This is a genomic window from Halorubrum sp. JWXQ-INN 858 (genome assembly GCF_009806985.1).
GTDB lineage: Archaea > Halobacteriota > Halobacteria > Halobacteriales > Haloferacaceae > Halorubrum.
Map to the genome: position 1 here is coordinate 53,992 of NZ_WUAX01000005.1, position 56,411 is coordinate 110,402.

Genomic DNA, 56,411 nt, shown 5'->3' on the forward strand with positions numbered 1-56,411 from the left:
TCCGTGCCGGAGCGCACGATGAGCGCGTTGGCGTCGCTGACGGCGTCGAAGAGCGCGTCGCCCTCGACGTCGTAGGCGGTCTCCACCTCGTACCCCTCCTCCCGGAGCCGATCGAGACCCGCGTCCGCGATCGGGTCCGTCACGAGTACCTTCATGCGCGTAGGGTCCGGGGGCGTGGGGTTAACGCTTTCCTCATCGCGCCGTCTTGCCGACGGTTCGGTCCCTCGGTACGTCCCCACAAACCCCTTCGTTTCCGGTGGAACTCGCCGTTCGTCCGCTCGTCGATACACCCTTCCATATCCGCCGACATGACGGCGCATGGACCTCACGATCACGCTGTTCGGTGCGGCCGCCATCGTCGTTCTGACCGGGATCAGCGCGTTCTACTCGAGCTCCGAGCTCGCCGTCTTCTCGGTCGCGGCCCACCGCGTCGACTCGCTCGTCGCCGCCGACGTCCCCGGCAGCGAGGCGCTCGCCCGGCTGCGGGCGGATCCGCACCGCTTCCTCGTCACCGCGCTGGTGAGCAACAACGTCGCGAACATCGCGGCCGCCTCCATCGCGACCGCGGTGTTCGTCCAGTTCCTCCCGCCGAGCCAGGCGGCCACCGGCTCGACCGTCTTCACCTCCTTTTTCGTCATCGTGTTCGGGGAGATCGCGCCGAAGTCGTACGCCGTCGCGAACGCCGAGAAGCACGCCCTCCGCGTCTCCCGACCCGTGGTCGCTTCTCAGCGGCTCCTCCGTCCGGTCCTGTTCGTCTTCGAGGCGGCCTCCGGGCTGGTCAACCGCGTGACCGGCGGCGAGACGGCGATCGAGTCCTACCTCACGCGCGAGGAGATCGAGACGATCGTCCTCTCGAGCGAGGAGGCGGGGGCGATCGACCCCGGCGAGGGGGCGATGATCCGGGGCGTCCTCGACCTGGAGGCGACCCGCGTCACGGCGGTGATGGTTCCGCGGACGGACATGATCGCCGTCCCCGACACGGCCACGCCGTCGACGGTGCTGTCGACGGCCGCCGCCGAGGGCGTCACGCGACTGCCCGTCTACGGCGAGAACCGCGACGACGTCGTCGGGATCGTCGACGTCCGCGACGCGATCCGGGCCGACGCCTCGGGCGCCCCCCTCGTCAGCGTCCTCCACGAGCCGACGTTCGTTCCCGAGTCGAAACCGGTCGACGAGCTGTTCGCGGAGATGCGCGACGGCGGGATCCCGATGGTGCTCGTCGTCGATGAGTTCGGCGCGGTCGTCGGGCTCGCGACGATGGAGGACGTCATCGAGGAGGTCGTCGGCGAGATCGTCGGCCGCGGCGAGACCGAGCACGTCCGCCTCGTCGACCCCGGAACCGCGAGCGCCCGCGGGTGGACCACGGTCGCGTACCTCAACGAGACGCTCGGGATCGACTTGCCGACCGCGGGCGAGTTCGAGACGATCGCCGGCCTGATCACCCACCGCGTCGGCCGGCTCGCCGAGGAGGGCGACCGGTTGGAGATCGACGGCGTCACGCTCACCGTCACCGAGGCGACCGCGACGCGGATCACGCGCGTGTGCGTCGAGTACCGGTCGGACGACACGGACCCCCTAGACGACACGGACCGATCGGACGACACGGACCGATCGGACGACACGGACCGATCGGACGACACGGACCGATCGGACGACGCGGACGCGGAGCGCTGACGGCCCTCAATCGCCCGGATTCGGGAGCGGGAACCGCTCGACGGTCCGGTACGTCGGCCCCTCGTGGGTCCGCGCCGACTCCCTCAGTCGGACCTCGTCGACCTCGAACCGTCCGATCTCCGGGTGTCGCTTGCGAACGAGGTCCTGAACCCGTCGCTTCCCGCGCGCGTCGGTCATCCGCCCGAGCGTGACGTGCGGGGTGAACGCGTGGTTCTCGGGATCGATCCCGATCGCGGTCGTCTCCGCCTCCAGCGCCTCGTGGAGCCGGGTCAGCTCCGGCGCGCCGGCCTCAATACCGGCCCAGACCACGCGGACGTACTCGATCGACGGGAAGACGCCGAACCCGGCGATCGAACAGGTGAACGGCCGCACGTCGGCGCGATCGACCGCGCGCTCGCCGGCCGCGCGGACGTCGTCGATCGCGTCGTCGTCGACGTCCCCGAGGAACTTCAGAGTGAGGTGGGCGCTCCGGGGGTCGACGGGACGAAAGCCCGCGACGTCGTCAGCGAACGGCTCGGCCGCGTCGGCGACCGCGCCCGCGAGCCCGTCGGGGAGGTCGACCGAGAAGAACGCGCGCATGGTCATCGTTCGGTCGCGTGTCGCCGAAAAGCTGTCTCCGGATCGGCGCGGTACGGGCCACGGCGTGACCGCCCCGGTCACGCCGCGGTCGGCTCCTCCTGGGTCTCGACCCAGAACCGCGCGAGGGTGGCGACGAGGACACAGAGGGCGACGCCGCCGAGCCCGACGAGGAAGGAGGCACCGAGCATGCCGACGATCACGACGACGCCGCCGGCGTACCGGCGGTTGCGGACGGCGGTCGGCCCGACGTTACCGTCCTGTCGCTTCGCCGTCCCGTCGAGGTGTAACGAGAGGACCGGCGCGGAGAGACAGACGACGCCGTAGGCGACGAGCCCCGCGAAGAGGAACCCGAACAGTATCGTCTCCATGGGGACGGTAGCGCCCGACCGGGTGATAAGTCGTCCGGGGTGGCCGCTCGACGACTGGGAGGGTCGCCGCACGGCCTGCCGACGTAACCCTTACCCATCGTGACCGCCAACTCCGCCCATATGACCGACGAGCGGGACGCCGACCGTCACGAGTTCTCCGCGGGCCAGGGCGTCGACGCCGACTACGAGGAGTTCACCCTGGACCCGCCGGAGCTGAACGTCGACCCGACGAAGGTCGACCCCGTCGACTCGCGGGTCCTCACCGACGAGCTGGACCGGCGCAACGTCGCCAGCGACGAGGTCGACGTCGACCAGCTGCTCGACGTCGGGCTCTCGTACATGTCGATCAACCGGTTCGAGGAGGCGACCGAGACGTTCGAGCGCGCCGCGATGTTCGCCGAGGACGACACGCTCGACCAGCAGGAGGCGTGGGTGAACAAGGGGGTCGCCCACGCGGAACTGGAGGAGTACGACCAGGCCATCGGCGCGTACGAGGAGGCGCTCCGGATCGACGACGACTCCGAACACGCCGCGACCGCCGAGACCAACCTCGCGTACGCGCTCTGGGAGTTCGGCAGCCACGAGCAGGCGCTCGAACACGCCGAACGGGCCGTCGAGATCGACCCGCGGTTCGCGCAGGCGTGGTACAACCGCGGCTTCTTCCTCGTCGAGCGCGGGCTCGCCGAGGACGCCGTCAACTGCTTCGACAACGCGATCCGGCTCGGCTTCCGGAACGCGGAGGTGTTAGAGGAGAAGGCGCGCGCGCTGGAGGAGGCCGGCGAGCACGACCAGGCCGAGGTGGTCGCCGAGAAGGCCGAGGAGATCCGCCGGGAGGCCGAGGGCCGAATGGTCGAGGAGCACGCGGGCGGTGCGGGTGGCGGTGGCGGTGCTGGCGGCGTGGGCGGTGCGGGTGGTGCGGGCGGCGTGGGCGGCGGCCGAACCGATCGGAAGTCCGGGCGCGAACTGCAGGGAGAGGGCCCAGAGGGGTTTTAAATGCTGCTCCGCGAGCGCGAGACGAAGGAGGGGCTGCTCGTCTCCGTCTGTGACGCGGACTGTCTGGGCGAGACGTACGGGAACGGCACGGCGACGATCACCGTCTCCGAGTCCTTTTACGGGGGCGACGACGCCGTCGAGGCGACGCCCGAGGAGGTCGTCGACGGCCTTCAGCGGGCGCAGGTCGCCAACATCGTCGGCACGGAGGCGGTCGGCGTCGCCGTCGACGCCGGGCTCGTCGACGAGGAGACGGTGCTCGAGTTCGACGGGACGCGCCACGCACAGCTGCTCTGGCTGTAGGTCGGTCGGTGTGAACTGGTCGGTCCGCGTGGGTCAGTTAGCTGGGCCGCGTGGGCCGGTGACACTGTCTGGCCGCCGGCCCGTCGACAGCCATCACGCAAGCCTTTTGTACCACGGCTTGACTACGTTTCCCTAATGACCGCGGGAACTCGTCGCCCGTCCGCCCTTTTCCGAGAGCGACGAGTCCCGCGACCGCGACGAGTCGTCCGACCGCGACCGGTTTCCGGCGCGGCGCGACGACCGGCCCCCCGAGGCCACTAACACCACTTCACTCGTCGCGTTCGCGCCGCTTTGCCCCGTAGAGTCACGACTCCGTCGTCCGTCAGCGTCCGCTCCCTCTATTTCTTACAAAAACTAAACCGTTGAATTTAAGGGTGTTACCCCAGTGTACTCCAGTAATGGCAAAGGCAGCACTCGCGTTCAGTGGCGGACTCGACACCACGGTCTGTGTACCACTCCTGAAGGAGGAGTACGGCTACGACGAGGTCATCGGCGTCACCGTCGACGTCGGCCAGCCCGGCGAGGAGTTCGACGAGGCGTACGAGACGGCCGAGGCGCTCGGCTTGGAACACTACGTCGTCGACGCGAAAGAGGAGTTCGCGGACCTCTGTTTCGACGCGGTGAAGGCGAACGCGACGTATCAGGGCTACCCGCTCGGCACCGCGCTCGCGCGCCCGGTCATCGCCGAGGCGATCCTCGGCGTCGCCGAGGAGCAGGGCTGTGAGGCGATCGCCCACGGCTGTACGGGCAAGGGGAACGACCAGCTCCGGTTCGAGGCGGTCTGGCGCGGCTCGGACCTCGAAGTGATCGCGCCCGTCCGCGAGCTCGGGCTCACCCGCGAGTGGGAGATCGAGTACGCGGCCGAAAAGGAGCTCCCGGTCGAGGCGGGCAACTCCGGCGTCTGGTCGATCGACACGAACATCTGGTCGCGCGCGGTCGAGGGCGGCAAGCTCGAGAACCCCGACTACGAGCCGCCGGAGGACATCTACGAGTGGACCGCCCACCCCGAGGGCGAGACGACGATCGAGGTCGCCTTCGAGGGCGGCGTCCCCGTCGCCGTCGACGGCGAGGAGATGGACCCCGTCCCGCTCATCCAGCACCTCAACGAGTACGCCGGGAAGTTCGGCGTCGGCCGCACCGACGTGATGGAGGACCGCATGCTCGGGCTGAAGGTTCGCGAGAACTACGAGCACCCGGCCGCGACGGTGCTGCTCACCGCTCACGGCGCGCTGGAGGACCTCGTGCTCACGAAGAACGAGCGCTCGTTCAAGAAGGGGATCGAACAGGAGTGGTCCGAGAAGGCGTACCAGGGGCTCACGTTCGCGCCCGTCGTCGACGCGCTGAACGCGTTCGTCGACGAGACGCAGGATGTCGTCACCGGCACCGCGACGGTGAAGGTGTCCGGCGGCAACTGCCGCGTCGTCGCCCGCGACTCCGAGTACGCGGTGTACTCCGAGGAGATGGCGTCGTTCAACACCGAGGACGTCGCCGGCATCGCCCAGGAGGACGCCACGGGCGTCGCGAAGTACCACGGCCTCCAGGAGCGTCTCGCCAACAACGTGAAAAAAGGCGTCTCCAAGCCCGAGCTCGCCACGGACGGCAGCGGCGACGTCGACGAGAACTGACGCCATGACCGACGACCCCAGCACGGCGACCGACGACGCGACCCACGCGACCGGCGCGGACGCGGATGGCTCTCCGGACGCGGAGGGATCCGCGGATTCGGGAGGCTCCGCGGATCCGGGAAGCTCCGCGGAGGCGGGCACGGCGGTCCGTCGCGGCCGCTTCAGCGGCGGCCCCGCCCGCGAGTTCCTGTCGAGCCTCGACGCCGACGCGGCGATCTTCGAGGCCGACCTCGCGGTCGACCGCGCACACGTGGTGATGCTCGCCGAGCAGGGGATCGTCGACGACGCGACGGCGGGAGAGATCCTCGCCGCGCTCGACGACGTGGCGGCCGCCGGCCACGGCGCGCTCTCGGGCGGTGAGGACGTCCACGAGGCGATCGAGACGGCCGTCATCGAGCGCGTCGGTCCGGACGGCGGGCGCATGCACACCGCCCGCTCGCGGAACGACGAGGTGGCGACCTGCATCCGCTATCGGCTGCGCGAGGACGTGCTGGAAGCGATCGCGGCCACGCTCACGCTGCGCGAGGCGCTGCTCGAGGTGGCGAGCGAACACGTCGAGACGACCATGCCGGGGTACACCCACCTCCAGCCGGCCCAGCCGACGACGGTCGCGCACTACCTGCTGTCGTACGAGGGGACCGTCGCCCGCGACACGGCGCGGCTGCTCGACGCCTACGGGCGGGTCAACCGCTCGCCGCTCGGAGCGGCCGCGTTCGCGGGGACGCCGTTCGACGTGGACCGCGACCGGACCGCGGAGCTGCTCGGCTTCGACGGGACGGTCCGCAACTCGATGGACGCCTCCTCGTCGCGCGACTTCCTCACGGAGGCCGCGACCGCGCTCGCGACGCTGTCGACGACGCTGTCGGGGCTCGCGGAGGACCTGATCCTGTTCTCCAATAAGGGCTTTATCGACCTGTCGGACGACTACTCGTCCACCTCGTCGATCATGCCCCAGAAGAAGAACCCCGACACGCTGGAGCTGACCCGCGGCGTCGCCGGCGACGCCATTGGTGAAGCGACGGGGACGCTGAGTCTTTTAAAGGGGTTGCCGCGGGCGTACAACCGCGACCTCCAGCGCGCTCACGCGGGCGTGTTCGAGGTCGCGGGCGACGTGGCCGAGGCGACGCGGGTCGCCGCGGGCGCCGTCGCGACCGCCGACTGGAACGAGGGGACGCTCGCGGACGCCGCGGGCGAGGGGTTCTCGACGGCGACGGGCGTCGCCGACCTGCTCGCGGCCGCGGGGCTCCCGTTCCGGACGGCTCACGAGGTCGTCGCCGAGGCGGCTCCCGCGATCGACGACGGCGACTCGCCGGCGACGGCCGCCGAGACCGTCGACGAGGCGGCACGGAGCGTGTTGGGCGAGTCCCTGTTCGCGTACGTGGGCCGCGACGAGGTCGAGCGTGCGCTCGATCCGGCCGAGAGCGTCGCGAGCCGCGACTCGGCCGGCGGTCCCGCCCCCGACGCGGTTCGCGACGCGCTCGCGGCGGCCGCGGACGCCCTCGAAGAGGACTCGGCGACGCGCGACGCGCGCCGGTCGTCGCTCGCGGCGGCCGCGGAGTCGCTCGAGGCGGAGGTGGCCAGCTATGCGTGACCTCCGCCCGTCGCCGCGGCCTTCGGTGGTTATCGAATATGTCTGAACAATTTCATTGAAAACACGAAGCGGCGTAGAAATCCACTATTGGTGCCGTTAGCTTGCTCTCCGAACGTATATTTTAACAGATAAGTCCGGTAGGTTTATACGGGATAACGTCGTATCCGGAGATACGACAATGAGCCAAGCCGAATGCGTGGAGTGTGGGGCCGACGTCTCCCTCCACGACGACTTAGAGGCCGGAGAGATCATCGACTGTGCGACCTGTGGTGCGGAGCTTGAGGTCATCGACGTCTCCCCGCCGGTCCTCGATCGAGCCCCGGAGCTCGAAGAGGACTGGGGGGAGTGAGATGAAGGTCGGTATCCTCTACTCCCGGATCCGCAAGGACGAGAAGCTCCTCCTCTCGGAGCTTCGCGACCGCGGCCACGAGGTCGAGAAGATCGACGTCCGGAAGGTGCAGTTCGGGCTCGATTCGACCACCGCGAACGTCGAGGACCTCGACGTCGTCGTCGACCGCTGTCTCGCGACGAGCCGGTCGCTGTACGCGACCGAGTTCCTCGACAGCTACGGCGTCCCGGTGGTCAACTCGCCGGAGACCGCGGACGTCTGCGCGGACAAGGCGAAGAACTCCCTCGCGCTCGCGGAGGCGGGCGTCCCGACGCCGAACACGAAGGTCGCGTTCACGACCGAGACCGCGATGGAGATCATCGAGGAGTTCGGCTACCCGTGCGTGCTCAAGCCGGTCGTCGGCTCGTGGGGCCGCCTGATGGCGAAGATCGACTCCCGGAACGCCGCCGAGGCGATCCTGGAGCACAAAGCGACCCTGGGCCACTACGAGCACAAGGTGTTCTACGTCCAGGAGTTCGTCGAGAAGCCCGGCCGCGACATCCGCGTCGTCGCCGTCGACGGCGAGCCCGTCGCCGCGATGACGCGCACGTCGGATCACTGGCTCACGAACGCCGCGAAGGGCGGCGAGACGGCGAGTTTCGACCTCGACGACGAGGCGCTGGACCTCGTCGAGCGGGCGTCGGCGGCGGTCGGCGGCGGCCTGCTCGGCATCGACCTGATGGAGGTCGGCGGCGACGGGCCGAACTACACGGTCCACGAGGTGAACCACACCGTCGAGTTCAAGGCGCTGAACGAGGCGAGCGACGTCGACGTCCCCGCCGCGGTCGTCGACTGGCTGGAGACGAAGGCGGAGGCCGAGTCGGGAAACGGCGACTCGGCGGCGACTGACGGGGAGGAGCTGCTCGTATGAGCGTGGGCACGAACGCGGACACGCCCGACGCGAGCGGCGGTGAGACGTACACCGCCAGCGTCGTCGGCGGCACCGGCTTCACGGGCGGGGAGCTGCTCCGCCTGCTCGCGGGCCACCCGAACGTCGAGGTCACACAGGCGACCTCGCGCTCGGCGACGAACAAGACGGTGGGGCACGCGCACCCGAACCTGCGCGGGCTCGACCTGCGCTTCTCGGACCCCGACGACCTCGAGTCCGTCGACGTGCTCTTCTCGGCGACGCCCCACGGCGTCTCGATGGGACAGGTCGACGACTACTTCGAGGTCGCCGACACGGTCGTCGACCTCTCGGCCGACTTCCGGCTGCCGGAGGCGGCCGCCTACGACGAGTGGTACGACGGGCACGTCTCGCCGGAGTACCTCGAAAAAGCGGAGTACGCGCTCCCCGAACTCAACCGCGAGAACCTGCCGGGGGCGGAGCTGATCGCCGGCGGCGGCTGTAACGCCACCGCGACGATCCTCGGCCTGAAGCCGCTCGTCGACGAGGGGGTCCTCGGGCCCGAGACGGGCGAGGTCGTCGTCGACGTGAAGGTCGGCTCCTCGGAGGGCGGCGCGAGCGGCGGCGCGGCCTCCTCGCACCCGGAGCGTTCCGGCGTCGTCCGCCCGTACGCGCCGACGGGCCACCGCCACGAGGCGGAGATCGAGGCGTACCTCGGGCTCTCCGTCTCCTTTACCGTTCACGCGGTCGACATGGTCCGCGGCGCGTCCGCGACCTGTCACGTGTTCCCGGACGGCCCCGTCTCGAAGGGCGACCTCTGGGGCGCGTACCGCGGCGCGTACGAGGACGAACCGTTCATGCGGCTCGTCTCCGGCGGTGGCGGCGTCTACCGCTACCCCGAGCCGAAGGCGGTCGCCGGCACCAACCACGGCGAGGTCGGCTTCGAGCTCGACCCCGGGAACAAACGGGTCGTCGTCTTCTCGGCGATCGACAACATGATGAAGGGCTCGGCCGGGCAGGCGGTCCACGCGACGAACGTCGCGCTCGGGCTGCCCGAGACCGCCGGGCTCGGGTTCGGTGGGCTCCACCCCGTGGGGTCGCCATGACGGACGGATCCGAGGCGGCCGGAGACGGTTCCGTCGCCGTTGCCGACGGCGGCGACGAGCCGCCGGTCGTCGTGAAGATCGGCGGCGCGAAGGCGGTCGACCCGGCCGGCGCGGTCGGCGACGTGGCACACCTCGTCGCCAACGGGCGCGCGGTCGTCGTCGTCCACGGCGGCTCGACGGTCGTCGACGAGACGATCGAGCGGCTCGGCATGGAGCCGACGTACGTCGAGAGCGCGTCGGGCGTCACCGGTCGGTTCACCGACGCCGACGCGATGGAGGCGTTCACGATGGCGATGGCCGGAACGCTCAACACGGAGCTGACGGCGCTGTTCCGATCGAACGGCGTCGACGCCGTCGGGCTCAGCGGCGTCGACGGCGGGCTCCTCTCGGGGCCCCGCAAGTCGGCGGTCCGCGTGATCGAGGGCGGCAAGAAGAAGATCAAACGCGGCGAGCACTCCGGGCGGATCGAGTCGGTCAACGCGGACCTGCTCGGTTCGCTGCTCGCGGACGGCTACACGCCCGTCGCCTCCCCGCCGATGGCGGGGATCGAGTCGGACGGTGACGTGACCCCGGTCAACACGGACGCCGACCGTGCGGCCGCGGCGGTCGCGGGCGCGCTCGACGCCGACCTCGTCCTGCTGACGGACGTCGCCGGCGTGTACGCGGACCCGGAGGACCCGGGGACGCTGATCGAGTCGGCGTCGACCCCCGCGGGGCTCGAGGCGGTCGAGGACGCCGCCGAGGGCTTCATGGGCAAGAAGGTGATGGCGGCGCGGGAGGCGCTCTCCGGCGGCTCCGCGCGCGTCGTGATCGCCGACGCCAACGTCCGCGACCCGATCGTCGCGGCGCTCGGCGGGTCGGGAACGACGATCACGGCGTCGGCGCTCGCGGACGGCGACGGCGATGAGGGGACCGACGACACTGACACCGGAACCGACACGGACGACACCGACAACGCCGGGACCAACGACACCGACACCGGAACCGACGACGCTACCGGTGCGGCGGGAGGTGACACATGAGCGGCTTCGTCTTCTCGGAGAAGCCGATCACGATCGAGTCGGGCGAGGGCCCGTACCTCTACGGTGCGGACGGCACCGAGTACCTCGACTTCGGCGCGAGCTACGCCTGCACCCCGCTCGGCCACTCGCACCCGGCCGTCACCGAGGCGGTCCGGGCGCAGGCGGCGGAGCTGACGTACGTGCAGGCGTCGTACCCGGTCGACGTCCGGACGGAGACGTACGAGAAGCTGGCGACGGTCGCGCCCGAGGGGCTCGACAACGTCTGGCTCTGTAACTCCGGGACGGAGGCCAACGAGGCCGCGATGAAGTTCGCGCGCTCGGCGACGGGCTCCGAGAAGATCGTCGCCACCAAACGCGCCTTCCACGGTCGGACGATGGGCGCGCTCGCGATGACGTGGAAAAAGCAGTACAAGGCCCCGTTCGAGCCGCTTGCCGGCGGCGTCGAGTTCGTCGACTACGGCGACGTCGCGGCGCTCGACGAGGCGGTCGACGAGGACACCGCGGCCGTCTTCCTCGAACCCGTCCAGGGCGAGGGCGGGATCCACCCCGCGACGGTCGACTACCTGGAAGCGGCCCGCGAGGTCACCGCGGAGGCCGGCGCGGCGCTCGCCTTCGACGAGATCCAGACCGGAATGGGTCGGACGGGGACGCTGTGGGCCTGCGAGCGCGCGGGCGTCGTCCCCGACGTCCTCACGACGGCGAAGGGGATCGCCAACGGACTGCCGATGGGTGCGACCCTGTGTGCGGACTGGATCGCGGACGATCCCGGAAACCACGGGTCGACGTTCTCCGGCGGCCCCGTCGTCTGTGCGGCCGCGAACGCCACGCTCGACACGCTGGTCGACGAGGACGTCCCGGCACACGCCCGCGCGGTCGGCGACTCGCTCGTCGCCGCGCTTTCGGACGCGGCCGACGAGCACGACCTCCCCGTCCGCGAGGTGCGCGGCGAGGGATTGATGATCGGCATCGAGGTCAAACGCGGCGCGAACCGCGTGCTGCGCGACCTCGCGATCCAGGAGAACGTGTTGGCGCTGCCGGCCGGCCGTACGGTCGTTCGGCTGCTGCCGCCGCTGACGATCGACGAGTCGCACGCCGACGCGTTCGTCGACGCGTTCGTCGAGGTGCTCGGCTGATGGCGGACGGCGACGGGGGGAGCGAGACGGACGGGACGGCGGCCGGCTCCAACGTCGTCGCGGGCGGCGGCTACCCCGACGCCTGCGACACGCCGGGCCGCAAGCTGCTGTACGATCTCGTCTCCATCCCGTCGCCCTCCGGCGAGGAGGCGGCGGCCGCGGAGCGCCTGCTCGACTTCTTCGAGGCGAACGGTCGCGAGGCGTGGATCGACGAGGTCGGCAACGTCCGCGCGCCGGCCGACGACGCGGTCCTGCTCACCTCACACATCGACACGGTCCCGGGGGACATCCCGGTCGAGGTGACGCCGGCAGCCGCCGACGACCCCGTGGCGGAGCCCGGCGAGCCCGTGCTGTGGGGGCGCGGCGTCGTCGACGCCACCGGCCCGTTGGTCGCGATGGCGGTCGCGGCCGTCGCGACCGGCGTCTCCTTCGCGGGCGTCGTCCGCGAGGAGACGGACTCCGCCGGGGCACGTCACCTCGTCGCCGAACGCGACGCGCCCGACGCGATCGTCAACGGCGAACCGTCCGGCTGGGACGGCGTCACGCTCGGTTACCGCGGGTTCCTCGCGGGGACGTACGTGAACACCAGCGAGTCCGGCCACTCCTCCCGCCCCGAGCCCAACGCGATCCAACACGCGATCGGCTGGTGGCACGGCGTCGAGGAGGCGTTCACGCCGGCTGACCCCGAGACGGCCGTCTTCGAGCAGGTGACGACCAAGCCGGTCTCGATGGACGGCGGGCTCACCGACGACGGGCTCGCCGTCGAGGCGACGATGGACGTCCAGCTCCGGGTGCCGCCGTCGCGGACGATCGACGAGGTCCACGAGCTGGCTGAGGCCGAGCTGACCACGGGGTCGGTCCACTGGAAGGAGCCGATCCCGCCCGTGATGGAGAGTCCCCGGACCGACCTCGCACGCGCGTTCCGCGTCGCGATCCGCGGCGCGGGCGGCGACGTTCGGCTCATCCGGAAGACCGGCACGAGCGACATGAACCTCTTTGCGGCCGAGTGGGATTGCCCGATGGTCACGTACGGCCCCGGCGACTCCGACCTGGACCACGCGCCCGACGAGCGGCTCGCGCTGTCGGACCTCGACCGCGCGACGGCGGTGTTGAGTGACGTCTGTCGGGACCGACGGTAGGCGTCACGGCGCGCGCCGTGACGCCCTCGCCTCCCTTTTGACCGGCCACGAACCTGGCAAACGACTCACGATCCGACCGCGATTCACGAGACTCACGATCCGATCACGACTCCCGATCTGGCGGCACCCCGATCAACCGACCGACGACGGACCAACGGACCGACGACTGACCAACGGACCGACGACTGACCAACGGACCGACGACTGACCAACCGGCCGACGACGGACACACGACCCACACACCCGACACCACATGACCCTCGACACCGACGACTTCCTCGACATCGACGACGTGACGCCCGCAGAGCTCGATCAGCTGCTCGACCGCGCCGCCGCGATAAAGGCCGGTACGGACGAGTCACGGCTCGACGACGCCACGCTCGGCATGATCTTCGAGAAACCCTCGACGCGGACGCGCGTCTCCTTCGAGACGGGGATGACCCGCCTCGGCGGCCACGCGATGTTCCTCGGTCCCGACGACATCCAGCTCGGCCACGGCGAGCCGCTGAAGGACACCGCCCGCGTGCTCGGCCGCTACGTCGACGTCGTGATGGCGCGGCTGTTCGACCACGCGGACGTCGAGACCCTCGCCGAGTACGCCGACTGCCCCGTGATCAACGGGCTCACCGACGAGGCGCACCCGTGTCAGACCCTCGCGGACCTCCTCACGATCCGCGAGGCGGTCGGCGAGGACGCCCGCGTCGCGTGGGTCGGTGACGGCAACAACGTCGGCCAGTCGTTCGTCGTCGGGGCGGCGATGGCCGGGATCGACGTCTCGGTCGCGACGCCCGCCGACTACGGGATGGACCCGGCGGTGTTCGAGCGCGCGGCCGCCTTCGGCGCGGACGTCGAGCCGACGACGGATCCGAAGGCGGTCATCGGCGACGCCGACGTCGTCTACACCGACGTCTGGATCTCGATGGGCCAGGAGGACCTCCGCGAGGAGAAGCTGGCCGCCTTCGACGGGTTCCAGGTGAACGAGTCGCTGCTCGCCGACACCGACGCCGACGTGATGCACTGCCTGCCGGCTCACCGGAACGAGGAGATCACGGACGGCGTGATGGAGTCGGACCGCGCGCTCGTCTGGGAGCAGGCGGAGAACCGGATGCACGCACAGAACGCGCTGCTCGTCGAGCTGCTGGACGACGCGTAGTCGGCGATGCCGGCTCCGTTCGACTCGCTCCGGCTCCGTTCGACTCGTTCCGGCTCCGTTCGATTCTCGTCAAGAACGACGTGCGAGATCCCGCGGAGAAATCAAGCATCGACGGCACTTCCAACGGCAATGAAAAACCCAGTGATAGCAGTAACGACGGCGACTGTGCCGATCGCAAACATACCGACTCGGAAGAGTTCACCTCCAAGCCGGTCGGCGGTGAGTATCAGAAAAACTGCAGTTACGACGCTGATAAGCACTAACGTGCGACCGAACCGGAAGAAGTCGATACCCGGTTCAGCTGACACGGTTGAGAACCTCCATTAACACGCCGTTATATTCGTCGTCGGTCGCAGCGTTACCGAGCGAATGGATCGACTGGCTGATCCACAACCCTGCCGTGAAATTTATGAATGCGACCATAGAGATGACTCCGATGTCTCCCTCGACGAACAGTCCAGAGACGACTGCCCCGACGAAGCCGATTCCCATGAGAGCATGTGTGACGAGCGAGCGTGAACCGAAATCAGCGAGACGTACGGAGAGGCGCGATCCAACGGGCATACATCAGTTATGAGCAGCTACGGCAATAGATTTTCCGCCGCTTGATGTCGGGCATTCCCCTCGAAGCTTGTAATACGCCCCCACCAGCGGCGAAAAACCGGTGGCTAGCGCTGATCTCGGCGTCAACCGACCCTTGGGAAACTGGAGGCGAGACACGCCAACACGAGATACGCACGGCGCATTCTGTACGCTCGTGCCAACGTCTCTGCTCACGAGCGAATGCTCCGCCTGTCGGTCTGCACCCTTCAGCGACCGTCCGTTTCACACTCTGTTGCGTCTGAAGGTGTGGCTTTCAACGAGGCCCTCGCCCCGTCTCACCCCTCCGGTTCGGGGAGGCGGAGCGTGAGGAGGATGACGACGAGCATGATCCCTGCCAACACGAAATAACCCTCGTCGAAGTACCCGCGGTCCGCGACCAGCCCGAACAGCACGGGCCCGGACGCGCCCAGCGTCGCCACCGCGGTGCGGACCACGCCCAACCCGGTCCCGCGGAGGTCGTCGGAGAACGCCTCCGAGAGGAACGACTGGGTGATAGCACCGGACCCGAGCATCGTGCTCACGAGGGCGGTCACCACGACGAGCGCCGGCAGACCGTTGACGAACGGGAGCAGGACGAGCCCGACCAACGGTCCCGACAGCACCCCCACGAGGGAGGCGCGTGCGCCGATCCGGTCGTACGCCGCGCCGGCGGTCGGCTTGACGACGACGCCGACGGCGAAAAAGAGGCTGAAAAGCAGCGCGGCCGTCGACGACGCGAGCCCCTTCTCCTCGACCAGATACGTCGGGAAGAACCCCGTAAACGCCTGCCAGATGAAGATGTAGAGGAAGAGGATGAACGCGAAGAAGGCCATGTTCGTCGCGCGGAGCTCGACGAGGAGGTCCCTGGCGACGTCCATCGAGAGCTCCTCCATCCCGGTCCCCGAGCCGTTCGGCTCGGGGAGCACGACCCAGAGCGCGACCGCCGCGACGGCGAGCAACGGGACCATGAACCCGAGCCCCGCCTGCCACGCGGCCGCCACGGCGACCGCGCCCGCGATCGGCGGGAGCACGGTCTGTCCGAGATCGCCCGTCGCCATCGTCACGCCGAGCGCGCTGCCCACCCGGTCGGGATACATGTCGGTGAGGACCGTGATCCGGGCGATCGGGTACAGCGACTGCCCTAACCCGACGAGGGCGGTCGCGGCGAACAACGCCACCGCCGTCGGCGCGAGCACGACCGCCAGCACGCCCCCCGCGACGACGACCGTCCCGATCGTCATCACCGAGCGTTCGCTGTAGCGGTCCGCCAGGATCCCGCCCGGGAGCTGTCCGATCGCCGAGCCCAGCCAGAGGACGGTCACGAGCACGCCCGCGACGGCGAGGCTGAGGCCGTACTCCGCGCGGAAGTACGGCAACAGGACCGGGTAGATCATCCGCGTCCCCAAGAGCAGGCCCCACACGCCGGCGATGACGACGAGGGACCGACCCTTCCCGTCGGCCCATAGCGCCCGCGCCTCCCGGCCGATCGGAACGAGGGGGTTCATCGGGGCTCGTCCCCGCGACGGGTCGGTCCCGACGGTGCCGCGGTCCGGCGGCTACTCATCCGCGCAGGCGCTCGGCGTGCTCGACGACGACGCGGCCGAGCCGCTCCGTCCGCCGGCGGAGGTCGTCGTCGTGGAACCGCCCGTCGTCGTCGAAGGCGGCCGAAGCCCCCCGGATCCCGACCTCGTGGGGGACGACCCACGCGTGAACGTTTCGGAACGTCGACCGGAGGTGTTCGAGGGTGCCGCCGTAGGAGCCGCCGCCGGCCGTCGCCAGGAGCCCCACCGCGGTGTATTCGTACTCGTCGGAGCCGCAGAAGTCGTGGAAGTTCTTGAACGTCGAGGAGTAGGAGCCGCGGTAGACGGGCGAGCCGGCGATCACGCCGTCGGCCTCGCGGACGGTCCGGGTCAGCCGCTCGCTGTCGCCCTGGGCGTCCTCGTCGGGGTGATACAGCGGGAGATCGACCGCGCCGAGGTCGATCAGTTCCGTCTCCGCGCCGGCCTCGGCGGCGGCGGTGAGCGCGGCGCGGAGGGCAGTCTTCGTCGTGCTTCCGTCCCGGCGGCTGCCGGAGATCGCGACGATACGGGTCATACACCGGCTCGGGCCGCCGCGAGCAAAAACACGACGTGTTCCGGCGGGACGTGCCTCATCGGGGATCAGGCCGGGTCTTCGGAGGTTCCCGGGGTGTCCCTCGGCGGCTCCGTGGTCCCCGACGGCGACCCCACGAGCCCGTGTGCGTCGCGGACGCCGGCGAGGACACCGCCCATTATGGTCCCGGACCTCGACACGTCCCGCATGGACCAGATCTCCTTCGGCACGGACGGCTGGCGGGCGACGCTCGACACGTTCACCGACGACCGCGTCCGGATCGTCGGCCAGGCGGTCGCCGACCACCTCCGGGCCGCCGGCCACGACGAGCCCGTCGCGGTCGGGTACGACGCTCGCGAGACGTCCGAGGGCTTCGCGGAGAGCCTCGCCGACGTGCTCTCGGGTAACGGCTTCGACGTGCTCCTGCCCGAGCGCGACGTCCCCACCCCGCTCGTCGCGTACGCCATCGTCGACAACGGGTTGGCGGGCGCGTGCATGGTGACCGCCTCGCACAACCCGCCGGAGTACAACGGCGTGAAGTTCATCCCGAGCGACGGGGCCCCCGCCCTCCCCGACGTGACCGAGGACGTCGTCGCCCGACTCGCGGAGCCGGACCTCCTCCCCGAGGCGGAACACGGCGAGGTCCGTCGGCACGACTTCGTGACGCCGCACGCGGAGGCGGCTCGCGAGCTCGTCGGGGCCGACCTCGACGGGCTCACGGTCGCGTACGACGCGATGCACGGGTGCGGCCGCGGGGTCACCGACGCCCTGCTGGAGGCGGCGGGCGCGGAGGTCCGTCGGCTGCGCTGTGACCGCGATCCCACGTTCGGCGGGAAGCCGCCGGAGCCGAACGCGGAGCACCTCGACGAGCTCGCCGCGGCCGTGACCGACGGCGACGCCGACTTGGGGATCGCCAACGACGGCGACGCCGACCGGATCGCGGTCTGCACGCCGGAACGGGGGGTACTCGACGCCAACCTCTTTTATGCGGCCTGCTACGACCGTCTGCTGGAGACGGACGCCGGGCCGGCGGTTCGGACCGTCTCGACGACGTTCCTCGTCGACCGCATCGCGGAGGCGCACGGGCAGGAGGCGTTCGAGACGCCGGTCGGGTTCAAGTGGGTCGCCGAGGCGATGAAGGAGCACGACGCGCTGTTCGGCGGCGAGGAGTCGGGCGGGTTCTCCGTCCGCGGTCACGTCCGCGAGAAGGACGGCGTGTTGATGGCGCTGTTGGCGGCGGCGGCGGCCGCCGACGAGCCGTTCGACGCGCGGGTCGACCGCCTCATCGACGAGCACGGCGCGATCGCGGCGGGGAAGGTGTCGATCGACTGCCCCGACCACCGCAAACGGGGCGTGCTCGACGACCTGGAGGACCACATCCCCGACGCCGTCTGCGGTCACACGGTCGCGAAGGTCGTCACCCTCGACGGCTTCAAGCTCCTCTTGGAGAACGGCTCCTGGCTGCTCGTCCGTCCCTCCGGCACCGAGCCGAAGCTCCGGGTGTACGCGGAGGCCGACGCCGACGAGCGCGTCACGGCCCTGCTGGCCGAGGGCCGCGAGCTCGTCGAGCCGCTCGTGTAGGCCGGGCGACGACTCCCTCGACATCGCGCGCGCGAACACGCGTAGCGATCGGGTGCCTTTTTAGGGGATACCGCCCTAGCCCGACGTATATGTTCAAGGCCATCGTGGGCGCGTCGACGCTGCAGGACGCGCTCGACTCGGTGAGCGTGCTGGTCGACGAGTGTAAGATCCGCCTCAACGAGGAGGAGCTCTCGATCCGGGCCGTCGATCCCGCCAACGTCGGGATGGTCGACCTCACGCTCGAGGCCGCCGCCTTCGAGTCCTACGAGGCCGACGGGGGCGTCATCGGCGTCAACCTCGCGCGCCTCGAGGACATCGCCGGGATGGCCAACGCCGACGACCTGGTCCACCTCGAGCTCGACGAGGAGACCCGCAAGCTCCACATCGAGGTCGACGGGCTCTCGTACACGCTCGCGCTCATCGACCCCGACTCGATCCGACAGGAACCGGACATCCCGGACCTCGATCTCGCCGCCGAGATCGTCGTCGAAGGGGCCCAGCTCGACCGCGGCGTGAAGGCCGCGGACATGGTCTCCGACCACATCCGTCTGCGCGTCGACGAGGCCGAGGAAGCGTTCTACATCGAGGCGGAGGGCGACACCGACGACGTCGACTTGAAGCTCACCCGCGAGGACCTCATCGCGCTCACCCCCGGCCCCGCCGACTCGCTGTTCAGCCTCGACTACCTCAAGGACATGAACAAGGCGATCCCGAGCGACGCCGAGGTCACCGTCGAGCTCGGCGAGGAGTTCCCGGTCAAGCTCCACTACGGCTTCGGCGAGGGGCTGGGTCACGTCACGTTCATGCTCGCTCCCCGCATCCAGAGCGACTGAAACCGACGCTCGAGCGCTTCGAGCGCTCCCGATTTCCCCCGAACTCTCTCGGTTCCTTCCGACGCTCCCGTTTTCCGCGAGTCGTTCGGCTCACTCCTCGTGTACGATCGGGAGCCGTACCGTGACGCACGTTCCCCGCGGTTCGCGAGCGGCGTAGTCGACGTCCGCTCCGACCGCGGCCGCGGCCCACTCGACGATCCACAGCCCGAGCCCCGAGCCGTGTTCGAGCGCGGTCTCGCGACCCGATTCGACGGCCGCCACCTCGTGTTCGGGGATCCCCGGCCCGTCGTCCTCGACCGTGAGGACGAGCCGATCGCCGGCAGCCCCGTCCCCTTCGTCGGCGTCCGTGTCCCCTTCGTCGGCATCTGTGCCCCCTTCGTCGGCATCTGTGCCCCTTTCGCCGGCGTCTCCAACCGTCTCGTGGCGGATCGACACGCGGACCCACGGGCCGCCGTCGACGCCTTCGACGCCGTCTCCGTCGTGGTGATCGAGGGCGTTGCTGACGGTGTTGTCGACGATCGCCCGGAGCGCGTCCTCCCTGAGCCGGGTCCTCGTTCCGTCGCCCGACGACTCGAAGACCACGGTCGCTTCGGGCCGCCGGCCTCGGACGTCCTCGACGACGTCGTCCACGACGGCGACGACGTCGACGACGCCGACGACCGTCGGTTCCACGTCGGACACCAGCGTTTCGACGACCCCGGCCTTCTCCCCGAGCGCGGCGAGCGCGCCGGCGCGACGTTCGATCGCGTCCGCCATGCGGTGGAGGTCCGGGTCGTCGAGCCGCTCGGCGAGTAGCTCGCCGTAGCCGTGGACGACGCCGGCGTCGTTCCGGAGGTTGTGCCGCAACACCCGGTTGAGCACCTCCAGCTGCTGGCGGCGGCGCTCGCGGTCCGTGACGTCCGAGAGGACGACCGTGTAGCCGACGTGGCCCCCGCTCGGGTCGGTCAGCGGCGAGACGGACACGTCGTACGTGCGGCGATCGGGGCCGACGCCGATCGCGATCTCGCCGTCGCGGTCGTCGCCGCTGTCGTCGCCGTCGTCGCTGCCGTCGCCCTCGCCGCCGTCACCACCATCGGCCTCACCGCCGTCGCCACCGCCGGCCTCACCGCCGTCACCGCCGTCGCCGATGACGATCGGCACGTCGAGGAACGCGTCGATCGGTCGGTCGCGTGCGCTCGCGGCGTCGACGCCGAGCATCGCCTCCGCGGCGGGGTTGAGCCGGACCACCCGCCGGTCCGGCGAGAGCGCGACGATGGGGTCGGCGAGGTCGTCGATCGCGGTCCGTTCGGCCGCGCGGCTCGTCGTCGGATGACGTTCGAACATCTCGGCGCGGTCGAAGGCGTACGCGTCGAGGACGACGTGGGGGACGAACATGACCGGCGCGAGCTGGAGCTGCGGCACGGGGCCGATCTCGAGGACCCAGGCGACGAGCGCGAGCCCCGGCGGGAGCGAGCTCAACGCGACCGCCGCGCTCTCGCTCCGGTAGAGGGGGCCGTAGCTCAGGAGGGTGTCGAGGAGCAGGAAGACCGCGCTGGCGACGAGCACGCTCGCGACGGCGACGACGAGATACGCCCACGGGCCGAAGGCGTACGAGACCGTCGCGGCCCCGAAGACGGGGTCGATCCGCAGCCCGGTCCAGAACGCGCCGTGGACCGGGTTCGTGACGAGCAGGGCGGTCGAGAGGAGGCCGAACGCGACGACGCCCGCGAAGAGGCGGCCGCGGATGACGTCCGCCCGGCCGGTGTACTCCACCGCGAAGCCGAGGAAGAACACGCCGGTCCAGACGATCCCGAGCCACGTCGCCGCCTCCAGGACGGTTCGGACGGCGAGGTCGGTGACGAGCAGCCCGGCCCCGTAGGAGAGACACCACAGCGCCTGCGCGGCGAACACGCCGAGGAACCAGTCGACTCCGGGCTTGCCACGATAGCGGCGGATCGTCCACGCGAGGCCGATCGCGCCCACCCCGCCGGCGACCGACCCGACGACGGGCCACGGCGGGACGGGGAACGGAAGCATACGTCGGTTGCACGGCGGTAGCTCCCCTAAAGGTGTCGCGCTCGGGCCGTCGGATCGGTACGGTCGACGGATCGGTTCGATCACCGGATCGGTACGGTCACCGGATCGGTTCGGCCACCGGATCGGTGCGGTCACCGGATCCACGCGCCGCCGGCTCATTCGGCGTCGGGTCCCGACTACGCCCGGCGCGGGCGGAACGCGAACGCGATCGGGACGAGCAGGGCGGCTCCGATGAGGAACGGCGACGCGTACGCGAGCGTGTACAGGACGGCCATGAGGGGCGGCCCGACGGTCCGGCCGAGGCTCGACGCGCCCTGCGTCACGCCGAAGGCGGCCCCCTGTCCGTCCGCGTCGGTCGAGGCGGAGACGAGCGTCGCCAACGAGACGTTCACGAGGGCGTTCCCCAGCGAGAGCGCGGCGAGCACGACGAGCAGGGCGACGAGCGGGCCGGAGAGCCACGCCGGCCCGCCGATCACGAGATCGCTTCCGAGCCGGTCCGTGGCCGGGAGCGCGGCGAGCGCACATGCGAGCACGCCCGCCCCGGCGGCCGCCAGGGTCCGCGAGGGAACGACGCGGGAGAGCCGCCCGACGAGGACGCCCTGGTTCACCGCACCGAGGACGCCGACGTACGTCAGCAGGAACGCGGCCGCGGTCGCGTCGTAGCCGAACCGGTCGGCGACGTACGGGATGAACATCACCTGCACCCCGGCGAACGCGACCGCGACGACGAAGTACGCGACCGTCAACGGGCGCAGCGTCGCGGAGGCGAGCGCGTCGCGAAACGTCCCCACGAACGTCGTCCGCGGGGCCGGCCGCCGGCTCCGCCGGGGCTCCTCCAGGAAGAGGAAGCCGGCGACGACCGCGAGCAGGCTCATCCCCGCGGCGGCGAAGCTCGGGAGCGAGTACGGCGTCGCCGGGACGAACGCCGGGAACAGCGCGTCGGCGCGGGCGACGACCGGCTCGGCGGCGAGGAGCCCGCCGATCGCCGGGCCGAACACGAACCCGAGCGCGAACGACGCCCCGATCAGCCCGAGCGCACCCGCCCGCCGTTCGGGCGGGGTGATGTCGGCGACGTACGCCTGCGCGGCGGCGATGTTCCCGCCCATCGCGCCTGCGAGCGCCCGCGAGGCGAACAACGTCGCGATCGCGGCGGCGGTGCCGAAGGCGGCGTCGGCCTCGCTCGCGAACCCGAAGACGACCCACGCGACGGCGGCCGTCGCCAGCGACGAGAGGAGGACCGGTCGTCGGCCGTAGCGGTCCGACAGCCGCCCGAGGTACGGGGCCGAGACGAACTGCGCCAGCGAGTACGACGCGGCCAACAGCCCGATGAACGCGTCGCTGACGCCGAACGAGCGGACGTAAAAGGGGAGGATCGGGATCACGATCCCGAAGCCGACCAGGTCGATGAACACGACGGCGACGACGACGGCGAGCGCTCGGCGCGGGTTCGACACGCCGGCCGACGAACCCGGAGCGGACGGATCGTCGGGAGCGGCGGCGACGTCGCCGGCGGCGGCCGCTCCCGTCGCGGCCTCGGGATGTGTCACGTCGGCTTCTGGTCCCCGCGACGCTTAAAGGCGTCTCGGAGGGTCAACCGTGGCGCTCGATGACGCGCTTTGCCGCCTGTCCCTTCTCCTTCCACCCGTACCCCTCGTCGTACACGTGTCGCTTCTTCTCGACCAGCTCCTCGGGGGAGGACTCCTCGAACCCGCCGCGGTCCCACGCGCCGGAGTCCCGGAGCCACTCGACGACGTTCTCCTTCGTCTCGGGCCAGGAGAGCCCGACCATCTCGTACCAAGCGACCATCGCGAAGACGGCGTTGTCGTGACAGCCCGGAACCGACCCGCGCAGGTAGACGGTCCGCATCGGCTCGCGGGTCGGTTCGGAGACGAGCTCCTTGAACTCCGCGGCCGTCAGCAGCCGGAGCGCGTCGCCGTCGCGGACGACGCGCTGCTCGCGTTCGAGCGCTCCGAGCGCGGCCTTGTGGAGGCCGCCCCACTCGCCGTGGACCGCGTCCCGGAGCGCCGGCTCGTCCAGCCCGTCGGGCTCCGTCGTCAGCACGGCTATCAGGTCCGTGTACGCCTTCTCGATGGTCGGCCACGGCACCCCCTCGAAGTCGCAGTCGACGTCGTGGAGGCTGTTGGTCGTCCGGCAGCCGGGACACGGGTAGCGGAACGTCGGCACTACCCCCGACTGGGTGGCCACCGGAGTTAGGGTTTTCGCGACGCGCCGCGTCGCGGATGGCCCGGGATCGACGAGCGTCGCTGCCGACGGACGGGGGACGTCATCGCCCGTTCCGAAACGTTTACTCGGTGTCCGACCCCGCTTCCATGTGTCATGACGAAAGTTAGCGTGGTCGGAGCCGCGGGCACCGTCGGTGCCGCGGCCGGCTACAACCTCGCACTGCGTGACGTGGTCGACGAGCTCGTCTTCGTCGACATCCCCGACCAGCGGGAGACGACTATCGGCCAGGCGGCCGACACCAACCACGGCGTCGCCTACGACTCGAACACGACGGTCCGACAGGGCGAGTACGAGGACACCGCCGGCTCCGACGTGGTCGTGATCACGGCGGGGATCCCGCGCCAGCCCGGACAGACCCGGATCGACCTGGCCGGCGACAACGCGCCCATCATGGAGGACATCGGCTCGCAGCTCGCCGAGCACAACGACGACTTCGTCACCGTCACCACCTCGAACCCGGTCGACCTGCTCAACCGACACCTGTACGAGGCGGGCGACCGCGACCGGAACGAGGTGATCGGGTTCGGCGGGCGGCTCGACTCCGCGCGGTTCCGCTACGTCCTCTCCGAGCGCTTCGACGCGCCCGTGAAGAACGTGGAGGCGACGATCCTCGGGGAGCACGGCGACGCGCAGGCTCCCGTCTTCTCGAAGGTCCGCGTGAACGGAAGCGACCCGGCGTTCGACGCCGACGAGCGCGAGGAGATCCTCGGCGACCTCCAGGAGTCCGCGATGGACGTCATCGAACGCAAGGGCGCGACCCAGTGGGGGCCCGCGACGGGGGTCGCTCACACCGTCGAGGCGATCCTCGACGACACCGGCGAGGTGCTCCCCTGCTCGCTCGTGCTCGACGGCGAGTTCGGCCACGAGGACACCGCCTTCGGCGTCCCCGCCAAGCTGGGCGCGAACGGCGTCGAGGAGATCGTCGAGTGGGACCTCGACGAGTACGAGGCGGAGCTCCTCGGCGAGGCCGCCGAGAAGCTCTCCGAGCAGTACGAGGAGATCGCGTAGTCGACCGCCGCTGCGTCGACTTCATTCACCGTCGTCCACGACCGATCCCTTATCCCCGAAGGCGCGGCCAGACCCCCCGTGACCTGAGCGAGGCCCCGGAACGGGGAGTGGTCGTGCGGCGGTCGTTCCGGGGACGCCCCCTTCGCCGCCTGCCAGCCCTTATAAGCGGTCCCGGATCCGTTCGGCGGTCGTCGCGCCGATCCCGTCGACGTCCGTGAGGTCGTCCACGGAGGCGTCGCGGACGTTCTCGACCGACCCGAAGCGCCCGAGCAGCCGCTTTCGCGTCTCCGGACCGACGCCGGGGACGTCGTCGAGCACCGTCTTCACCTCGTCGCGGACGGTCTGGTGGTACTGCACCGCAAAGCGATGCGCCTCGTCGCGGACGCGTTGCAGCAGGTGGAGCGCCGGGGCGTCGTCCGGCCAGCGCAGCGGCCCGTTCGGGGTTATCACCAGTTCCTCGGCCTTCGCGAGGGCGACGACGGGGACGTCCCACCCGGTCTCTGCGAGCGCGTCGCGCGCGGCCGCGAGCTGCCCCTCGCCGCCGTCGACGAGCAACAGGTCCGGGTCGGGCCTGTCGTCGCGCCCCTCGACCGCTCGCTCCGCGCGCCAGCGGAGCAGCTCGCGCATGTTCGCGTAGTCGTCGTTCCGATCGGAGAGCCGCTTCCGCCGGTAGTCGGCCGTCTCCGCGTTCCCGTCCACGAAACAGACATCGGAGCCGACGACCGCCTTCCCGCCGGCGTGGCTCACGTCGAACCCCTCGATCCGCCCGGGTCGGTCGATGCCGAGCCGCTCGCCGAGCGCGGCGACGGGGTCGTCACGGCCGTCGCGCTTTCGAGCGTTCTTGAGGGCGAGCTCGACCAGCTTCGCCTCCCGTCCGGCCCCGGGGACGCGGACCGCCACCCCCTCGCGTTCGAGCCAGTCGACGACGTCGGGATCGGTCGGCCGCTCCGCGAGCAACACCGCGTCCGGGAACTCCCGCTCGGCGTAGTACTGCGTGAGGAACGCCGACAGTACCGCAGCCGGCGTGTTCGGCTCGTCGCCGACGTCGCCGGGGGCTCCGCCGGCCGCCCCTCGAGCCGCCGCTCCACGGCCGGCCGCCTCGTCATCGATCCCGTCCGTTCCGGTCGCCGTCGTACCGATCGCTGCCTCGCGGTCACCCGGCGCGTCGAGCCGGTGCCGGCTCCGGTCGACGAGCTGTCCGCGCTCGCTGTGGAGCCGCGCGACCCGTGCGACGTCGCCCTCGACGGCCGCCGCGAGCACGTCGACGGTCCGGTCGTCGGACCGATCAGAGACGGCCTCGCCGCCGTCCCCGTGGAACGCCTCGACGGCCGCCAGCCGGTCGCGGAGGGTCGCCGCCAGCTCGAACTCGGCGCTCTCCGCCGCGGTCTCCATCCGTCGACGGAGCGGGTCGGCGAGGACGCCCGTCTCGCCCTCGAAGAAGCGGCGGGCCGCGGCCACGTCCTCCGCGTACGCCGCGGCGTCGATCTCGCCGGTGCATGGGGCCGAACAGATCCCCATCTCGTAGTCGAGACACGGGCGATCGCGTCCGGCGTACTTGTGGTCCGAACAGCCGCGCAGCCGGTACTCGTCCCGGATCGCCTTCACCACGGCCTCGACGCGCCCCTTGTTCGTGAACGGGCCGTACGCGACCGCCCCCTCGTCCGGGTCGCGGGTCACCTCGATCCGCGGCACCTCGTGGTCCGTGAACGCCACGAGCGGATACGACTTGTCGTCCTTCAGCCTCACGTTGTAGCGCGGCTGCAGCCGCTTTATCAGGTTCGCCTCCAGCAGCAGTGCCTGCGTCTCCGTATCGGTGACGGCGAACTCGATCGCGTCGGCGCGGTCGACCATTCCCCGGATCCGTCCGGATCGCGGGTCAGCGTACGACCGGACCCGCGCGCGGAGGTCGACGGCCTTCCCGACGTACAGCGTCGCCCCCGCGGACCGGAACTGGTAGACGCCGGGCTCGGCGGGGAGGTCGCCGGCGCGGGCCCTGACGGCGGGGGGATCCATCACCGCCCCTAGCCGCCCGACGCGTTTGAACGCTGCGGGACCCGGTGTCCGCCGCCGAACGCTTAACACTGCTCGGTCCCCAGAGTCGGCATGTCCGCGACGCCACCCGGACCGATCGGCGACCCCGTGTTCGGCAACGCCCGGCGGTACGCCGACGACCCGTTCACGTTTATGCGCGCCTGTGCCGACAGCTACGGCGACGTCATTCGGTTCGACCTCGGACCACGTGAGACGTACATGCTCACGAACCCGTCCGACGTCGAGCGCGTGCTCGTCGCCGACGCGAACCGGTACCGCAAGCCGAGCCTCGGCGACGACGCCATCCGGACCCTGCTCGGGGACGGGCTGCTGTTAAGCGAGGGCGAGACGTGGCGACGGCAGCGAACGCTGGCGAATCCGGCGTTTCACACGGGGCGGATCGGCGCGCTCGCGGGACCGATGGTGGACCACACCGACGAACACCTCTCCGGATGGGCGGACGGCGACGTCGTCGACGTGCAGCTGGAGACCGCGAGGCTCACCGTTCGGATCATCGCCCACGCGATGTTCGGGACGACGATCGACGACGCGACGGTCCGGACGGTACAGGAGCACCTCGAACCGCTCGGCGCGCGATTCGAGCCGGACCCGCGGCGGTTCCTGATCCCGAACTGGGTACCAACCCGGGAGAACCGGGCGTTCGACGACGCCATCGACACGCTGGAGGCGGTCGTCGACGGGATCGTCGCGGACAGGCGCGGAACCGAACGCGACCCGTCGATCGACCCGGCGGGAGCCGACGGCGTCGCCGTTGCCGGGCCGCCGGGCGATCCCGACGCTGCGGTGCCGATGGACCTCCTCTCGGTCCTCCTGCGCGCGTACGACCGCGGCGAACAGACCGACGCGAACCTCCGTGACGAGCTGGTGACGATGCTGCTCGCCGGCCACGACACCACCGCGCTCGCGCTCACGTACACGTTCTACCTCCTCTCACGGCACCCGGCGGCCCGCGAGCGCGTCGAGCGGGAGGCCGACGCGGCGGTCGCGGACGGCCGGCCGGACGCCGCCGACGTCCGGGGGATGGCGTACACCGACCGCGTCCTCAACGAGGCGATGCGGCTGTATCCCCCCGTTTACACGATGTTCCGGGAGCCGAAGCTCGACGTGAAACTCGGCGGGTACCGGATCCCGGAGGGGGCCGCGCTCATGCTCCCGCAGTGGGTGATCCACCGCTCCCCGCGGTGGTACGACGACCCCGAGGCGTTCGACCCCGACCGGTGGCTCCCGGCGCGCCGGAGCGCGCGTCCGCGGTTCGCGTTCTTCCCGTTCGGCGGCGGCCCGCGCCACTGTATCGGCAAGGCGTTCTCGCTCATGGAGGCGAAGCTCATCCTCGCGCGCGTCTGCTCGACGTACCGGCTGGCGTACGAGGGCCCCGAACTCTCCCTGCGCGGGTCGCTGACGATGCACCCGAACCACCCGGTCCCGATGCGGGTCCGGGAGCGGTAGCCGGTCCCGGCGGCTGCAGCTGCGCCCGGTCGCCCACGGCGGCTAATGGCGGCTACAGGCGTACCCGCCCGGCGACCTCCCGGAAGTCGGCGTCGTACAGCTCCAACTCGTGAACGCGCCACTCGATCGGGTCGATCGGCGTCCTCACGAGCGCGTCGAGCGCGTCGGCCGCCGCGGGCGTCCCGCCCCGTGCGAGCGTGACGTGGGGGACGTAGTCGTCGCCCTCGATCCCCTCGATCGGGCCGAACGCCGCACACAGCCGCCGGTGGAGCCGATCGAGCGGCTCGCTCTCCACGGCGAGGTAGACGACCGGACCGGGTCCTTGCGTGGGTCGGTCGAACGCGCCGATCCGCCGGATCGCGACGTCGAACGGATCGACCCCGTCGAGCAGGGGACGAAGTGCTCGCCGGAGCGTCGCGAGCGCGGCGGTCCGGTCGGGAGCCGGATCGGAGGCCCGATCGGGAGCTTGGCCGGATGCCTGGTCGGGGCTCCGATCGGGTGCCGGTCGACGCTCGCCGGAGACGTCGTCGACGCCGAAGCGTTTCCCGACGAGGGTGTGGCGTTCGCGGACGCGATCGAACCCCGCCAGCGCCGGGCGGAGGTCCCTCGCGAGCCGCGGGACGGCGGGCGGGAGCGGGACGTTGAGGCTGAACACGGTCGGCCCGCTCAGATCCGGTCGGTCAGCCAGAGGACGATCAGGACGACGACGACGACCCCGATGATCGTCGGCAGCGCGTTCAGCAGGGTGAACGTGACGCTCAACAGCGCGCCGACGATCTCCACGAGCAGCCAGACGATCACTAACGCGAGCACCACTTTCAGGAGGTCCTCCACGTCGAGTTTTCCGCGGTTCATGCCGTCCCCTCCGAGCGTCGGGATAAAAAAGGCCGCGTCCCGCGATCCGTTCGTGGGCCCTTCGACGCCCTGCGGATCGGGCAGATAAAAGGCCCCCGACCGCCAACGGGCGCGTATGCGACTCATCGCGTTCGACTTCGACGGGACGCTCTCGGACTCGGAGATGACGGTCCTGCTCGCCGAGCGGGCGGGCGTCGCCGACGAGGTCGCGGCGATCACCGAACGGGCGATGAACGACGAGCTCAGCTACGCCGAGAGCCTCTACCGACGCGCCGAGCTCCTCGGCGGGCTCGACGAGGAGGCGGTGAACGAGGCGTACGACGACGTCACCCTCCGACCGGGAGCGGGGCGGCTCATCGAGCGGCTTCAGGCGGCGGGCCACCACGTCGCCGTCCTCACGGGCGGCTTCGAGCGCGGGGTGGAGCGCGCGCTCGCGAAGGAGGGCGTCGAGGCCGACACGATCGTCGCCAATCGGCTGCCGATGTCCGGCGGGGCGCTGACCGGCGACGCGGAGGGACCGCTCATCGAAGGGACGAAGGACGACGCGCTGGAGGGGCTCGCGGCCGACCTCGACGTTCCGATGGAGCTGACGGTGGCCGTCGGCGACGGCGCGAACGACCTCCCGATGCTGGAGGTGGCCGGGCTCTCGATCGGTTTCATGCCCAAACCCGCGGTGCGGTCGTCGTGTGACGCCGTCGTCGCCTCGATGTTCCGGCTCGGGAAGGTGTTGGAGGGGTATCGCGTCCTCCAGAAAGCGTAGCTGGTAGCGGCCCGTGGTCGGTGCGGGCTGTTCGGGCTGTTCGGGCTGTTCGGGCTGTTCGGGTTGTTCGGGTTGTTCGGGTCCGGCCCACGGATGAGGGGGTCTCACATCGACTGTCCGAACCCGTGTCCTCCCGCTCGCGGCGCTGACCCCTTCGTTTCCGGTGGAACCCGGCATCACGCCGCTCGTCGTCGTCACCTTCGCCGTCACCTGCACCGGCACCTGCGCCGGCACCTTCGTGGCCGGCGGTGACCGGGACACTCCCTTTTAACCCGTACGCCGAGGAAGGGCGGCCATGGCCAGTCGAAGACACGTCCTGGGCGGGCTCACCGTCGCCGCGGGCCTGCTCGCGGTCGTGATCCTCAGTGAGGTCGTGGCGACGGTGTTCTTCGCGATGACGGTCGCGTACGTGCTCGGGCCGGTCCGCCGTCGGCTGCGTCAACGCGGTCTGTCCCGGCGTCTCTCGGCGATCATCACCTCGCTCGCCGCGTTCCTCGCGGTCGTCGCCGTGATCGCGCCGCTGTTCGTCGTGCTCGTGGTCCGTCTCGACGAGGCGGTTCTGTTCGTCGAGTCGATCCCGGACGCGATCTCCCTGTCGGCCCGCGGCTTCGAGTACACGGTCGTCACCGCCGACGTCACCGCGGTCGTCGCTCGGTGGCTGATCGCGGCCGGGACGGCAATCGTCGCGGCCGCACCGGTGTTGATCGTCAAGCTCGCGCTGTTCGCGTTCGTCGTGTACGGGTTGCTGGTTCACGAGCGGCGGACGCACCGGGCGACGCTCGCGCTGGTCCCGCTCGGACACCGCGACCTCGCGGAGGCGCTTCACGAGCGCGCCAGCAGAACCCTCTACGGGCTCTACGTCGTTCAGGCCGCGACCGGGTTCGCGACGTTCCTCATCGCCATCCCGGTGTTCGTCGCGTTCGGCTACCCGTCGCCGATCGCGTTGGCGACGCTCGCCGGCGTTCTCCAGTTCGTTCCGGTGCTCGGGCCGAGCGTCCTCGTCGTCGCGCTCGCCGGCTCCGAACTCATGCTCGGCGACGCCGTGAGCGCGGTCGGGATCCTCGTCGTGGGCGGGCTGTTCATCGCGGCCGCGCCCGACCTGCTCGTTCGACCGCGGCTCGCCGCCGAGACCGCGGAGCTCCCGTCGACGCTGTACTTCATCGGCTTCGTCGGCGGCGTCCTGACGGTCGGCCCGGTGGGCGTCATCGCCGGCCCCCTCGTCGTCGCGATCGTCACCGAGCTGGCGACGCGTCTCTCCGGCGAGTTGAACGCGATCCCCGTCGGCGAGGAGTCCAAACACGGGGCAGCCGACGCCACGGACGCCGCGAATGCCGCGAATGCCGCGGACGCCGCGAACACCGTGAACGCCGCGAACGCCGTCCCTGACGCCGACGGGGAGTGACCGTCGTCGCCGTCGCGGTCCCGTCGGCGATCGGCCCGATCCTCCACGGATAGTTTATAAAGTGTGCCGGTGGCGGCTTATAAGCGCCGTCCACGCGGTCGAGAGCTCGGCGGGATCGAGGTGACACGAGGGAGCGCGGTCTGCGGTCGGCGCGCCCCGCGTTCGCGCCTTATAAGGCGCGAACGCGAGCGCGAGGGAGTCGGCGGTCCCGCGCGAGAACTCGTGCGGGACCGCCGACGAGGTTGGGGAGGCGCGAGGCTGCGGTACGGGGGCGTGCTGCGGCGATACGGGGGCGCGAGGCTGGCGGTCCGGGAATCAGGAAGCCGTTATGTGGGGAACGCGAGCGCGGGACATGGCCGACGGTCGCCGCGTGCGGCACCGCCACGAACCACGGCGGGAACTCGCCCACCGTTTATATACTCTATCCGTGTCTTCGCCTGTCTTTATGTACCATGGCCGGCGTCCGCGACTCCCGGATCGGTGGCCGCGCCTTCCTTCGAATCCACTGGTAACCCCTCTCCGACCGAGCACACCGCCGCCGTCACTGAGCACACCGCCGTCAGCGCCGACCCGATCGAGCATACCGCCGTCACCGCCGACCCGACCGAGCGCGCCGCTCAAGTGGCTGCGCCGCCAAGCGGGAACAACGTGAGTGATGCCGAATCCCCGCTATCCGAGGACCGCCCGACCGTCGACCGACCGTTCCGGGTCGACGCCCCGTTCGACCCCGCGGGCGACCAGCCGGCGGCGATCGAGGGGCTCGTTGACGGGTTCGAGGCGGGCGCGGAGCGGCAGACCCTCCTCGGCGTGACGGGGTCGGGGAAGACGAACACCGTCTCGTGGGTCGTCGAGGAGCTCGACCGACCGACCCTCGTGTTGGCCCACAACAAGACGCTCGCCGCCCAGCTGTACGAGGAGTTCCGCCAGCTGTTCCCGGACAACGCCGTCGAGTACTTCGTCTCCTACTACGACTACTACCAGCCCGAGGCGTACGTCGAGCAGACGGACACGTTCATCGACAAGGAGATGTCGATCAACGAGGAGATCGACCGGCTGCGCCACTCCGCGACGCGCTCGCTGTTAACGCGCGACGACGTCATCGTCGTCGCCTCCGTCTCCGCGATCTACGGGCTCGGCGACCCCGCGAACTACCGCGAGATGGCCCTCCGGCTCGAGCTCGGCGAGGCGGTGGGTCGCGAGGAGCTGCTCGCCCGCCTGGTCGACCTGAACTACGAGCGCAACGACGTCGACTTCACGCAGGGGACGTTCCGCGTCCGCGGCGACACCGTCGAGATCTACCCGATGTACGGCCGCTACGCGGTCCGCGTCGAGCTCTGGGGCGACGAGATCGACCGGATGCTCAAGGTCGACCCGATGAAAGGCGAGGTCGTCTCCGAGGAGCCGGCGGTGATGCTCCACCCGGCCGAGCACTACTCGATCCCGGACGACAAACTGGAGACGGCGATCGCGGAGATCGAGGACCTGATGGCGAAACGCGTCCGCTACTTCGAGCGCGAGGGCGACCTCGTCGCCGCCCAGCGCATCGAGGAGCGGACGACGTTCGACGTCGAGATGCTCCGCGAGGCCGGCTACTGCTCCGGGATCGAGAACTACTCCGTCCACATGGACGACCGCGAGTCGGGCGACGCCCCCTACACCCTGCTCGACTACTTCCCCGACGACTTCCTCACGGTGATCGACGAGTCACACCAGACGATCCCGCAGATCAAAGGCCAGTTCGCCGGCGACAAGTCCCGGAAGGACTCGCTCGTGGGGAACGGCTTCCGGCTGCCGACCGCCTACGACAACCGCCCGCTCACCTTCGAGGAGTTCGAGGAGAAGACGGACCGGGTCCTCTACGTCTCCGCGACGCCGAGCGACTACGAGCGCGAGCGCTCGGACGGCATCGTCGAACAGATCGTCCGCCCGACCCACCTCGTCGACCCCGAAGTCGAGGTGACGTCGGCGACCGGGCAGGTCGAGGACCTCCTCGACCGCGTCGACGAGCGGATCGATCGCGGCGAGCGGACGCTCGTCACGACCCTGACCAAGCGGATGGCCGAGGACCTCACGGAGTACTTCGAGGGCGCGGGCGTCGACGTCGCGTACATGCACGACGAGACGGACACCTTGGAGCGCCACGAGATCATCCGCGACCTCCGGCTCGGGAACATCGACGTGCTCGTCGGGATCAACCTGCTGCGAGAGGGGCTCGACATCCCCGAGGTGAGCCTCGTCGCGATCCTCGACGCCGACCAGGAGGGATTCTTACGCTCGACGACGACGCTCGTCCAGACGATGGGGCGGGCCGCGCGCAACGTCAACGGCGAGGTCGTCCTCTACGCCGACACGGTGACGGACTCGATGGCGGCCGCCATCGACGAGACGCAGCGCCGCCGAGAGATCCAGCTGGCGTACAACGAGGAGCACGGCTTCGAGGCGACGACGATCGACAAGCCGGTCGGCGAGACGAACCTCCCCGGGTCGAAGACGGACACGTCCGGCGTGAGCGTCGGCGACGTGGAGACGGAGGCCGAGGCCGAAGCGCGGATCGAGGCGCTCGAGGACCGGATGAACGAGGCCGCGAGCAATCTCGAGTTCGAGCTCGCCGCCGACATCCGCGACCGGATCGCGGAGCTGCGGCGGGCGTTCGAGCTGGCCCGCGACGACGGAGTCCCCGCCCCGGTCGGCGACGAGTGAGCCCTCGACGGGAGCCGCACGCATTGTCACACGTGGTGTCCCATCCGAAGCCATACGCAGAGTCCCATCCGAAGCCATACGTGGAGTTCCCCGAAGCCATACGTGGAGTTCCCCGAAGCCACACACAGGGCCGAGGGCCCGACAACCGCGCCGATTCTCAGGGCGTGAAACGCGCCCCGGGGAGTTTTTCAGGGTGGAACGCCGACCGCGGGTCATGCGCCGTCGCGCGGTCGTGGCCGGGACGCTTACCGCCCTCACCGCCGGGTGTACCGACCGGATCCACGACGTCGCCGCCTCGACGCCCGGGGACGTCGACGTGCGCAGCCGGTTCGTCGACGGCGACCCGCTCGTGGCGTCGGCCGGCGTCACCGGGCGTTCGGCGGACGAGGAGACGTCCGTCCTCTCGTTTACGTCGGCTGACCGCGCCGTCGCGGACCTCGGTTCCGGCGCGGAGGCGGCCCGCTCGTTCGTCGCCGACACCGACTTCGCCGACGAGGGCGGCCGGTCGGTGCTGCTCGTGACCCAGCGGCTGACGTCGCCCGCGGTCGACCTCCGGCTCCGCGCGGTCAACCGGACCGGCGGGCGGTCGCTCCGGGTCGGCGTCGACGAGGTGGGGACCCGAAACGACGCCGACCCGGCGGTGAAGACGCTGTTCGTTCGGGTGGCCGACGAGCGCGGGCCGCCGGAACGGGTGACGGTCTCCGTCGAGAACGACCGTGTCGCCGTGACGGTCTGATTGAACCGTTCCGTGTCGGTGAGCCGCATGTCCCGCCGAGGTCCGTCGGTTTTTAAGCTCCGGCGACGCCTCCCTCGGACATGGCTACCCTCTCCCGTCGTGCTCTCGGTGCCCTGCTTCTCGTTCTCGCCGCCCTCCTGTTCGCCCAACCGTTCGCGCTTCGGGCGGCGACGACCTCGGTCGCGTATCCGACCGTCGCGGACCCGTCGACTCTGGTCGGCCTGCTACCGCCGGCACTGCTCGCCGCCGGCGCGGTCGTATTCGCGTCCGGCGCCGCCGCGTCGGCCGGACGGTCGCTGACGCCGCGCTTGAGCCTCGCCGCACCCGCGCTCTGTGCCGTCGCCGGGCTGTCGTTCGGCGTCGGGGCCGCCCCCGTCGTCGTCTCGGACCCAGCGGTCGTCGTCTCGGGGGCGGCCCCCTTCACCGTCGCCGGGTCGGTCGTCGGGGGCGCGCTTGCACCCGTCACGCTCGGGGCGCTGAAGGGGGACACCGTCGCGCTGCTGGCCGGCGTCCTCGTCTTACTCGTCGGCGTCTTCGCCGCGCCCGCCCCGGCGTTCGCGCTCGTCGCGGGGCTGCTCGGCGGCGGCGGTGCGGTCGGCCTCCTGTGGGCCGTCGACGCCGAGACGTGGCGTCCCTGACGGCTCCGGAAGCGTGAGCCTCTGGCGGTCCGGAAGCGTTGGTTTTCGACTGGTCCGGTAGCGCCGTCGCCGCCGAACGGCCCTGCGACCGAGGGCAACCCGAGACGCCCGAAAAACAATCTAACTTGTTCTACTACAAATTCGTTGGCAATGATTAAGAGGGTAGAGCGGATCACACGTGATACGGTTCGTCCGGGTCGGCGGTCGCGTCGACGGGTCGCGATCGCCGCGGTCGTCAGCGCCGCGCTCGCGCCGACCGTTCCTCGTTCGGGAGTGGCGACGCCGTTCGTCGCCGTGACCGCCGGCCAGGACGTGCCGAGTTACATATGAGTACGACGACACACGACGACGCCGTTTGCGGCCTGATCGACCGCGCACGGGCGGGATACGAGGACGTACTGGACGACGCCGACCGCGACCGGATCGTCGCGGAGATAACCCGGGCGCTGTACGACGGCGCGGACCCGAGTGAAACCGCCGAGGCGACGGTCGACGCGCTGACGGCACGGATCGAACGCGACCCCGCCTACGACACGATGGCGGCTCGCGTCGCCCGCGCGGACTACGTCCGTCGGGTGACCGGCGAGCGCCCGCCCGCGGACGCGGACGCCCTCGCGGACGCCTATCAGGACGCGTTCCGCGACGCGATCGCCCGCGGGCTCGAGGCGGATCTCCTCGACGAACGGATGGGCGAGTACGACCTCGACCGGCTGGCGGACGCGATCGAGCCGTCCCGGGACGAGCTGTTCGAATACACCGCGCTCGACACGCTCGAACAGCGCTACTACCTCCGAGAGGCCGACGGCGAGCCGTTCGAGCTCCCACAGGGGTTCTGGATGCGGGTGGCGATGGGCGTCGCGCTCCGCGAGGACGCCGCCGAGCGCCACGACCGCGCCGAGGAGTTCTACGAGGTCCTCTCGACGCTGCGGTTCGTCCACTCCACGCCGACGCTGTTCCACGCCGGGACGACCCATCCGCAGCTCTCCTCGTGTTACCTCACGACGGTCCCCGACGACCTCGAGGGCATCTTCGACGCGTACAAGGAGCACGCGAAGCTCTCGAAGTGGTCCGGCGGCCTCGGGAACGACTGGACCCCGCTGCGGGCCGACGGCGCGCTCGTCTCCTCGACGGGCGTGGAGTCGACCGGGACGGTCCCCTTCCTCAAGATCGCCAACGACGTGACCGGCGCGATCAACCGCTCCGGGAAGCGGCGTGGCGCGGCGGCAGCCTATCTCGAGGCGTGGCACCTCGACTTCCCGGCGTTCATCGACCTCCGACGGAACACCGGGGACGAGCGCCGCCGGACCCACGACATGAACACCGCGGCGTGGGTGCCGGACCTGTTCATGAAACGCGTCGCGGCGGACGCCGAGTGGACCCTCTTCTCGCCGGACGAGGTGCCGGACCTCCACGGCACGTACGGCGCGGCGTTCGAGGAGCGCTATGAGGCGTACGAGGCGGCCGCCGAGCGCGGCGAGCTCCGCCAGTACGAGACCGTCGACGCCGCCGACCTCTGGCGCCGCACGCTCACGCGACTGTTCGAGACCGGACACCCGTGGATCACGTTCAAGGACCCGTGTAACGTCCGGTCACCGCAGGACCACGTCGGCGTGGTCAACTCCTCGAACCTCTGTACGGAGATCACGCTCAACACCAGCGAGACGGAGACGGCCGTCTGTAACCTCGGTTCGATCAACCTCGCGCGCCACATGACGTTCCGCGGCGACGCCGAGGCGTCTCCCGCGCCCGACGACGTCGCGGCCGCCGCGCGCGGATCGGTGAACGCCTCCGACCGTTCCGTCGCGCGGGGGGCCGACGGCGACGCCGCCGAACTCGACGCCGAGCTGTTCGCCGACACCGCCGAGACCGCCATGCGCATGCTGGACAACGTCGTCGACCTCAACTTCTACCCGACCGAGAAGGCGGAGCGGTCGAACACGCGCCACCGCCCCATCGGGCTCGGACTGATGGGCTTTCACGAGGCGCTGCAGCTCGCCCGGGTCCCGATGAACTCCGAGCGGGCGATCGGGTTCGCGGGGAGGGCGGGCGAGCTGCTCGGCTACCACGCGATCCACAACTCCGCGAGGCTCGCGGGCGAGCGGGGCGCCTACGAGTCGTTCGAGGGGTCGAAGTGGGACCGCGACCTGCTCCCGCAGGACACCCTCGACCTGCTCGCGGACGAACGAGATCGGGATATCCCAGTCGATCGCGAGGAGACGCTCGCGTGGGACGCCGTCCGCGAGGCGATCGCCGAACACGGCATGCGCAACTCCAACACGACCGCGATCGCGCCCACGGCGACCATCTCCACCATCGCGGGGACGACGCCGTCCATCGAGCCGGCGTACTCGAACCTCTACGTCAAATCGAACATGTCCGGCGACTTCACCGTCGTCAACGAACGGCTCGTCGCCGACCTCAAGGCGGAAGGCCAGTGGGGGTCGGCCGCGCTCGACCGGCTGAAGTACCACGACGGGGCGGTGGGTGACCTCGAGCTTCCCGGCGGGCTTTCGGACCTGTATCGCGGCGCGTTCGAGATCGACCCGCGCCACCAGCTCCGTCTCACGGCCCGGCGCGGCGCTTGGATCGACCAGAGCCAGTCGCACAACGTCTTCTTCCCGTCGACGGACGGGTCGCTGCTCGCCGACGTGTACGGCACCGCGTGGGAACTCGGCCTGAAGACGACCTACTACCTCCGCACGCTCGGGGCGTCCGGCGTCGAGAAGTCGACGCTCGACATGGCCGAGTACGGCGACACGCAGTCGCGCGGGACGGACGGCTCGGACGACGACGCCGACCCTGAAACGGCGGCCGATCCCGACACGTCCGACGACGGCTCGGACCTGCCGACCGTCGAGGACCCGACGTGTGAGGCCTGCCAGTAGCGGTCGCGAACGACGTTTCCACCGCAGCGACAGACCACAGCTTCACAGCCACCCACGCGCCGCACACTCACAGCCACCCACGCGCCGCACACTCACAGCCACCAACACGACACACCATGCCGATACTCAACCACGACAGCCACCACGACCCGAACAAGATCCTGCCGATCGATTACGACTGGGCCCGCGACTACTACACCGACGGCGTCAACAACAACTGGGTCCCCGAGGAGGTCCCGATGGCGGACGACGTCCGCCAGTGGGAACACGACGAGCTCACCGACGCCGAGCAGCGGCTCGTCGAGTGGAATCTCGGCTTCTTCTCGACGGCGGAGTCGCTCACCGCGAACAACCTCGTGTTGGCCGTCTACGACTACGTCACCGCACCGGAGTGTCGCCAGTACCTGCTCCGGCAGGCGTACGAGGAGGCGATCCACACGGACACGTTCATCTACTGCTGTGACTCGTTGGGGTTCGACCCCGACTACCTGTACGGGATGTACGACCGGATCCCCGCGATCGAGGCGAAAGACGAGTTCGTCGTCGACCTCACGCGAGCCATCGACCGCCCCGACTTCACGATCGACACCGACGCGGACGTCCGCGCGTTCCTCCGGGACCTCGTCGGTTTCTACGTGATCATGGAGGGGATCTTCTTTTACGCCGGCTTCGCGATGATGCTCGCGCTCAAACGGCGCGGGAAGATGGTCGGCGTCGGCGAGCAGTTCGAGTACATCATGCGCGACGAGTCGCTCCACCTCAACTTCGGGATCGACCTGATAAACACGATCCGCGAGGAACACCCCGGCGTCTGGACGGACGCCTTCGAGTCCGAAGTCGAGGACCTCGTTCGCGAGGCCGTGGCGCTCGAGTCCACGTACGCGCGGGAGGCGTGCCCGCCGGACCTCCTCGGAATGAGCGCCGACGGGTTCGTCGAGTACGTCGAGTACGTCTCCGACCGCCGGCTCACACAGCTCGGCATGGACGACGTGTACGGCACCGAGAATCCGTTCCCGTGGATGTCCGAGGCGGTCGACCTCAACCGCGAGGCGAACTTCTTCGAGCGGCAGGTGACTGAGTACCAGTCGGGCGGGTCGCTCGACTGGTGAGTACGGGAACCTGAGCCGTCCGTCGCCGTTCCGTCGATGACGGCCGCGACGGCGGCGACGACGTCGGTCGGGATCAGCGTGACCGTCTGTCGTCCGGGTCCGCCGTGACGCCTACCGACCCGGCTGTTCCGTCTCCGCCTCCAGCTCGACGTCCTCCCGGCTGGACATGTCCGCGTCCTCGTACGACTCCATCTCTTCCAGCGAGGACTCGATGTCCTCCAATCCGAGCAGCTTCTCGGTCTCCTCGTCGAACGCCTTGGCCTCCAACCCCTCCATGTCCTGGACGTCGGAGCCGGAGAGCGCCTTCCCGTAGCGCCCGACGAGGCTGGTGAGCTCCTGGGGGAGCACGAACGTCGTCGACTCGCCCTGTCCGATCGCTTCGAGCGTCTCCATCCCGCGTTCGATGATCGCCCGCTCGCCCATCGACTCCGCCGACCGCGCCCGCAGCACCGTCGAGATCGCGTCACCCTGCGCCTCGAGGATCTGACTCTGTTTCTCCCCCTGCGCGCGGATGATGTTCGACTGCTTGTCACCCTCTGCCTTCTCGACGGCGGAGCGGCGCTCGCCCTGCGCCTCGAGGATCATCGCGCGACGGCGACGCTCGGCCGACGCCTGGTCCGCCATGGCGCGTTGGACCTCGCGGGAGGGGCTGACCTCCCGGACCTCGACCGCCTCGACCCGGATCCCCCACTCGTCGGTCGGCTCGTCGAGCTCGTCGTGGATCCGGTCGTTGATCTCCTCGCGTCGCGAGAGGGTGTCGTCGAGCTCCATGTCGCCGAGGACCGCCCGCAGCGTGGTCTGTGCGAGGTTCGAGACCGCCTTCTTGTAGTTGTCCACCTCGAGGAACGCCTTCTTCGCGTCCATCACCTTGATGTAGACGACCGCGTCCGCCGTCACCGGCGAGTTGTCCCGCGTGATCGCCTCCTGCCGGGGCACGTCCAGCGTCTGCGTCCGCATGTCGAACGCGTACGTCCGCGAGACGAACGGGGGGACGAGGTGGATCCCCGGCTCCAGCAGGGTTCGGTACTCGCCGAACACCGTGAGCGCCTCCCGGTCGTACGCGTCGACGATCTCGACCGCGCTGACGACGGTGACGAGCGCGAGGAGGAGCGCGAGCGTCGCCACTCCCAACACGAGGCTCTGGCTCAACAGCGCGACCCCGACCAACAGCGCCGCCCCGAGCGCGAGGTACTGCCAGACCGCGTCCGGTAGCGCCCCGGTCGGGTCGTCGAGGTCGAAGGGATCGGGTCGGGGACCGTTGCTTCCCATACCCGACGTTACGGTTCGACGACGTTAACAGTTCGCACGTGTGGCCCGGGCTCCACGGTCGGTCCTCACGCCCGCGGTTCCGATTCTATATCGCGACTGTCGATTTATGGGGGCTGATCGACACCGACCCACCCCGTCCGAGCTCCGGGTCCTCTACGCCGACCACGACGCGGTGGCGCTCCCTTTCGGGCGACGCCGTCGCCGTCGGGGCGATACACCGAGATACACCGATCGCGAGACGAGTGGCCCGCGAGCTCGCGAGCGGTTCGTCCGTGGGTCCCGCGTGAAAAGGGTCGATCCGCCGATCGGCCGTCTACCGCAGCGCGTCCAGCCGGAACTCGAACGCCGCGACAGGCACCTCGAGGTCGTGCTCGGCGAGGACCGCCGGGTGGACCTCCCCGATCACGCCGACGGGCTCCCCGTCGATCACGACCGCCGCCGTCCGTCCCCCGATGAACGACGGGTGCTCCGTCCGCGGGGTCGACAGCTCCGCCCCGAAGTCGTCACAGAGCGCCTGCAGCCGGCCCTTCGCGGCCTCGTAGGAGGCGTCGCGGCGGGCGACCGCGGCGGCGACGCTGCGGTGTTCGGCGACGTTCGTGTTCTCCGACTCGTCGCGCTCGGCGACGAAGCCGACCTCGGCGACGTCCTGCGGGTACGCGTTGTGCGTGTTCCGCTCCAGCAGGGCGACGATGGAGGGAAGCGCCCACGTCCGCAGCTGGGTGTAGTCCTCGCTGTACGGCTCCGTGATCGAGACGGGGTCACCGCCGCCGACGACGTCGCTGCCGGGTTCGACCCGCATCCGGTCGTAGTTCTCCGGCGCGCTCGTCATGTGGAAGTTGAGCAGGTCCTCGAAGCCGAGCCCGACGAGGCTCGTCCGGACCGCGTCCTCCAGGCGCGACCGCTCGTGGCGGCCGCCGACGGTGCCGACGTCGGGGTAGCGCGGCTCCAGCCGGTCGAAGCCGTACGCCCGTCCGACGTCGTCGATGAGGTCCAGCGGGTGGAGCACGTCGACGCGGTACGGCGGGATCTCGACCTCGTAGGTCACGTCCTCGCCGAGCGTGTAGCTCGCGTCGAGCCCGGAGCGCTCGAAGCAGTCGACGACGGCTTCGGGCTCGAAGTCGACGCCGAGCAGCGTCTCGATCCGGTCGTGGGTCACGGACTTCGTGTCCGTTTCGAGGTTCGGCCGAACGAGCGCCGAACCGTACTCCTCGGGGAACGCCGCGCCGTCGGCGTACTCGATCTCGACCGACTCGATCGTCGCGCCGCGCGCGGAGAGCGCGTAACAGACGATCGTACACATCTTGTCGATCGTCCACTGGTCGGTGCCCGTGAGCTCGACCAACAGGTCGCGGGAGCCCGTCGTCACCTCCGTGCGTTTCCCGTTGATGACGGGCGGGAACGAGAACAGCCCCAGCTCGTCGTAGATCGCCGGATAGCGGTCGTACGACGCGACGAGGTCGGCGTACGTCCGTCCCGTGTCGTGCTCCTCGAGCACCGCGGCCGGAGTCAGCTCGTCGTTCGAGTCCAGCGGGACGAACGTGTCGCCTTCGGGGTCGACGCCGCGGTAGGTGACCGACGGCTCGGCACCCTCCTGGAGCGGGGCCCCCTTCACCATCGCGAGGTCGTGGATCCCGATCGCGCCCTTCGCGCGGCCGCGCCCCATCGTCGCGTGGAGCTTCTCCTGCAGCTGGATGAGCGAGTCAAGGGCGGCGTCGTCGAGGTCGACCCCGCGGACCACCGCGCCGGTGACGTAGGGCCGCTCCTCGGGAACCGACTCGTCCACCTCGATCGTCCACTCGGCGTCGTTCGTCTCGGGGACGTAGACGCCGCGAGCGTCGCCGTAGTGGTACCGCAGCGACCGCGCGACGCCCTCGACGCTCAGCCGGTCGAGCCGGTCGGGCGCGAACTCGAACTGGAGGTCGCCGTCGTCCGTCTCGCCCTCGAACTCCAGGCCGAGCCCGAACAGGTCGGCCTTCAACTCGGCGTCGTCCTTGTCGGCGTGGCCGGTCAGCTCGCGCAGCTCGTCGGCGTCGATGTCGACGACGGGCATCAGTAGCTCACCTCCGCGTTCCGCAGGAAGTCGATGTCCGCCAACGTCCCGTGGAGGTCGCGGATGTCCTCCGCGCCCGTCGTGAGCATGGCGAGCCGCTCCAAGGCGAGCCCCCACGCCATCACGTCGCAGTCGACGCCGAGGGGCTTCGTCACCTCCTCGCGGAACACGCCGGAGTTGCCGATCTCGATCTCCTCGCCCGTCTCGGGGTGCTCGCCGAACAGCTCGAAGGAGGGCTCCGTGTACGGGTTGTAGTGCGGCTTGAAGCGGATGTCGGTGATGCCGAACTGGCGGTAGAACTCCTCGAAGGTGCCCATCAGGTCACGCACCGAGAGGTCCTCGGCCATCACCCACCCCTCGATCTGGTAGAACTCCAACAGGTGCGTCGGGTCGAGCGTGTCGTTTCGGTACACCTTCTCGACGGAGAAGTAGCGCTGTGGCGGCTCCAGCTCCGCGCCCGCGTACCCGGAGAGGTAGCGCATCGACAGCGACGTGGTGTGGCCGCGCAAGGCGATCTCGCGGGCGAACTCCTCCGACCACGGCGAGTGGTAGCCGTCGCCGTCCGGGCCGACGCCCTCGCGGTGGGCGGCCTCGACGCGCTCGAGCAGCGCCTCGGGGATGTCCGCCATCGGCGGGACGTCGAGCGCGAACCGGTCCCAGTGGGTCCGGGCCGGGTGGTCCTGCGGCATGAACAGGCAGTCGTTGATCCAGAAGTCGCTGTCGGCGTGTGGGCCCGCCATCTCCTGGAAGCCCATTCCGACGAGGACGTCTTTCACGCGGTCGGCGGTCCCCCGGAGCACGTGCTTCCGGCCGCCGTTGACCTCGGGGGCGTCCGCCTCGACGTTGTACTCGGTGAACTCGGCGTCGCGCCACTCGCCGCTGGCGAGCAGCTCCGGGGTCACCTGGCCGACCGTTTCCGCGGCCTCGACGCCCTCCATCAGCGCGTCGACGCCGGCGTCCGTGAGCGTGACTGCGCGCGTCGTCCGCTCGACGAGATCGACGAGCCCGCGGGAGGCGAGCCGATCGAGGACGTCGGTATCGATCGGGTCGTCGGCGTCGTCATCGGCCGCGAGCGCCGCGAGCGCCGTCGCCTCGGGGTCGGCCTCGGGGTCGGCGTCCGCGTCGACCGACAGCTCGCCCGAGTCGATCGCGCCGAACCCCTTCCGCGGGAAGTTCGCCAGCGCAACGTCGACCTCGTGGCCCGCTAGGTCGGCGGCCCCGATGACCTGTCCCATCGGGACGGGCCCGTCGCCCGCGCCCGCGTCGAGCGCCGCGCGGTAGAGCCGGGTCTCCGGGAGGCCGTCGGCGACGTAGCGTCGCCCCTCGTCGGTGAGTTCGGCGTGCTCGGTCGTCGTCTCCGAGACGGCGAGCAGTCCCTCGTCGCGGAGGTCGAAGGCCGCGCCCGTGACCGTCTCGGGTTTGTGACCCGTCGCCGCCGCGAGGTCGTCTATCGTCCGTTCGTCCGTCGCGCTCGCGGCCTCGAGGACCGCGAGCTGTCGTTCCGGGAGTCGCATTCGAGTTGTGTGGATACGCGTGTGGCTGGTTCCTAACGGTTCCGACACGTCGCGGCCGTCGCGGTGGGTGGATGAGACGACCTCATCCCCCCCGACCGCACGACGGATCGCCCGGTTTCACCGCCCCGTCGCGGGGCGGATCCGCCGCGCGCGACTCACGCGAAAAAGGGTCCGAACACGTCGCCGTCGTTCCGGGAAGCGGTGCCGTCCGTGGCGTGTTCGGGTGCCATGTGCTCCCGTGGATCGTGATGGCGTTTATAAGTTTCGCCGTCCTCTGCCCGCAGCTCGTTTCGGTTGCGTCCGTGGAGGTCCGGTCTGCGTGTCACACCCGCGTTCACAGCGATCCGGACGTCTGCCGCTCCCGTTCGAGTCGCTCACAGCCGATCACCAGCGCGTCGGGGATGTCGGCGACGGTCTCGTAGAGCGCGTCGAAGACGACGGCGACCTCCGCGAAGCGCGGGCCGCGGGACGCGCTCAGCGGCTCCCGTTCCCACTCGATGAATCCGTGATCGGCGAGCAGCGGGAGGTGACGATGATACAGCTCCTGTTGGAGCGTCCGGTGATCGACGGGAACGTTGGGAGTGATGGCGCTCTCGGGCAACGGGACGGACCGGCCCGGCGGCGCATCCATCAGCGAGGCGACGATCTGTCGGCGGGGCTCCGCCGCGAGGGCCGTGAAAACCCGGTCCCAACGCGCGACGACACGCCGTCCCTTCTCGACACGCGTGTTTAGCTCCGTCATATGCGTTATACACTCTGCAGAATATATAACGTTTTAAAGGGTAGGTCACGCGGCCCGTTCCCCGCCCGTCTCCGCGTCGTCGGCCCGTCGGCGGAGCGCGGCGATCCGGTCCCCGAGCGGGGGTTGGACCTCGAACCACGTCGACCAGTCTCCCGTCTCCGGTTCCACGCCCCGGAGGTCGGCGACGTGCTCGAACGCGTCGGCGACCCGGGCCGCCCCCACCGCGTCGGCGGCGCGGTCGTCGGCTGCGTACTGCACGCGCCGCCCGACCCAGAACGCGGCGACGCCGACGAGGATCACGGAGAGGAACCCGGAATCGAACGGGACGATCGTCGTCACGATCGCGGCGAGGATAGTCAACACGGCCGCGACCGCGATTGCACGAAACTCGCCGTAGTACGTCCCGACGCGTCCGCTCTCGGCGGCGATCAGGCCGAGGGCGACGTCCTCGTCCATCCCGTCGAGCACGTAGTCGGTGACGAACAGCACTCGGCGACGTGGCGGGCCGCGGACCGCCACGTCGACCGATTCGGCACCCTCCGTCGCCACGACGGCCACCCGGTCGACGCCGAGGCCCGCCTCGCGGCGGAGCTCGTCGAGGTACGCACGCTCCGCGTCGGTCGGATCCCTGAGGTTCCGGTAGCGGTCGTTGACGTACAGCGGACCGACCTCGACGGCGAGGAACGCGACGATCGCCACGACGACGAGGAACGCGACCGTGATCATCTACGGGTCACTGCGCCCCGTAACGGTTTAAAACGGCGCGATCCGTCAGAGCAGTCGACGGTCGTCGACCGACGGTCGGCTCCGGAGGGCGGTCGGCGTGCCGCCCGTCTGGATGATGTTGAACGCGGTCATCAGGTCCGAACGCGAGATGAGCCCGACGATCTCGCCGTCCGCGTCGACGACCGGCAGCCGGCCGACGCCGTGTTCCTGCATCGTCTGGAGCGCGGCCATCGCGTCGGTGTCGCGCGTGACGGCCGTCAGGTCCGTCGCCATCACGTCGCCGACGCGGTAGGCGTCGCGCTCGACGTCCCTGACCTCTCGGGCGTCCTCCAGCGTCACCATCCCGACGAGGTCCTCGCCGCGGAGGACGGGGTACCCCGTGTGGCGCTCGCGGAACATCCGGTCCATCAGTTCGGCGACCGTCGTCTCCTCGGTGACGGTGTGGAGCCGCTCGCGCGGGGTCATCACGTCGTCGACGGTGACGTCCTCGAAGGCGGCCTTCAGCGTCGTCTGCTGGGCCTCGCCGGAGGCGGCGATGTAGATGAAAAACGCCAGCAGGATCAGGATGACGTTGAACGCGAACAGCCCGACGATCGCCATCATGAACGCGAACACCTTCCCGACCGCCGCGGCGCGCTGGGTCGCCTTCGCGTGCGGTTGGTTCCGCGCCATCAGCGCCCGCAGCACCCGCCCGCCGTCCATCGGGAAGGCGGGGAGCATGTTGAACACCGCGAGAACGATGTTCAACAGCGCGAGGTAGCCGAACACGAAGAGCACGGCGTCGCTGCCGACGGGAGCGAACGAGAAGACGGCGTAGCAGGCGAGCCCGACGGCGACGCTCACGATCGGGCCGGCGACGGCGATCCAGAACTCGTGTTTCCAGTCCTCGGGGAACTCCGCGAAGCTGGCGATGCCGCCGAGCAGCCAGAGGGTGATCGAGTCGATCTCGTAGCCGTACCGCATGGCGACGAGCGAGTGGCCGAACTCGTGGAGGAGCACGCCGCCGAACAGCCCGAGCGCAGCCGCCAGCCCGAGCGCCCACGGGGTGAGCCCGCCATCGATCGCCGCCAGGTCGATCCCCGCCCCCATCGTGTCGTTCATCAACGCGCCGATCGACGCCACCTCGGAGCCGATCAGGTAGGCGAAAAGCGGCAACACTATCAGGAACGTCCAGTTGAGCCTGACCGGGATCCCGACGACGGTCCCGATCCGTATCCCACGCATGCCTCCCGCTTGGAGCGGCCGCCGCTTAAACGTCGGGTGGACGGTCCGGGAAGGGTTCGGCGGAGCTCGCGGAACGCTCGGCGGTCGGCTCGACGGGCTGGTCGGCCGGATCGCGGCTCGACTCACGCGGCCGTCGCGGTGCGCACACCTTTTATACATCCCCGAGCCGATGACGGCGTATGAGCGACCCCACCGACGCCGGCCCGACGCCGGTCGTCAAACGCGGACGCGAGGTCGAGTACGAGCCGGTCGACGCGGCGTCCGGGCTCCGGAAGGGCGTGCTCCTCGACGCCTCCGACGGCGCGCCGACGTTCGCGATCCGGCGCTTCGAGCTCGATCCCGGGACGGAAGTCCCGCGACACACCAACGCCGTCGAACACGAACAGTACGTGCTCGCGGGCGAGTACGTCGTCGGGATCGGCGACGAGACGCACACGGTCAGCGCCGGCGACGCGCTGTTGATCCCCGCGGGCGTCGAACACTGGTACCGCAACGACGGCGACGCTCCCGGGGCGTTCCTCTGTGCGGTGCCGAACGGCGACGACACGATCGAACTCGTCGACTGAGGGCGTGCACCGGGCGTGTCGACCGGCGGGCGCCGCTCCGACGGTCCCGGCCTCGACTCATCCCGCCGTGGGCTCCCTTTCCGTCGCCGCGAGTTCATTCGCGACGTCCCTCACCGTTCCCGGATCGCTCGTCCAGACCCCGAGGTAGCCGTCGGGCTGCTCCCGTGCGACGAGCCCACAGGCCTGCGTCGCGTCGCTTCCGCCGTCGAACGCGAGGACCCAGTATCGCCCGATGCTCTCGTTCGAGTGTCCGTGAAAGGTGATCCCCGGAACCTCCGGCGGCGTCCAGTCCGCGAGGCCGTAAATATGGACGTCGAGGCCCGTCTCGGCCGCGAGGTCCCGGTAGGCGTCGGCCTGCGATTCGAACGTGGAGAGGGTCTGAAAGCTCACGCGGAGCGTGCCGGTTCCGACCCGATAAGCGCGGTCCTCGATCTCTCTGCTCACCGCGAGGAGGTTGCGGCGCTCCAGCGCCGTGAACACCGTTCCGTCGAGCACCTCGAAGAGGACGCGATACCCCTCCGAGACGTCCGTACGCTTCCAGGGTCGGACGATCGGTGGCTCGAGCAGCGATCGGAGCTCTCGAGCGCCGAACACCCCCGCGAACTCGCCGTCTTCCTCGATCAGGACGAACGGCTCCGGTCCTCCCGGCGGGAGCGTTCGGTAGTCGACGTCGACGTCGCGGGAGGCGAACCGCTCCTCGATGTCCGCCCCGTCGTCGCGTTCGTCGTGTCCGTCACTCGCGTAGATCGTGAACCGTCGCTTCCCCTCTCCAATGCCGGCGAGGAGCTGGTCAAGGACGGTCACGACCGCGGCGACGCTCCCGAGCCGACGCTCCGACGGATGAGGTCGTGGACGAGCGGATCGATCGGTTCGATCCGGACGGTGCCGCTCCCGCGGTCGTAGGCCAGTAACCCGAGATCCGCGAGCAGCGGCAGGTGAACGTGCGCGAGTCCGACGATGACTCGTTTCCGATCCTCGTCCGTTCGCATCGTTCCGTGGTCCGTCGCGTCCCAGCCGACGAGGACGGTGGCGAGTTCGTCGACCGTGCTCTCGTCGCCCTCCTGTAGTATCCACAGCAGCCGGCGTCTGGACGTCGACGCGAGCGCACGATAGAGCCGGTCGTCGGACAGATCCGGCGTCACGTCGGGTCGCAGTTCCCGCTCGCTGCGTTCCGGTCCTTTGGTCCCCCCCATCATGGATCACTGACTATCGTCTCCCCCGTGTCATGACTCTTGTTACCGTTTGGTGTCAGTTAGAGGGGGCGAGCCGCTCACTCGATCGCGCCGACCTTCTCGGCCACGTAGCCGAACTGGTCTCGATAGCCGTACGCCGACAGCAACACCGGGTAGAACGGCTCCTCGGCGATCAACTCCTCGTCGTCGGCGGCCGCGAACCGCTCGCCGGCTTCGACCCGGCGGAAGTTGTGTGCGAACACCTCGTACTCCTCGGCGCTCGGCTTCGGGATCCGCTCGCGCAGCCGGAACACGTCGACGTCGTCGCGACCGCCCGCGTCCACGACGTCGTCGGCCCCCGGCGCGGGCAGCGCACCGGTGGCCGCGAGGAACGCCCGGATCAGCCAATACGCGTTGTCGGCGGCGGCGTCGGAGCCGAGCAGCCCCGCCTCGACCTCCAGCGTGTGGGGGTGTTCGATGAGCCGGCCCTCGGTGAACTCGTCGGTCTGAATGATCACGTCGACGGGGAGGTGCGGGGCGACCCCGCGGGTGACCTCGTCCATCGAGTCGACCACGGCGAAGGGGTCCGCGTACGACTGCGTCGAGTGGATCGCGAGCGTGGTGCAACCGGTCAGTTCGGCCTGCACGTGGTGTGCGAGCCGCCCTTCGTGTGTGTCGGCGTCGGGATCGCCGGGGAACGCCCGGTTGAGGTCCTCGTCGAGGTAGCGCTCGTCCGCCGCGAGCGCCTCCTCGTTGGCGACGATCAGCTTCACGGGTCGCTCGACCGTCGGATCCTCGCTCAGCAGCCGTTCGATGGCGCGCGGGCCGCAGGGCTCGTCGCCGTGGATCGCGCCGACGACCGCGATCTCCGGCCGTCCCTCCCCCAGCTCGATGACGTCCATGCAACCTCCAAACGGGCCAGCGGCTAAGTGGTGTTCGGATCCGGGCCGTCCCTCGTTTCCCTCGCTCTCCTCGTCTTCCCTTCTTCGCCCGTTTCGTTCTCTTCGTCTCCTTCGCCCCCGATTTCACGCCGCGATCCACGGACTCAGGGGCCCTGTTCGAGGGCCTCGGCGTACGCGTAATCCGCGGGATACGCGCCGGGACGGGCCCCGTCGAGCCGGATCCGCCAGCCGTCGATCGCGGCGGGATCGCGAAGCGCCGCGCGGAGCCGTTCGCGGATGTCGTCGAGATCGACGCCGTAGAAGTCGTCGGGCACGCCGTGGAGGTACTGGAGGGCCGTCTCGAACAGCGACCGCATGCCGTCGTCGTTCTCGAAGTCGACGTGTTTGTACGCTCCCGCCGCGACCTGCACCATCCCGTGCAGGAACGCGGACTCCGCGGTCCCTGAGCCGTAGTTGTACCACTCGTCCTCGAAGCAGTCGTGTGACTCGTGGTACGCGCCCGCGTTGAACAGGCGGACGCCGTGTTCGGTCGCGCGGCGCAGCGTCGCGTGCTCCCAGTAGCCGCCGCCGGTCCCGTCCGCGCCCTCCGCGGTGTTCCACCCCGTCGGGTCGCCCAGCGGCGGCGCGACGCTCGGGTCCCGGGTGTGGTCGTCCATGCCGTCGTTTGGGTCGGCTCCCTCCTAACGGTTGTCCACGGGCCGACTCCGCCACGAAACCGGTGAGTTAAACACCGACGAGGTCGCTAGGTCGAACCGCGTGCGAGGGTAGCCAAGCCCGGAAACGGCGGCGGACTCAAGATCCGCTCCTGTAGAGGTCCGTGGGTTCAAATCCCTCCCCTCGCATGAGCGCGTCACAGCGCGCGAATGCAGGAGGGGTTCGAATCAGGGAGCGTCTCCGACGCGACCGTGGTTCAAACCCTCTCCTCGCATCACGGGGTCCTTCGCCCCACGATGCGGAAGGCGCTCTCGGAGCGTTCTTCCCTCGCAAAACTACGCGTCCGGCCGATCGGTCGGGCGTCGACACTGACTCCCCGAGCGGTGCGACCGGAACGCGGATTTCGGCCGTTTACTGGCTTCTGTGCGGTGTCTGTGAGCTTGCGAACGACTCGTTCGTCTCCCCGTGCTGTACCCCGTCGCCCGGTCATAAAGCGATAACCGCGATATCAAAGGTGGTGTCGCGGCGGATCACGGCCCCGCTCCCGGCCGCCGCTCCCCGGACGCTTCCTGCCGTGCGCCCACCGGCCCTGACCGGAGAACGGTCGATGACGCGCCGAGGTCGACGGGCCGGGACCGACCTGACGGGAGAGACGCCTCGAGCCGCCACGCTCCTGGGAGCGGCGCGGCTCGCGGTTCCGGTCCTCACGACCTCGGCCCGTAGACTCGGTTCCGTCCGCTCACTCCCAGCCGGGGGTTGCGGGCGCACCGGCGTCGTCCTCGAGCTCGCGAACGAGTCGCTCGCGGACGGGCGGATCGAGCGGGACCGTCTCGCCGTCCGCGCCGGCGCGCGTCTTCCACTCGTCGACCGCGCGTCCCGCCCACGAGTCGGCGTCGCGGGCGCGCCGCTCGGCCGTCGCCATCCGTTCGCGGTCGACCGTGAGCGACCCGGGGCGGGAGCCGACGGCGGCCCCGACGAACCGGGCGCGGTCCGCGGCGGTCGTCTCCCCCGCCCGCAGTCGGCCAACGACGCCCGAGAGGTCGTTGGGGTCGGGGTACGCGAAGACGGTCGCGCCGAGCGCGTGCGGCCCGAACGCCGGCGGCGGGGTTCCCTCCGGGACCGCGTCGTCGAGGAGGCGCTCGCCGCCGCCGGCGGCCGTGACACGCTCGCAGGCGGTCTCCGCGCCGAGCGCGAGGTTGTGGCCGGGGTAGACCGCGCAGGTCTCGGGGTACCGGTCCGAGCCGTGGATCCGGCACTGGAGCGTCGTCGGGTCGAGGAAGACGCAGGCGTCGAGCCAACGGGGCGTGTCGGTGCCGACGGGGGCGACCGGTTTCGGCGGCTTGCGGAGCCCGACCATGAACACCGGGCGACCGCCGGCGGCGGCGACGTCTATCCCGTCGATCTCGCGGCGGTCGTCGCCCTCGGCGGGCTCGAACAGGCGCGGGACGAGGACGTCGCCGAGCCCGTCGCCGAGGAAGGCGGCGACCTCGTCGCGGCTCAGCGGGACGAGCCCGTCGACGTCGTCGAGCGGGGGTCGGCGTCCCGCGCGCCGGGCCGCAGCGCCGTCGACGGCGTCGTCGTCGGGACGGAGCGGTCGCCAGTCGACACAGCAGCCGGCACACCCCTCACAGTCGAGTTCCATCGTCGCTCACCCATGCTAACGGTTCGCATACATAAAAGGGATCGGCGGGGGCGCGGATCGTGAACGGCGTCTCGCTTCTCGTCCTACTCCACCCCTCCTGCTCACTCTCTTCTCCTGCTCACTCTTGCTCCGCTCTCCTGCTCACTTCTCTTGCTCCACTTTTCTGCTCGCTCCTCACGGCCTCACCCTCCCCAGCCTCGTCCGGGCGGGCCCGCCGGAACCCGCGCGGCGGGCCCGACCGGACTCCCTCGCGCGCTCGCGCTCGCGTCGAGGGGACGCGAGCGCGGATCCGCGCGCCGACTGTGGATCGTCTGGTACCGCTTGCGAGGCGTTTCGGACACGCCTCGTACGCGTTTCGCGGGCTCGTGATCGGGTTCGTCGCGGCGACGGTTGTCTCCCGGATCGCGGTTTGATATATCAGAAAGGAGTTTATACAAAGGTACTGACCGTCGATCGACCCGACGGGTTATCGGGCGAGATAGGGCGCTAAAAGCTCGCGCTTCAGCGCGGGGATACAGCGCCCGCACGTAGTTTTAAGAGGTTCTATGGCGAACTGAATGCTAACCGAGGCGGTCTATCCGCCCTATCACAATGAGACAATATCGGGGATTCGCCCTTTCGTCATGGAAGGTACCCCTTCCATCAGACGAACAGGGTGCAGGAAGCACAAGATAACCCCGAATCCCTGTCTTCTCGACAGAGGATAGGGGTAACGGTAGCGTGGCACTGCCAGCATTCCCTCGGGGATGTTAAACCGTAATCCTCCCAAACCAGCAAGCCTCTGCTTGTGGGAAGCCCCGCCGTTTACGGCGGGGAGGATGTCACAAGGCTCCTTTCGTGCTCGGGGTGTCGCTCCGCCGCCCGTCGATCCGCGTCGCGTCGTCGAGCGCACGCGCGAGCGCCTTAAATAGGGCCTCGACCTCGTGGTGTGCGTTGTCGCCGCGGACGACCGCGGCGTGGAGGGTGAGCCCGGCGTTTTGCGCGAGCGACATCGCGAAGTGGTCGGCCATGACGCTCGTGAACTCCCCGACGCGGTCCTGTGAGAACTCGCCGGAGAACTCGTAGTACGGGCGGCCGGCGACGTCGACGACGACGGACGCGACCGCCTCGTCGAGCGGGACGCGCCGGTCGGCGTACCGTCGGATCCCTCGCTTGTCGCCGAGCGCCTCGTCGAACGCCTCGCCGAGACAGATCGCGACGTCCTCCACGGTGTGGTGGTCGTCGATGTGGGTGTCGCCGTCACACCGAACGGTGAGATCGAAGAGGCCGTGTTTCGCGAACGCCGCCAGCATGTGGTCGTAAAACCCGATCCCGGTGTCGATCTCGTGGTCGCCGTCGCCGTCGATCGCGAGGGTCAACTCGATCGTCGTCTCGCTCGTCGCTCGCGAGACGGCGGCGCTGCGGTCGTGTTCGGTCATACCGGCCACTCGGCGGGCACTCTTAAGGGGATTACGGGCGGTGGCTATTTCGGGCCGCCGATAGAAGCGTCGCGTATGGGCACCGATCACGGTGACTCCGAACCGGCCGCGGAGCCGCCGGTCGAACACGACACCGATCAGGGCGAGGGCGAGCTCGAACGAACGATCGGGCTCGTCGGCGGCCTCGCGATCGGCATCGGGACGATGATCGGCGCGGGGATATTCGTCTTCCCCGGGCTCGCGGCGGCCAACGCGGGGCCTGCCGCGGCGCTGTCGTTCGCGATCGGGGCGGTCGTCGCGTTGCTCGTGGCGCTGCCCGCCTCCGAGCTGGCGACGGCGATGCCGCGCAGCGGGGGCGGCTACTTCTTCATCTCACGCGGGTTGGGGACCGGACCGGGGGCGATCGTCGGTCTCGGGCTCTGGCTCGGGCTCGTCTTCGCCGCCGCGTTCTATCTCGTCGGGCTGGGGAGCTACGCCGGGCAGGTGTTCGCCGAGGTAGGGCTCGCGCTCCCGGTGAACCCGGCGGTCCCGCTGGGCGTCGCGTTCGGGATCGGGCTGACCGTGCTCAGCCTGTTCGGGACGGAGAACACGGCGTCGCTCCAGAACGGGATCGTGGTGGTCCTGCTCGCGATCCTCACGCTGTTTCTGACCTACGGAAGCCTCGACGCGCTCGGCGTGTTCGGAACCGAGAGCACGCCCGAGCGGTTCTTCCCGCCCGGCGGGCTCCTCCCGGTCCTGCAGACCGCGGCGCTCGTGTTCACGTCGTACCTCGGCTTCGCACAGGTGGCGACGGTCGCGGGCGACATCAAACGGCCCGGGCGGAACCTCCCGCTGGCGATGGTGGGCTCGGTGGTCCTCGTCGGCGTCTTCTACGTCGTCACGATCTTCGTCGCGACGAGCGCGTTCGGGAGCGCCCGGCTCGGTGAGTTCGGCGAGACCGCGATGGTCGAGGTCGCCCGCGAGTTCGTCGGGCTCCCGGGCGCGATCGCCATCGTGTTCGCGGGGCTGCTCGCGACGTTCTCCAGCGCGAACGCCTCGATCCTCAGCGCCTCGCGGGCGGTGTACGCGATCAGCCGCGACGAGGTCATCCCCGGCGCGGCGAGTCGCCTCAACCTCCGGTACGGCACGCCACACGTCGCGCTCGGGCTCGCGGGCGGCCCGATCGTCGTCCTCACGGCGACCGGGCAGGTGGAACTGCTCGCGGAGGTCGCCTCGTTCCTCCACCTCGTCATGTACGGGCTGATCTGCGTCGCGCTGATCCAGCTCCGTCGGGAGTCGCCGGAGTGGTACACGCCCTCGTTCCACTGTCCCGCGGGGTTCGCCGTCGCGGGGGTCGGCGCGCTCGCGAGCTTCGCGCTCATCGCGTTCATGCAGCCCGCGTCGATCGTCGTCGGGGCCGCGATCATGCTGGTGGCGTACGCCTGGTACCGCTACTACGCCACGGACGTCGATCTCAAAGGGGACTTCTGATCATGACCGACACAGACCGCTCAACCGACGCCGCCGAACCGCCCGCCGATCCGTCCGGCGAACCGTCCGCCGATCCGTCCGCTGGCTCGTCCGCCGACCCGTCCGGCGATCGACCGACCGTGCTCGTTCCGGTTCGGGTGCTCGAAGGGGAGCCGCTTCCGGGAGGCGTCGCCGAACTCCTCGCGAACGCGCACGTGGTCCTGCTCGGCTACCACGTGATCCCCGAACAGACGGCGACAGACCAGGCCAGAGAGCAGTTCGGCGACGGTGCGATGACGAAGCTCGAGGAGTTCGCAGCCGCGCTGGAGGCGACGGGCGCGACGGTCGACACGCGGCTCGTGTTCACACACGAGAAGCAGGCGACGATCGACCGGGTGATCTACGAGGAGGACTGTCTCGCCGTCCTCGTCCCCAACGCCACCGACGGCCCGGAGTCCGTGCTCGTCGCGATCCGCGGGACGGTCGGTCTCGATCGGACCGCGAGGCTCGTCGCCGGGCTGTTCGCCGGCACCGACGTCGGGGTGACGCTGTATCACATCCTCGGCGAGGACGAGAGCGGTGCCGACGCGGAGACGCTGCTGGACGGGGCGACCGCCGCGCTCGTCGATCGGGGGATGGACCCCGACGCGGTGGAGACGCTCGTCGAGCGCCCCGAGAAGGCGCTCGACGCCATCGCGCGCCACGGCGAGTCCCACGACGCCGTCGTCATGGGCGAGACGGACCCGTCGGTGACGACGTTCGTCTTCGGGATGCCCTCCGAGCAGGTCGCGGAGCGGTTCCTCGGCCCCGTCCTCGTCGTCCAGCGCGAACGTCCCGCGGCGGCGGAAGACGGCGACGGAAGCGAGGGCGGTGACGGAAGCGAGGGCAGTGACGGAAGTGAGAGGACTGACGAAGCCGCCGACGATCGCCGGCCTTAAGCGTCGTCCGCGGCCGCCTGCGCCTCGCGAAGCGTGAACCGTCCCTCGTACAGCGCGGTGCCGACGACGACCGCCGCCGCGCCGGCCCGTTTCAACGCGACGACGTCGTCGACGGTCGCGACGCCGCCGGAGGCGATCACGGGGACGTCGACCGCCTCGACGACCGCCGCGACGGCCTCGCGGTCGATCCCGTCCAGCCGTCCCTCGACGTCGACGTTGGTGAAGAGGACCCCGCCCGCGCCGAGCTCCTCGTAGCGCGTCGCCGCCTCGGCGGGGTCGAGACCGGTGCCCTCGGTCCAGCCGGCGACGACCACCTCGCCGCCCTTCGCGTCGAGGCTGACGACGACGCTGTCCGGATGGGTGTCGTCGATCGCCGCGACGATGTCGGGGTCCTCGATCGCGGCCGTCCCGAGGATGACGCGGTCGATCCCGGCATCGAGCAGGTCGCGAGCCCCGTCCGCGGTCCGGATCCCGCCGCCCAGCTGCAGGCCGACGCCCTCGTCGACCGCGCCGACGACGGCCTCGATGGCGGCCGCGTTCGCGCGCTCGCCCTCGAACGCGCCGTCGAGGTCGACGAGGTGAAGCGTCGACGCGCCCGCGTCGATCCATCGCTCGGCCGCCTCGACCGGGTCGCCGTAGCGTTTACCCGTGCCGCGCTCGCCGCCGACCAGCTGGACGACCTCGCCGTCCTGGACGTCGACCGCGGGGATCACCTCGAACTCGGGGAAATGGCTCATACGTTCCCGGGTTGGACGGGGCCGGATTAAGCGGGACGGTTCGATCCCGCAACGTGTGGCGTCCGAGGCCACGGTCGAGCGTCCGAGGGCGCGGTCGGGCGGCCGCCGAGGACGAAAACGTTTCCCGCACCGCCCGCGACGCCTCGGATATGCGTATCGCCGTGCCCAACAAGGGCCGTCTCCACGACCCGACGATCTCGTTGCTCGAACGCGCGGGACTCCACATCGAGGACACCGCCGACCGCCAGCTCTACGCCGACACCGTCGACCCGGACGTCAGCGTCCTGTTCGCGCGCGCCGCCGACATCCCGGAGTACGTCCGCGACGGCGCGGCGGACCTCGGCGTGACCGGCCTCGACCAGGCGTCGGAGTCCGGCGGCGTCGCCCCCGACGCGGCGTCGGCCGGCGCGGACGACCTCGTCGACCTGCTCGATCTGGGCTACGGCTCCTGTAAACTCGTCCTCGCCGCGCCGGAGGACGACGACGTCGCGAGCGTCCACGACCTCGAGGGGGCGACCGTCGCCACCGAGTTCCCGAACGTCACCCGCGACT

Annotated in this window: 53 protein-coding genes and 1 tRNA gene (2 of these 54 only partly in view); 28 read left to right on the forward strand and 26 right to left on the reverse strand. The window is 70.1% G+C overall.

The annotated features are described in order from the left end of the window. Positions 1 to 155, reverse strand: partial view of a phosphoglycerate dehydrogenase gene (gene serA, locus GRS48_RS01600; RefSeq protein ID WP_159483190.1) — the 5' end (the start) only. 1,450 nt of this gene lie to the left of the window's left edge; the window shows 155 of its 1,605 coding nt (coding positions 1-155); it begins with the start codon at positions 153 to 155; its stop codon lies beyond the left edge, outside the window. A gap of 163 nt (positions 156 to 318) precedes the next feature. On the opposite strand from serA, the gene GRS48_RS01605 reads away from it, so the two are divergent. Next, positions 319 to 1,674 (forward strand): hemolysin family protein, encoded by a 1,356-nt coding sequence (locus GRS48_RS01605; RefSeq protein ID WP_159483191.1) that lies wholly within the window; start codon positions 319 to 321, stop codon positions 1,672 to 1,674. Between the two features lie 6 nt (positions 1,675 to 1,680). Here GRS48_RS01605 and thpR read toward each other — a convergent pair whose 3' ends face one another. Both thpR and GRS48_RS01615 read right to left on the reverse strand, forming a co-directional pair. Further along, on the reverse strand, positions 1,681 to 2,253 hold the full coding sequence (thpR, locus tag GRS48_RS01610; protein WP_159483192.1) for an RNA 2',3'-cyclic phosphodiesterase: 573 nt from the start codon (positions 2,251 to 2,253) through the stop codon (positions 1,681 to 1,683). Between the two features lie 77 nt (positions 2,254 to 2,330). Then, positions 2,331 to 2,621: a hypothetical protein gene (locus GRS48_RS01615; protein WP_159483193.1), complete on the reverse strand. Its 291-nt coding sequence runs from the start codon at positions 2,619 to 2,621 to the stop codon at positions 2,331 to 2,333. Between the two features lie 120 nt (positions 2,622 to 2,741). Between GRS48_RS01615 and GRS48_RS01620 the strand changes: the two genes are divergently transcribed. The 11 genes from GRS48_RS01620 to argF all read left to right on the forward strand — a co-directional run bounded on the left by GRS48_RS01620 (position 2,742) and on the right by argF (position 13,918). After that, complete coding sequence (locus GRS48_RS01620) at positions 2,742 to 3,614, forward strand: tetratricopeptide repeat protein (protein WP_159483194.1); 873 nt, start codon at positions 2,742 to 2,744, stop codon at positions 3,612 to 3,614. After that, complete coding sequence (locus GRS48_RS01625; RefSeq protein ID WP_159483195.1) at positions 3,615 to 3,914, forward strand: DUF424 domain-containing protein; 300 nt, start codon at positions 3,615 to 3,617, stop codon at positions 3,912 to 3,914. It abuts the gene before it with no gap. A 398-nt stretch (positions 3,915 to 4,312) separates the two neighbouring features. After that, positions 4,313 to 5,539, forward strand: coding sequence for an argininosuccinate synthase (locus GRS48_RS01630; RefSeq protein WP_159483196.1), 1,227 nt, complete (start codon positions 4,313 to 4,315; stop codon positions 5,537 to 5,539). A 4-nt stretch (positions 5,540 to 5,543) separates the two neighbouring features. Then, positions 5,544 to 7,130, forward strand: a complete 1,587-nt coding sequence (gene argH, locus GRS48_RS01635; protein WP_159483197.1) for an argininosuccinate lyase — start codon at positions 5,544 to 5,546, stop codon at positions 7,128 to 7,130. A gap of 178 nt (positions 7,131 to 7,308) precedes the next feature. Further along, entirely contained in the window at positions 7,309 to 7,479 is a 171-nt protein-coding gene (gene lysW / locus GRS48_RS01640) for a lysine biosynthesis protein LysW (protein WP_159483198.1), read from the forward strand. A 1-nt stretch (position 7,480) separates the two neighbouring features. Further along, positions 7,481 to 8,389 carry a lysine biosynthesis protein LysX gene (gene lysX / locus GRS48_RS01645; RefSeq protein ID WP_159483199.1) on the forward strand — a complete coding sequence of 303 codons (909 nt, stop codon included), beginning with the start codon at positions 7,481 to 7,483 and terminating at the stop codon, positions 8,387 to 8,389. Further along, entirely contained in the window at positions 8,386 to 9,471 is a 1,086-nt protein-coding gene (gene argC, locus GRS48_RS01650; protein ID WP_159483200.1) for an N-acetyl-gamma-glutamyl-phosphate reductase, read from the forward strand. The genes lysX and argC overlap by 4 nt, the downstream gene beginning before the upstream one ends. Further along, positions 9,468 to 10,493 carry an acetylglutamate/acetylaminoadipate kinase gene (locus GRS48_RS01655; protein WP_159483201.1) on the forward strand — a complete coding sequence of 342 codons (1,026 nt, stop codon included), beginning with the start codon at positions 9,468 to 9,470 and terminating at the stop codon, positions 10,491 to 10,493. Before argC ends, GRS48_RS01655 begins: the two co-directional genes overlap by 4 nt. Beyond that, a complete protein-coding gene (locus GRS48_RS01660; RefSeq protein WP_159483202.1) occupies positions 10,490 to 11,626 on the forward strand; it encodes an aspartate aminotransferase family protein in 1,137 nt (378 codons plus the stop codon). Before GRS48_RS01655 ends, GRS48_RS01660 begins: the two co-directional genes overlap by 4 nt. Beyond that, a complete protein-coding gene (locus GRS48_RS01665) occupies positions 11,626 to 12,765 on the forward strand; it encodes a [LysW]-lysine hydrolase (RefSeq protein ID WP_159483203.1) in 1,140 nt (379 codons plus the stop codon). Before GRS48_RS01660 ends, GRS48_RS01665 begins: the two co-directional genes overlap by 1 nt. A 253-nt stretch (positions 12,766 to 13,018) precedes the next feature. Beyond that, positions 13,019 to 13,918 carry an ornithine carbamoyltransferase gene (gene argF / locus GRS48_RS01670; RefSeq protein WP_159483204.1) on the forward strand — a complete coding sequence of 300 codons (900 nt, stop codon included), beginning with the start codon at positions 13,019 to 13,021 and terminating at the stop codon, positions 13,916 to 13,918. A 101-nt stretch (positions 13,919 to 14,019) separates the two neighbouring features. Here the strand turns inward: argF and GRS48_RS01675 are convergent, their stop codons facing one another. From GRS48_RS01675 to GRS48_RS01690, 4 genes are all read right to left on the reverse strand, one after another. Next, positions 14,020 to 14,226 (reverse strand): hypothetical protein, encoded by a 207-nt coding sequence (locus tag GRS48_RS01675; RefSeq protein ID WP_200840191.1) that lies wholly within the window; start codon positions 14,224 to 14,226, stop codon positions 14,020 to 14,022. Beyond that, positions 14,216 to 14,482 carry a hypothetical protein gene (locus GRS48_RS01680; protein WP_159483205.1) on the reverse strand — a complete coding sequence of 89 codons (267 nt, stop codon included), beginning with the start codon at positions 14,480 to 14,482 and terminating at the stop codon, positions 14,216 to 14,218. Before GRS48_RS01680 ends, GRS48_RS01675 begins: the two co-directional genes overlap by 11 nt. A 314-nt stretch (positions 14,483 to 14,796) precedes the next feature. Then, positions 14,797 to 16,005 carry a nitrate/nitrite transporter gene (locus tag GRS48_RS01685; protein WP_159483206.1) on the reverse strand — a complete coding sequence of 403 codons (1,209 nt, stop codon included), beginning with the start codon at positions 16,003 to 16,005 and terminating at the stop codon, positions 14,797 to 14,799. Positions 16,006 to 16,060: 55 nt separating this feature from the next. Beyond that, positions 16,061 to 16,594, reverse strand: a complete 534-nt coding sequence (locus GRS48_RS01690) for an NADPH-dependent FMN reductase (protein ID WP_159483207.1) — start codon at positions 16,592 to 16,594, stop codon at positions 16,061 to 16,063. A 204-nt stretch (positions 16,595 to 16,798) separates the two neighbouring features. Here GRS48_RS01690 and GRS48_RS01695 point away from each other — a divergent pair, with 204 nt between their 5' ends. After that, a complete protein-coding gene (locus tag GRS48_RS01695) occupies positions 16,799 to 18,172 on the forward strand; it encodes a phosphoglucomutase/phosphomannomutase family protein (RefSeq protein WP_159483208.1) in 1,374 nt (457 codons plus the stop codon). Positions 18,173 to 18,261: 89 nt separating this feature from the next. After that, entirely contained in the window at positions 18,262 to 19,005 is a 744-nt protein-coding gene (locus GRS48_RS01700; RefSeq protein WP_159483209.1) for a DNA polymerase sliding clamp, read from the forward strand. Positions 19,006 to 19,095: 90 nt separating this feature from the next. Here GRS48_RS01700 and GRS48_RS01705 read toward each other — a convergent pair whose 3' ends face one another. From GRS48_RS01705 to GRS48_RS01715, 3 genes are all read right to left on the reverse strand, one after another. Continuing rightward, positions 19,096 to 21,021, reverse strand: a complete 1,926-nt coding sequence (locus GRS48_RS01705) for a histidine kinase N-terminal 7TM domain-containing protein (RefSeq protein WP_159483210.1) — start codon at positions 21,019 to 21,021, stop codon at positions 19,096 to 19,098. Positions 21,022 to 21,197: 176 nt separating this feature from the next. Next, entirely contained in the window at positions 21,198 to 22,568 is a 1,371-nt protein-coding gene (locus GRS48_RS01710; RefSeq protein WP_321168234.1) for an MFS transporter, read from the reverse strand. Between the two features lie 43 nt (positions 22,569 to 22,611). Continuing rightward, on the reverse strand, positions 22,612 to 23,205 hold the full coding sequence (locus tag GRS48_RS01715) for a hypothetical protein (protein ID WP_321168235.1): 594 nt from the start codon (positions 23,203 to 23,205) through the stop codon (positions 22,612 to 22,614). Between the two features lie 153 nt (positions 23,206 to 23,358). Between GRS48_RS01715 and mdh the strand changes: the two genes are divergently transcribed. Next, positions 23,359 to 24,273, forward strand: a complete 915-nt coding sequence (gene mdh / locus GRS48_RS01720) for a malate dehydrogenase (RefSeq protein WP_159483211.1) — start codon at positions 23,359 to 23,361, stop codon at positions 24,271 to 24,273. A gap of 159 nt (positions 24,274 to 24,432) precedes the next feature. On the opposite strand, the gene GRS48_RS01725 is transcribed toward mdh, so the two are convergent. Beyond that, positions 24,433 to 26,286, reverse strand: coding sequence for an excinuclease ABC subunit C (locus GRS48_RS01725; RefSeq protein WP_159483212.1), 1,854 nt, complete (start codon positions 26,284 to 26,286; stop codon positions 24,433 to 24,435). A gap of 90 nt (positions 26,287 to 26,376) precedes the next feature. On the opposite strand from GRS48_RS01725, the gene GRS48_RS01730 reads away from it, so the two are divergent. Beyond that, positions 26,377 to 27,771: a cytochrome P450 gene (locus GRS48_RS01730; RefSeq protein WP_159483213.1), complete on the forward strand. Its 1,395-nt coding sequence runs from the start codon at positions 26,377 to 26,379 to the stop codon at positions 27,769 to 27,771. Between the two features lie 52 nt (positions 27,772 to 27,823). On the opposite strand, the gene GRS48_RS01735 is transcribed toward GRS48_RS01730, so the two are convergent. Beyond that, on the reverse strand, positions 27,824 to 28,426 hold the full coding sequence (locus GRS48_RS01735) for a 2'-5' RNA ligase family protein (RefSeq protein ID WP_321168236.1): 603 nt from the start codon (positions 28,424 to 28,426) through the stop codon (positions 27,824 to 27,826). Between the two features lie 11 nt (positions 28,427 to 28,437). After that, the gene (locus GRS48_RS01740; RefSeq protein ID WP_159483499.1) at positions 28,438 to 28,626 is read right to left on the reverse strand and encodes a hypothetical protein; all 189 of its coding nucleotides are present in this window, start codon (positions 28,624 to 28,626) and stop codon (positions 28,438 to 28,440) included. A gap of 115 nt (positions 28,627 to 28,741) precedes the next feature. Between GRS48_RS01740 and serB the strand changes: the two genes are divergently transcribed. The 7 genes from serB to GRS48_RS01775 all read left to right on the forward strand — a co-directional run bounded on the left by serB (position 28,742) and on the right by GRS48_RS01775 (position 38,856). Next, the gene (gene serB / locus GRS48_RS01745) at positions 28,742 to 29,386 is read left to right on the forward strand and encodes a phosphoserine phosphatase SerB (RefSeq protein ID WP_159483214.1); all 645 of its coding nucleotides are present in this window, start codon (positions 28,742 to 28,744) and stop codon (positions 29,384 to 29,386) included. Positions 29,387 to 29,681: 295 nt separating this feature from the next. Continuing rightward, entirely contained in the window at positions 29,682 to 30,788 is a 1,107-nt protein-coding gene (locus tag GRS48_RS01750) for an AI-2E family transporter (protein ID WP_159483215.1), read from the forward strand. 648 nt (positions 30,789 to 31,436) lie between these two features. After that, the gene (gene uvrB / locus GRS48_RS01755; protein ID WP_321168237.1) at positions 31,437 to 33,488 is read left to right on the forward strand and encodes an excinuclease ABC subunit UvrB; all 2,052 of its coding nucleotides are present in this window, start codon (positions 31,437 to 31,439) and stop codon (positions 33,486 to 33,488) included. Positions 33,489 to 33,702: 214 nt separating this feature from the next. Next, positions 33,703 to 34,224, forward strand: a complete 522-nt coding sequence (locus GRS48_RS01760; protein ID WP_159483216.1) for a hypothetical protein — start codon at positions 33,703 to 33,705, stop codon at positions 34,222 to 34,224. 80 nt (positions 34,225 to 34,304) lie between these two features. Next, positions 34,305 to 34,862 carry a hypothetical protein gene (locus GRS48_RS01765; RefSeq protein WP_159483217.1) on the forward strand — a complete coding sequence of 186 codons (558 nt, stop codon included), beginning with the start codon at positions 34,305 to 34,307 and terminating at the stop codon, positions 34,860 to 34,862. 326 nt (positions 34,863 to 35,188) lie between these two features. Next, a complete protein-coding gene (locus GRS48_RS01770) occupies positions 35,189 to 37,747 on the forward strand; it encodes a ribonucleoside-diphosphate reductase subunit alpha (RefSeq protein WP_159483218.1) in 2,559 nt (852 codons plus the stop codon). A gap of 116 nt (positions 37,748 to 37,863) precedes the next feature. Continuing rightward, a complete protein-coding gene (locus tag GRS48_RS01775; protein ID WP_159483219.1) occupies positions 37,864 to 38,856 on the forward strand; it encodes a ribonucleotide-diphosphate reductase subunit beta in 993 nt (330 codons plus the stop codon). Positions 38,857 to 38,967: 111 nt separating this feature from the next. Here the strand turns inward: GRS48_RS01775 and GRS48_RS01780 are convergent, their stop codons facing one another. The 6 genes from GRS48_RS01780 to GRS48_RS01805 form a co-directional block, all read right to left on the reverse strand. Next, positions 38,968 to 40,125 (reverse strand): SPFH domain-containing protein, encoded by a 1,158-nt coding sequence (locus GRS48_RS01780; RefSeq protein ID WP_159483220.1) that lies wholly within the window; start codon positions 40,123 to 40,125, stop codon positions 38,968 to 38,970. A gap of 313 nt (positions 40,126 to 40,438) precedes the next feature. After that, entirely contained in the window at positions 40,439 to 42,175 is a 1,737-nt protein-coding gene (pheT, locus tag GRS48_RS01785) for a phenylalanine--tRNA ligase subunit beta (protein WP_159483221.1), read from the reverse strand. Continuing rightward, positions 42,175 to 43,689, reverse strand: coding sequence for a phenylalanine--tRNA ligase subunit alpha (locus GRS48_RS01790; protein WP_159483222.1), 1,515 nt, complete (start codon positions 43,687 to 43,689; stop codon positions 42,175 to 42,177). The genes pheT and GRS48_RS01790 overlap by 1 nt, the downstream gene beginning before the upstream one ends. A gap of 334 nt (positions 43,690 to 44,023) precedes the next feature. Beyond that, the gene (locus GRS48_RS01795; protein ID WP_159483223.1) at positions 44,024 to 44,431 is read right to left on the reverse strand and encodes a hypothetical protein; all 408 of its coding nucleotides are present in this window, start codon (positions 44,429 to 44,431) and stop codon (positions 44,024 to 44,026) included. Between the two features lie 45 nt (positions 44,432 to 44,476). Next, positions 44,477 to 45,157: a peptidase gene (locus GRS48_RS01800; protein WP_159483224.1), complete on the reverse strand. Its 681-nt coding sequence runs from the start codon at positions 45,155 to 45,157 to the stop codon at positions 44,477 to 44,479. A gap of 45 nt (positions 45,158 to 45,202) precedes the next feature. After that, complete coding sequence (locus GRS48_RS01805) at positions 45,203 to 46,381, reverse strand: M50 family metallopeptidase (protein WP_159483225.1); 1,179 nt, start codon at positions 46,379 to 46,381, stop codon at positions 45,203 to 45,205. 179 nt (positions 46,382 to 46,560) lie between these two features. Here GRS48_RS01805 and GRS48_RS01810 point away from each other — a divergent pair, with 179 nt between their 5' ends. Further along, positions 46,561 to 46,947, forward strand: a complete 387-nt coding sequence (locus GRS48_RS01810) for a cupin domain-containing protein (RefSeq protein ID WP_159483226.1) — start codon at positions 46,561 to 46,563, stop codon at positions 46,945 to 46,947. A gap of 57 nt (positions 46,948 to 47,004) precedes the next feature. Here the strand turns inward: GRS48_RS01810 and GRS48_RS15370 are convergent, their stop codons facing one another. The 4 genes from GRS48_RS15370 to GRS48_RS01830 form a co-directional block, all read right to left on the reverse strand. Beyond that, positions 47,005 to 47,751 (reverse strand): DICT sensory domain-containing protein, encoded by a 747-nt coding sequence (locus tag GRS48_RS15370; protein WP_159483227.1) that lies wholly within the window; start codon positions 47,749 to 47,751, stop codon positions 47,005 to 47,007. Continuing rightward, positions 47,748 to 48,143 (reverse strand): ArsR family transcriptional regulator, encoded by a 396-nt coding sequence (locus GRS48_RS01820; protein ID WP_235027967.1) that lies wholly within the window; start codon positions 48,141 to 48,143, stop codon positions 47,748 to 47,750. The genes GRS48_RS15370 and GRS48_RS01820 overlap by 4 nt, the downstream gene beginning before the upstream one ends. A gap of 74 nt (positions 48,144 to 48,217) precedes the next feature. Beyond that, entirely contained in the window at positions 48,218 to 49,021 is an 804-nt protein-coding gene (locus GRS48_RS01825) for a succinylglutamate desuccinylase/aspartoacylase family protein (RefSeq protein ID WP_159483228.1), read from the reverse strand. 143 nt (positions 49,022 to 49,164) lie between these two features. Continuing rightward, positions 49,165 to 49,677, reverse strand: coding sequence for a DUF309 domain-containing protein (locus GRS48_RS01830; RefSeq protein WP_159483229.1), 513 nt, complete (start codon positions 49,675 to 49,677; stop codon positions 49,165 to 49,167). Positions 49,678 to 49,779: 102 nt separating this feature from the next. On the opposite strand from GRS48_RS01830, the gene GRS48_RS01835 reads away from it, so the two are divergent. After that, a tRNA-Leu gene (locus GRS48_RS01835) sits at positions 49,780 to 49,863 on the forward strand. A gap of 551 nt (positions 49,864 to 50,414) precedes the next feature. On the opposite strand, the gene GRS48_RS01840 is transcribed toward GRS48_RS01835, so the two are convergent. Together GRS48_RS01840 and hisB are read right to left on the reverse strand one after the other, a co-directional pair. Beyond that, a complete protein-coding gene (locus GRS48_RS01840) occupies positions 50,415 to 51,317 on the reverse strand; it encodes a YkgJ family cysteine cluster protein (protein WP_159483230.1) in 903 nt (300 codons plus the stop codon). 821 nt (positions 51,318 to 52,138) lie between these two features. Next, positions 52,139 to 52,735 (reverse strand): imidazoleglycerol-phosphate dehydratase HisB, encoded by a 597-nt coding sequence (gene hisB / locus GRS48_RS01845; RefSeq protein WP_159483231.1) that lies wholly within the window; start codon positions 52,733 to 52,735, stop codon positions 52,139 to 52,141. 75 nt (positions 52,736 to 52,810) lie between these two features. Here hisB and GRS48_RS01850 point away from each other — a divergent pair, with 75 nt between their 5' ends. Next, complete coding sequence (locus GRS48_RS01850) at positions 52,811 to 54,205, forward strand: APC family permease (RefSeq protein ID WP_159483232.1); 1,395 nt, start codon at positions 52,811 to 52,813, stop codon at positions 54,203 to 54,205. Between the two features lie 2 nt (positions 54,206 to 54,207). Continuing rightward, complete coding sequence (locus GRS48_RS01855) at positions 54,208 to 55,122, forward strand: universal stress protein (RefSeq protein WP_235027968.1); 915 nt, start codon at positions 54,208 to 54,210, stop codon at positions 55,120 to 55,122. Here the strand turns inward: GRS48_RS01855 and hisA are convergent. Beyond that, positions 55,119 to 55,859, reverse strand: a complete 741-nt coding sequence (hisA, locus tag GRS48_RS01860; RefSeq protein WP_159483233.1) for a 1-(5-phosphoribosyl)-5-[(5-phosphoribosylamino)methylideneamino]imidazole-4-carboxamide isomerase — start codon at positions 55,857 to 55,859, stop codon at positions 55,119 to 55,121. The genes GRS48_RS01855 and hisA overlap by 4 nt on opposite strands. A 149-nt stretch (positions 55,860 to 56,008) precedes the next feature. Here hisA and hisG point away from each other — a divergent pair, with 149 nt between their 5' ends. Further along, positions 56,009 to 56,411: the 5' portion of an ATP phosphoribosyltransferase gene (hisG, locus tag GRS48_RS01865; RefSeq protein ID WP_159483234.1), read on the forward strand. 488 nt of this gene lie beyond the right edge of the window; only the first 403 of its 891 coding nucleotides appear in the window; the start codon lies at positions 56,009 to 56,011; its stop codon lies off the right edge, out of view.

Coding starts and splice junctions, on each gene's coding strand:
- GRS48_RS01740 (WP_159483499.1), bottom strand. CDS start 28,626: ATGAACCGCGGAAAACTCGACGTGGAGGACCTCCTGAAAGTGGTGCTC.
- GRS48_RS01775 (WP_159483219.1), top strand. CDS start 37,864: ATGCCGATACTCAACCACGACAGCCACCACGACCCGAACAAGATCCTG.
- GRS48_RS01605 (WP_159483191.1), top strand. CDS start 319: ATGGACCTCACGATCACGCTGTTCGGTGCGGCCGCCATCGTCGTTCTG.
- serB (WP_159483214.1), top strand. CDS start 28,742: ATGCGACTCATCGCGTTCGACTTCGACGGGACGCTCTCGGACTCGGAG.
- argC (WP_159483200.1), top strand. CDS start 8,386: ATGAGCGTGGGCACGAACGCGGACACGCCCGACGCGAGCGGCGGTGAG.
- GRS48_RS01685 (WP_159483206.1), bottom strand. CDS start 16,005: ATGAACCCCCTCGTTCCGATCGGCCGGGAGGCGCGGGCGCTATGGGCC.
- GRS48_RS01625 (WP_159483195.1), top strand. CDS start 3,615: ATGCTGCTCCGCGAGCGCGAGACGAAGGAGGGGCTGCTCGTCTCCGTC.
- GRS48_RS01820 (WP_235027967.1), bottom strand. CDS start 48,143: ATGATGGGGGGGACCAAAGGACCGGAACGCAGCGAGCGGGAACTGCGA.
- GRS48_RS01680 (WP_159483205.1), bottom strand. CDS start 14,482: ATGCCCGTTGGATCGCGCCTCTCCGTACGTCTCGCTGATTTCGGTTCA.
- lysX (WP_159483199.1), top strand. CDS start 7,481: ATGAAGGTCGGTATCCTCTACTCCCGGATCCGCAAGGACGAGAAGCTC.
- GRS48_RS01770 (WP_159483218.1), top strand. CDS start 35,189: ATGAGTACGACGACACACGACGACGCCGTTTGCGGCCTGATCGACCGC.
- GRS48_RS01805 (WP_159483225.1), bottom strand. CDS start 46,381: ATGCGTGGGATACGGATCGGGACCGTCGTCGGGATCCCGGTCAGGCTC.
- pheT (WP_159483221.1), bottom strand. CDS start 42,175: ATGCCCGTCGTCGACATCGACGCCGACGAGCTGCGCGAGCTGACCGGC.
- lysW (WP_159483198.1), top strand. CDS start 7,309: ATGAGCCAAGCCGAATGCGTGGAGTGTGGGGCCGACGTCTCCCTCCAC.
- GRS48_RS01780 (WP_159483220.1), bottom strand. CDS start 40,125: ATGGGAAGCAACGGTCCCCGACCCGATCCCTTCGACCTCGACGACCCG.
- GRS48_RS01840 (WP_159483230.1), bottom strand. CDS start 51,317: ATGGAACTCGACTGTGAGGGGTGTGCCGGCTGCTGTGTCGACTGGCGA.
- GRS48_RS01630 (WP_159483196.1), top strand. CDS start 4,313: ATGGCAAAGGCAGCACTCGCGTTCAGTGGCGGACTCGACACCACGGTC.
- GRS48_RS01795 (WP_159483223.1), bottom strand. CDS start 44,431: ATGACGGAGCTAAACACGCGTGTCGAGAAGGGACGGCGTGTCGTCGCG.
- GRS48_RS01825 (WP_159483228.1), bottom strand. CDS start 49,021: ATGGACGTCATCGAGCTGGGGGAGGGACGGCCGGAGATCGCGGTCGTC.
- GRS48_RS01800 (WP_159483224.1), bottom strand. CDS start 45,157: ATGATCACGGTCGCGTTCCTCGTCGTCGTGGCGATCGTCGCGTTCCTC.
- GRS48_RS01750 (WP_159483215.1), top strand. CDS start 29,682: ATGGCCAGTCGAAGACACGTCCTGGGCGGGCTCACCGTCGCCGCGGGC.
- GRS48_RS01830 (WP_159483229.1), bottom strand. CDS start 49,677: ATGGACGACCACACCCGGGACCCGAGCGTCGCGCCGCCGCTGGGCGAC.
- GRS48_RS01760 (WP_159483216.1), top strand. CDS start 33,703: ATGCGCCGTCGCGCGGTCGTGGCCGGGACGCTTACCGCCCTCACCGCC.
- GRS48_RS01660 (WP_159483202.1), top strand. CDS start 10,490: ATGAGCGGCTTCGTCTTCTCGGAGAAGCCGATCACGATCGAGTCGGGC.
- GRS48_RS01695 (WP_159483208.1), top strand. CDS start 16,799: ATGGACCAGATCTCCTTCGGCACGGACGGCTGGCGGGCGACGCTCGAC.
- GRS48_RS01730 (WP_159483213.1), top strand. CDS start 26,377: ATGTCCGCGACGCCACCCGGACCGATCGGCGACCCCGTGTTCGGCAAC.
- GRS48_RS01790 (WP_159483222.1), bottom strand. CDS start 43,689: ATGCGACTCCCGGAACGACAGCTCGCGGTCCTCGAGGCCGCGAGCGCG.
- hisB (WP_159483231.1), bottom strand. CDS start 52,735: ATGACCGAACACGACCGCAGCGCCGCCGTCTCGCGAGCGACGAGCGAG.
- GRS48_RS01855 (WP_235027968.1), top strand. CDS start 54,208: ATGACCGACACAGACCGCTCAACCGACGCCGCCGAACCGCCCGCCGAT.
- GRS48_RS01700 (WP_159483209.1), top strand. CDS start 18,262: ATGTTCAAGGCCATCGTGGGCGCGTCGACGCTGCAGGACGCGCTCGAC.
- thpR (WP_159483192.1), bottom strand. CDS start 2,253: ATGCGCGCGTTCTTCTCGGTCGACCTCCCCGACGGGCTCGCGGGCGCG.
- mdh (WP_159483211.1), top strand. CDS start 23,359: ATGACGAAAGTTAGCGTGGTCGGAGCCGCGGGCACCGTCGGTGCCGCG.
- GRS48_RS01765 (WP_159483217.1), top strand. CDS start 34,305: ATGGCTACCCTCTCCCGTCGTGCTCTCGGTGCCCTGCTTCTCGTTCTC.
- hisA (WP_159483233.1), bottom strand. CDS start 55,859: ATGAGCCATTTCCCCGAGTTCGAGGTGATCCCCGCGGTCGACGTCCAG.
- GRS48_RS01850 (WP_159483232.1), top strand. CDS start 52,811: ATGGGCACCGATCACGGTGACTCCGAACCGGCCGCGGAGCCGCCGGTC.
- argH (WP_159483197.1), top strand. CDS start 5,544: ATGACCGACGACCCCAGCACGGCGACCGACGACGCGACCCACGCGACC.
- GRS48_RS01810 (WP_159483226.1), top strand. CDS start 46,561: ATGAGCGACCCCACCGACGCCGGCCCGACGCCGGTCGTCAAACGCGGA.
- GRS48_RS01615 (WP_159483193.1), bottom strand. CDS start 2,621: ATGGAGACGATACTGTTCGGGTTCCTCTTCGCGGGGCTCGTCGCCTAC.
- argF (WP_159483204.1), top strand. CDS start 13,019: ATGACCCTCGACACCGACGACTTCCTCGACATCGACGACGTGACGCCC.
- GRS48_RS01620 (WP_159483194.1), top strand. CDS start 2,742: ATGACCGACGAGCGGGACGCCGACCGTCACGAGTTCTCCGCGGGCCAG.
- GRS48_RS01655 (WP_159483201.1), top strand. CDS start 9,468: ATGACGGACGGATCCGAGGCGGCCGGAGACGGTTCCGTCGCCGTTGCC.
- GRS48_RS01690 (WP_159483207.1), bottom strand. CDS start 16,594: ATGACCCGTATCGTCGCGATCTCCGGCAGCCGCCGGGACGGAAGCACG.
- GRS48_RS01725 (WP_159483212.1), bottom strand. CDS start 26,286: ATGGATCCCCCCGCCGTCAGGGCCCGCGCCGGCGACCTCCCCGCCGAG.
- GRS48_RS01705 (WP_159483210.1), bottom strand. CDS start 21,021: ATGCTTCCGTTCCCCGTCCCGCCGTGGCCCGTCGTCGGGTCGGTCGCC.
- GRS48_RS01665 (WP_159483203.1), top strand. CDS start 11,626: ATGGCGGACGGCGACGGGGGGAGCGAGACGGACGGGACGGCGGCCGGC.